This is a genomic window from Acinetobacter sp. SWAC5 (assembly GCF_003419885.1).
In the GTDB taxonomy this organism is placed as follows: Bacteria; Pseudomonadota; Gammaproteobacteria; order Pseudomonadales; family Moraxellaceae; genus Acinetobacter; species Acinetobacter cumulans.
The window spans coordinates 55,835-113,072 of the sequence record NZ_QUWR01000007.1; the positions used below are offsets into that span (position 1 = coordinate 55,835).

62 protein-coding genes and 1 pseudogene (1 of these 63 only partly in view) are annotated in these 57,238 nt (G+C 37.7%); 47 read left to right on the forward strand and 16 right to left on the reverse strand.

The window, feature by feature from the left end:
• From DYI81_RS06780 to DYI81_RS06875, 20 genes are all read left to right on the forward strand, one after another.
• A protein-coding gene (locus tag DYI81_RS06780; protein WP_117007081.1) for a hypothetical protein crosses the window boundary here: on the forward strand, nucleotides 1–154 show its final stretch. 590 nt of this gene lie to the left of the window's left edge; 154 of the gene's 744 nt are visible here — the last part of the coding sequence; its start codon lies off the left edge, out of view; the stop codon is at nucleotides 152–154.
• Between the two features lie 44 nt (nucleotides 155–198).
• The gene (locus DYI81_RS06785) at nucleotides 199–444 is read left to right on the forward strand and encodes a hypothetical protein (protein WP_117007082.1); all 246 of its coding nucleotides are present in this window, start codon (nucleotides 199–201) and stop codon (nucleotides 442–444) included.
• A complete protein-coding gene (locus DYI81_RS06790) occupies nucleotides 441–1,007 on the forward strand; it encodes a hypothetical protein (RefSeq protein ID WP_117007083.1) in 567 nt (188 codons plus the stop codon). The genes DYI81_RS06785 and DYI81_RS06790 overlap by 4 nt, the downstream gene beginning before the upstream one ends.
• 116 nt (nucleotides 1,008–1,123) lie before the next feature.
• Nucleotides 1,124–1,360, forward strand: coding sequence for a DUF2845 domain-containing protein (locus tag DYI81_RS06795; protein WP_240627366.1), 237 nt, complete (start codon nucleotides 1,124–1,126; stop codon nucleotides 1,358–1,360).
• Between the two features lie 67 nt (nucleotides 1,361–1,427).
• On the forward strand, nucleotides 1,428–1,652 hold the full coding sequence (locus tag DYI81_RS06800) for a hypothetical protein (RefSeq protein WP_117007085.1): 225 nt from the start codon (nucleotides 1,428–1,430) through the stop codon (nucleotides 1,650–1,652).
• A gap of 84 nt (nucleotides 1,653–1,736) precedes the next feature.
• Nucleotides 1,737–4,856, forward strand: a complete 3,120-nt coding sequence (locus DYI81_RS06805) for a tape measure protein (RefSeq protein ID WP_117007086.1) — start codon at nucleotides 1,737–1,739, stop codon at nucleotides 4,854–4,856.
• Nucleotides 4,856–5,269, forward strand: coding sequence for a hypothetical protein (locus tag DYI81_RS06810; protein WP_117007087.1), 414 nt, complete (start codon nucleotides 4,856–4,858; stop codon nucleotides 5,267–5,269). The genes DYI81_RS06805 and DYI81_RS06810 overlap by 1 nt, the downstream gene beginning before the upstream one ends.
• A complete protein-coding gene (locus DYI81_RS06815) occupies nucleotides 5,259–8,873 on the forward strand; it encodes a hypothetical protein (RefSeq protein ID WP_117007088.1) in 3,615 nt (1,204 codons plus the stop codon). Before DYI81_RS06810 ends, DYI81_RS06815 begins: the two co-directional genes overlap by 11 nt.
• A 50-nt stretch (nucleotides 8,874–8,923) precedes the next feature.
• Entirely contained in the window at nucleotides 8,924–10,204 is a 1,281-nt protein-coding gene (locus DYI81_RS06820; protein WP_117007089.1) for a hypothetical protein, read from the forward strand.
• On the forward strand, nucleotides 10,201–10,494 hold the full coding sequence (locus DYI81_RS06825) for a hypothetical protein (protein ID WP_117007090.1): 294 nt from the start codon (nucleotides 10,201–10,203) through the stop codon (nucleotides 10,492–10,494). Before DYI81_RS06820 ends, DYI81_RS06825 begins: the two co-directional genes overlap by 4 nt.
• Complete coding sequence (locus DYI81_RS06830; protein ID WP_117007091.1) at nucleotides 10,491–10,883, forward strand: hypothetical protein; 393 nt, start codon at nucleotides 10,491–10,493, stop codon at nucleotides 10,881–10,883. Before DYI81_RS06825 ends, DYI81_RS06830 begins: the two co-directional genes overlap by 4 nt.
• Before the next feature lie 13 nt (nucleotides 10,884–10,896).
• Nucleotides 10,897–12,906, forward strand: coding sequence for a hypothetical protein (locus tag DYI81_RS06835; RefSeq protein WP_117007092.1), 2,010 nt, complete (start codon nucleotides 10,897–10,899; stop codon nucleotides 12,904–12,906).
• A complete protein-coding gene (locus tag DYI81_RS06840; RefSeq protein WP_117007093.1) occupies nucleotides 12,899–13,129 on the forward strand; it encodes a hypothetical protein in 231 nt (76 codons plus the stop codon). Before DYI81_RS06835 ends, DYI81_RS06840 begins: the two co-directional genes overlap by 8 nt.
• A 62-nt stretch (nucleotides 13,130–13,191) precedes the next feature.
• Nucleotides 13,192–13,578, forward strand: a complete 387-nt coding sequence (locus DYI81_RS06845; RefSeq protein ID WP_117007094.1) for a hypothetical protein — start codon at nucleotides 13,192–13,194, stop codon at nucleotides 13,576–13,578.
• A gap of 97 nt (nucleotides 13,579–13,675) precedes the next feature.
• A complete protein-coding gene (locus DYI81_RS06850) occupies nucleotides 13,676–13,873 on the forward strand; it encodes a hypothetical protein (protein WP_117007095.1) in 198 nt (65 codons plus the stop codon).
• A gap of 346 nt (nucleotides 13,874–14,219) precedes the next feature.
• Complete coding sequence (locus DYI81_RS06855) at nucleotides 14,220–14,444, forward strand: hypothetical protein (protein ID WP_117007096.1); 225 nt, start codon at nucleotides 14,220–14,222, stop codon at nucleotides 14,442–14,444.
• A gap of 78 nt (nucleotides 14,445–14,522) precedes the next feature.
• Nucleotides 14,523–15,104 (forward strand): N-acetylmuramidase family protein, encoded by a 582-nt coding sequence (locus DYI81_RS06860; protein WP_117007097.1) that lies wholly within the window; start codon nucleotides 14,523–14,525, stop codon nucleotides 15,102–15,104.
• 83 nt (nucleotides 15,105–15,187) lie between these two features.
• Nucleotides 15,188–15,478 (forward strand): type II toxin-antitoxin system HigB family toxin, encoded by a 291-nt coding sequence (locus tag DYI81_RS06865; protein ID WP_117007098.1) that lies wholly within the window; start codon nucleotides 15,188–15,190, stop codon nucleotides 15,476–15,478.
• A gap of 1 nt (nucleotide 15,479) precedes the next feature.
• Entirely contained in the window at nucleotides 15,480–15,881 is a 402-nt protein-coding gene (locus DYI81_RS06870; protein ID WP_117007099.1) for a helix-turn-helix domain-containing protein, read from the forward strand.
• 273 nt (nucleotides 15,882–16,154) lie between these two features.
• Entirely contained in the window at nucleotides 16,155–16,655 is a 501-nt protein-coding gene (locus DYI81_RS06875) for a cytochrome b/b6 domain-containing protein (RefSeq protein WP_117007100.1), read from the forward strand.
• A 24-nt stretch (nucleotides 16,656–16,679) separates the two neighbouring features.
• Here the strand turns inward: DYI81_RS06875 and DYI81_RS06880 are convergent, their stop codons facing one another.
• From DYI81_RS06880 to DYI81_RS06890, 3 genes are all read right to left on the reverse strand, one after another.
• Nucleotides 16,680–17,312: a hypothetical protein gene (locus DYI81_RS06880; RefSeq protein WP_117007101.1), complete on the reverse strand. Its 633-nt coding sequence runs from the start codon at nucleotides 17,310–17,312 to the stop codon at nucleotides 16,680–16,682.
• Between the two features lie 211 nt (nucleotides 17,313–17,523).
• Nucleotides 17,524–20,010, reverse strand: coding sequence for an SIR2 family protein (locus DYI81_RS06885; protein ID WP_117007102.1), 2,487 nt, complete (start codon nucleotides 20,008–20,010; stop codon nucleotides 17,524–17,526).
• A gap of 100 nt (nucleotides 20,011–20,110) precedes the next feature.
• On the reverse strand, nucleotides 20,111–20,386 hold the full coding sequence (locus DYI81_RS06890; protein WP_117007103.1) for an Arc family DNA-binding protein: 276 nt from the start codon (nucleotides 20,384–20,386) through the stop codon (nucleotides 20,111–20,113).
• Between the two features lie 110 nt (nucleotides 20,387–20,496).
• On the opposite strand from DYI81_RS06890, the gene DYI81_RS06895 reads away from it, so the two are divergent.
• The 4 genes from DYI81_RS06895 (at nucleotide 20,497) to DYI81_RS06910 (ending at nucleotide 23,982) form a co-directional block, all read left to right on the forward strand.
• Entirely contained in the window at nucleotides 20,497–20,646 is a 150-nt protein-coding gene (locus DYI81_RS06895; RefSeq protein WP_117007104.1) for an Arc family DNA-binding protein, read from the forward strand.
• A gap of 66 nt (nucleotides 20,647–20,712) precedes the next feature.
• Complete coding sequence (locus DYI81_RS06900; RefSeq protein WP_117007105.1) at nucleotides 20,713–21,522, forward strand: Bro-N domain-containing protein; 810 nt, start codon at nucleotides 20,713–20,715, stop codon at nucleotides 21,520–21,522.
• A gap of 638 nt (nucleotides 21,523–22,160) precedes the next feature.
• Complete coding sequence (locus tag DYI81_RS06905; protein WP_117007106.1) at nucleotides 22,161–22,922, forward strand: hypothetical protein; 762 nt, start codon at nucleotides 22,161–22,163, stop codon at nucleotides 22,920–22,922.
• A 13-nt stretch (nucleotides 22,923–22,935) separates the two neighbouring features.
• Nucleotides 22,936–23,982, forward strand: coding sequence for a linear amide C-N hydrolase (locus DYI81_RS06910; protein ID WP_117007107.1), 1,047 nt, complete (start codon nucleotides 22,936–22,938; stop codon nucleotides 23,980–23,982).
• Between the two features lie 79 nt (nucleotides 23,983–24,061).
• Here the strand turns inward: DYI81_RS06910 and xseB are convergent, their stop codons facing one another.
• Nucleotides 24,062–24,256 carry an exodeoxyribonuclease VII small subunit gene (xseB, locus tag DYI81_RS06915; protein WP_106984856.1) on the reverse strand — a complete coding sequence of 65 codons (195 nt, stop codon included), beginning with the start codon at nucleotides 24,254–24,256 and terminating at the stop codon, nucleotides 24,062–24,064.
• Nucleotides 24,253–25,530 (reverse strand): exodeoxyribonuclease VII large subunit, encoded by a 1,278-nt coding sequence (xseA, locus tag DYI81_RS06920; RefSeq protein WP_117007108.1) that lies wholly within the window; start codon nucleotides 25,528–25,530, stop codon nucleotides 24,253–24,255. Before xseA ends, xseB begins: the two co-directional genes overlap by 4 nt.
• Nucleotides 25,531–26,148: 618 nt before the next feature.
• Between xseA and DYI81_RS06925 the strand changes: the two genes are divergently transcribed.
• From DYI81_RS06925 to DYI81_RS06940, 4 genes are all read left to right on the forward strand, one after another.
• Entirely contained in the window at nucleotides 26,149–26,508 is a 360-nt protein-coding gene (locus tag DYI81_RS06925; protein WP_106984854.1) for a hypothetical protein, read from the forward strand.
• A gap of 68 nt (nucleotides 26,509–26,576) precedes the next feature.
• Entirely contained in the window at nucleotides 26,577–27,557 is a 981-nt protein-coding gene (locus tag DYI81_RS06930; RefSeq protein ID WP_117007109.1) for a hypothetical protein, read from the forward strand.
• A gap of 9 nt (nucleotides 27,558–27,566) precedes the next feature.
• A complete protein-coding gene (locus DYI81_RS06935) occupies nucleotides 27,567–28,106 on the forward strand; it encodes an ATP/GTP-binding protein (RefSeq protein ID WP_106984852.1) in 540 nt (179 codons plus the stop codon).
• Nucleotides 28,107–28,123: 17 nt separating this feature from the next.
• Complete coding sequence (locus tag DYI81_RS06940; RefSeq protein WP_106984851.1) at nucleotides 28,124–28,552, forward strand: roadblock/LC7 domain-containing protein; 429 nt, start codon at nucleotides 28,124–28,126, stop codon at nucleotides 28,550–28,552.
• A gap of 172 nt (nucleotides 28,553–28,724) precedes the next feature.
• Here the strand turns inward: DYI81_RS06940 and DYI81_RS06945 are convergent, their stop codons facing one another.
• The gene (locus DYI81_RS06945) at nucleotides 28,725–30,020 is read right to left on the reverse strand and encodes a Y-family DNA polymerase (protein WP_117007110.1); all 1,296 of its coding nucleotides are present in this window, start codon (nucleotides 30,018–30,020) and stop codon (nucleotides 28,725–28,727) included.
• Nucleotides 30,021–30,036: 16 nt separating this feature from the next.
• Nucleotides 30,037–30,666, reverse strand: a complete 630-nt coding sequence (locus DYI81_RS06950; protein ID WP_117007111.1) for a S24 family peptidase — start codon at nucleotides 30,664–30,666, stop codon at nucleotides 30,037–30,039.
• Between the two features lie 291 nt (nucleotides 30,667–30,957).
• On the opposite strand from DYI81_RS06950, the gene DYI81_RS06955 reads away from it, so the two are divergent.
• The 7 genes from DYI81_RS06955 (at nucleotide 30,958) to dmeF (ending at nucleotide 38,554) form a co-directional block, all read left to right on the forward strand.
• Complete coding sequence (locus DYI81_RS06955; RefSeq protein ID WP_106984848.1) at nucleotides 30,958–31,161, forward strand: hypothetical protein; 204 nt, start codon at nucleotides 30,958–30,960, stop codon at nucleotides 31,159–31,161.
• An 84-nt stretch (nucleotides 31,162–31,245) separates the two neighbouring features.
• Nucleotides 31,246–31,677 carry an I78 family peptidase inhibitor gene (locus DYI81_RS06960; RefSeq protein ID WP_117007112.1) on the forward strand — a complete coding sequence of 144 codons (432 nt, stop codon included), beginning with the start codon at nucleotides 31,246–31,248 and terminating at the stop codon, nucleotides 31,675–31,677.
• A 112-nt stretch (nucleotides 31,678–31,789) separates the two neighbouring features.
• A complete protein-coding gene (locus DYI81_RS06965) occupies nucleotides 31,790–32,149 on the forward strand; it encodes a hypothetical protein (protein ID WP_106984846.1) in 360 nt (119 codons plus the stop codon).
• A gap of 203 nt (nucleotides 32,150–32,352) precedes the next feature.
• Complete coding sequence (locus tag DYI81_RS06970) at nucleotides 32,353–32,622, forward strand: hypothetical protein (protein ID WP_117007113.1); 270 nt, start codon at nucleotides 32,353–32,355, stop codon at nucleotides 32,620–32,622.
• A 296-nt stretch (nucleotides 32,623–32,918) separates the two neighbouring features.
• Entirely contained in the window at nucleotides 32,919–35,558 is a 2,640-nt protein-coding gene (locus tag DYI81_RS06975) for a bifunctional aconitate hydratase 2/2-methylisocitrate dehydratase (protein WP_117007114.1), read from the forward strand.
• Between the two features lie 73 nt (nucleotides 35,559–35,631).
• The gene (locus DYI81_RS06980; protein ID WP_117007115.1) at nucleotides 35,632–36,615 is read left to right on the forward strand and encodes a PD-(D/E)XK nuclease family protein; all 984 of its coding nucleotides are present in this window, start codon (nucleotides 35,632–35,634) and stop codon (nucleotides 36,613–36,615) included.
• 949 nt (nucleotides 36,616–37,564) lie between these two features.
• Nucleotides 37,565–38,554, forward strand: coding sequence for a CDF family Co(II)/Ni(II) efflux transporter DmeF (gene dmeF, locus DYI81_RS06985; RefSeq protein WP_117007163.1), 990 nt, complete (start codon nucleotides 37,565–37,567; stop codon nucleotides 38,552–38,554).
• A gap of 39 nt (nucleotides 38,555–38,593) precedes the next feature.
• On the opposite strand, the gene chrA is transcribed toward dmeF, so the two are convergent.
• On the reverse strand, nucleotides 38,594–39,928 hold the full coding sequence (gene chrA, locus DYI81_RS06990) for a chromate efflux transporter (RefSeq protein ID WP_117007116.1): 1,335 nt from the start codon (nucleotides 39,926–39,928) through the stop codon (nucleotides 38,594–38,596).
• Nucleotides 39,929–40,341: 413 nt separating this feature from the next.
• Here chrA and DYI81_RS06995 point away from each other — a divergent pair, with 413 nt between their 5' ends.
• Nucleotides 40,342–40,833: a hypothetical protein gene (locus DYI81_RS06995; RefSeq protein WP_117007117.1), complete on the forward strand. Its 492-nt coding sequence runs from the start codon at nucleotides 40,342–40,344 to the stop codon at nucleotides 40,831–40,833.
• Nucleotides 40,834–41,122: 289 nt separating this feature from the next.
• Nucleotides 41,123–41,725: a nitroreductase family protein gene (locus tag DYI81_RS07000; protein ID WP_117007118.1), complete on the forward strand. Its 603-nt coding sequence runs from the start codon at nucleotides 41,123–41,125 to the stop codon at nucleotides 41,723–41,725.
• 66 nt (nucleotides 41,726–41,791) lie between these two features.
• Here the strand turns inward: DYI81_RS07000 and DYI81_RS07005 are convergent.
• The 3 genes and pseudogenes from DYI81_RS07005 to DYI81_RS07015 all read right to left on the reverse strand — a co-directional run.
• Nucleotides 41,792–42,151, reverse strand: a pseudogene (locus DYI81_RS07005) (MFS transporter); the annotation flags it as partial.
• Entirely contained in the window at nucleotides 42,144–42,587 is a 444-nt protein-coding gene (locus DYI81_RS07010; protein WP_117007120.1) for a MarR family transcriptional regulator, read from the reverse strand. The gene DYI81_RS07010 and the pseudogene DYI81_RS07005, both read right to left, overlap by 8 nt.
• 197 nt (nucleotides 42,588–42,784) lie before the next feature.
• Nucleotides 42,785–43,024 carry a hypothetical protein gene (locus tag DYI81_RS07015; RefSeq protein WP_240627368.1) on the reverse strand — a complete coding sequence of 80 codons (240 nt, stop codon included), beginning with the start codon at nucleotides 43,022–43,024 and terminating at the stop codon, nucleotides 42,785–42,787.
• Between the two features lie 58 nt (nucleotides 43,025–43,082).
• On the opposite strand from DYI81_RS07015, the gene DYI81_RS07020 reads away from it, so the two are divergent.
• Nucleotides 43,083–43,905 (forward strand): IS5 family transposase gene (locus DYI81_RS07020; protein WP_117007122.1). Its coding sequence is split into 2 segments (ribosomal slippage): nucleotides 43,083–43,463 and nucleotides 43,465–43,905, totalling 822 coding nucleotides; the frame shifts between segments, so codons are not numbered across the junction.
• A 507-nt stretch (nucleotides 43,906–44,412) separates the two neighbouring features.
• On the opposite strand, the gene DYI81_RS07025 is transcribed toward DYI81_RS07020, so the two are convergent.
• Both DYI81_RS07025 and DYI81_RS07030 read right to left on the reverse strand, forming a co-directional pair.
• A complete protein-coding gene (locus tag DYI81_RS07025) occupies nucleotides 44,413–44,967 on the reverse strand; it encodes a thermonuclease family protein (RefSeq protein WP_117007164.1) in 555 nt (184 codons plus the stop codon).
• A 228-nt stretch (nucleotides 44,968–45,195) separates the two neighbouring features.
• On the reverse strand, nucleotides 45,196–46,113 hold the full coding sequence (locus tag DYI81_RS07030) for a LysR family transcriptional regulator (RefSeq protein WP_117007123.1): 918 nt from the start codon (nucleotides 46,111–46,113) through the stop codon (nucleotides 45,196–45,198).
• A gap of 92 nt (nucleotides 46,114–46,205) precedes the next feature.
• On the opposite strand from DYI81_RS07030, the gene DYI81_RS07035 reads away from it, so the two are divergent.
• From DYI81_RS07035 to DYI81_RS07070, 8 genes are all read left to right on the forward strand, one after another.
• Nucleotides 46,206–47,447, forward strand: coding sequence for an acyl-CoA dehydrogenase family protein (locus tag DYI81_RS07035; RefSeq protein WP_117007124.1), 1,242 nt, complete (start codon nucleotides 46,206–46,208; stop codon nucleotides 47,445–47,447).
• Nucleotides 47,448–47,556: 109 nt separating this feature from the next.
• On the forward strand, nucleotides 47,557–48,678 hold the full coding sequence (locus tag DYI81_RS07040) for a phosphotransferase family protein (RefSeq protein WP_117007125.1): 1,122 nt from the start codon (nucleotides 47,557–47,559) through the stop codon (nucleotides 48,676–48,678).
• Nucleotides 48,675–49,373: a histidine phosphatase family protein gene (locus DYI81_RS07045; RefSeq protein ID WP_106985214.1), complete on the forward strand. Its 699-nt coding sequence runs from the start codon at nucleotides 48,675–48,677 to the stop codon at nucleotides 49,371–49,373. The genes DYI81_RS07040 and DYI81_RS07045 overlap by 4 nt, the downstream gene beginning before the upstream one ends.
• A gap of 19 nt (nucleotides 49,374–49,392) precedes the next feature.
• Complete coding sequence (locus DYI81_RS07050) at nucleotides 49,393–50,136, forward strand: SDR family oxidoreductase (RefSeq protein WP_117007126.1); 744 nt, start codon at nucleotides 49,393–49,395, stop codon at nucleotides 50,134–50,136.
• Between the two features lie 186 nt (nucleotides 50,137–50,322).
• The gene (locus tag DYI81_RS07055; RefSeq protein ID WP_117007127.1) at nucleotides 50,323–51,177 is read left to right on the forward strand and encodes a methylated-DNA--[protein]-cysteine S-methyltransferase; all 855 of its coding nucleotides are present in this window, start codon (nucleotides 50,323–50,325) and stop codon (nucleotides 51,175–51,177) included.
• The gene (locus tag DYI81_RS07060; protein WP_117007128.1) at nucleotides 51,161–51,838 is read left to right on the forward strand and encodes an alpha-ketoglutarate-dependent dioxygenase AlkB; all 678 of its coding nucleotides are present in this window, start codon (nucleotides 51,161–51,163) and stop codon (nucleotides 51,836–51,838) included. Before DYI81_RS07055 ends, DYI81_RS07060 begins: the two co-directional genes overlap by 17 nt.
• A gap of 172 nt (nucleotides 51,839–52,010) precedes the next feature.
• Entirely contained in the window at nucleotides 52,011–52,721 is a 711-nt protein-coding gene (locus DYI81_RS07065; RefSeq protein ID WP_117007129.1) for an SGNH/GDSL hydrolase family protein, read from the forward strand.
• A 33-nt stretch (nucleotides 52,722–52,754) separates the two neighbouring features.
• Nucleotides 52,755–53,351 carry a uracil-DNA glycosylase family protein gene (locus DYI81_RS07070; RefSeq protein ID WP_117007130.1) on the forward strand — a complete coding sequence of 199 codons (597 nt, stop codon included), beginning with the start codon at nucleotides 52,755–52,757 and terminating at the stop codon, nucleotides 53,349–53,351.
• An 83-nt stretch (nucleotides 53,352–53,434) separates the two neighbouring features.
• Here DYI81_RS07070 and DYI81_RS07075 read toward each other — a convergent pair whose 3' ends face one another.
• Together DYI81_RS07075 and DYI81_RS07080 are read right to left on the reverse strand one after the other, a co-directional pair.
• Nucleotides 53,435–53,854, reverse strand: coding sequence for a pyridoxamine 5'-phosphate oxidase family protein (locus DYI81_RS07075; protein WP_117007131.1), 420 nt, complete (start codon nucleotides 53,852–53,854; stop codon nucleotides 53,435–53,437).
• Nucleotides 53,855–54,084: 230 nt separating this feature from the next.
• Complete coding sequence (locus DYI81_RS07080) at nucleotides 54,085–54,960, reverse strand: DMT family transporter (RefSeq protein WP_117007132.1); 876 nt, start codon at nucleotides 54,958–54,960, stop codon at nucleotides 54,085–54,087.
• Nucleotides 54,961–55,156: 196 nt separating this feature from the next.
• On the opposite strand from DYI81_RS07080, the gene DYI81_RS07085 reads away from it, so the two are divergent.
• A complete protein-coding gene (locus DYI81_RS07085) occupies nucleotides 55,157–56,548 on the forward strand; it encodes a PLP-dependent aminotransferase family protein (protein ID WP_117007133.1) in 1,392 nt (463 codons plus the stop codon).
• An 80-nt stretch (nucleotides 56,549–56,628) separates the two neighbouring features.
• Here DYI81_RS07085 and DYI81_RS07090 read toward each other — a convergent pair whose 3' ends face one another.
• Entirely contained in the window at nucleotides 56,629–57,066 is a 438-nt protein-coding gene (locus DYI81_RS07090; RefSeq protein ID WP_106985206.1) for a hypothetical protein, read from the reverse strand.
• Between the last annotated feature and the right edge of the window lie 172 nt (nucleotides 57,067–57,238).

Sequence of the window (57,238 nt, forward strand, 5' to 3'; positions counted from 1 at the left end):
TACTGTGAAGTCACCTGATTCAAGCTTTGGCTTAATTCATGAAGAGTTTGGTTCATACGAAATCAGCGGTGATGCCTTGGGCGACCTATCAAAAGATAAAGATGGTGCACTTGGTCTATATGGTTATTACACGCAGATTCCAAAAGTTGCATAAACATATACAGGCACTTAAATAGGATGCATTAGGCATCTTTTTTTGTGCCTATAAAAAGCAAAAGCCCAACGATTGCAGTCGCTGGGCTTTTTTATTTCCACCCGCCAGATAAAAGCAAGGGAAAGAAACTTGTGGTTGAAATTATAGCAGTAGTTTTACACAAAGTAGAGGTTGTAATGGAAAAACATGGTTATTGGAAAGTAACAGGTGCCATTTTAATGGGTATTTTCATCTGGCAACTCTCAAATATTATTAATGCATTTGTGGCTCTAGCGAAGGTATTTCAATGAATGATTTTTTTATTGCCTCAAATCGACCTATTAAAGTAGGTGAATTATCGGTGCACCAACTGCAGATGCATAACTTTGATGAGTGGTCAGGTGCGGCGCAGGTAATTAAAGACTTTTTGAATGACCATCCAGATGAAACCACACGAAAGATCTTTGATGCTCATTTGTTTGAATCAACTCAATTGATTGCTCATTCATTGAAATCCAGTATTGAGCAGGTCATTGAGTTATTTAAGAGTGATGCGCAAATCATCACTCAATTGCTGGATGCTGTGATTAATGTAAATCATGCTTTTTTCTCAGAGCCGAAGCCTAAACATCGTGATGATTTAGATCCTCGCAAAAAGAGTAACTGGTTCGATGTGTTTCAGATGCTGGTATCGAATGGTCATCAGCCTGAAAGTATTATGCAGATGAGTTACGGCTCATTCCGCTATTATCTTAAAGCGACTCAAAAAGCTGAACGTATGAAGATGCGTAATTTAGCGATCGCAACTAGGGCACAAAATGTAATAAATAAGAAGTTTAATGAATTTATTAAATCACTTGAGAAAGATCAGTAATTTTTACATTGTGGTGTGAATTTGATCACTGTAATATTCAGTAAATACTTAAAACACAGGGGAATATAGTGAAAAAACTACTTGCTGGCTTGCTGATAATTTCATCAATTTCCGCTATGGCTGCGGAAACGCAAAGCTTTCGTGTAGGTGGTGATATTGTACAAGTTGGGGATTCAATTGGTTCGTTGCTTATCAAGGCTGGAAAACCTATTCACCAACATACATATACGATTGATACACGAAACAATACCTCTATTTCTGTAACGGATTATGTATATTCCGTTGGTAATGAGATTTATACAGTCACGATTCGTGAGGGACGTGTTTCAAAGATCACTTGGGAACGTCGCTAAGGGGTAGATGGCAAATAAATGCGGTTAACAGAGAAACTAAATAACCATCGTTCGCGGTGGTTTTTTTATGCCCAAAGAAAAACCCCGACGTTGGAAGCATCGGGGTTTTATTTTTTCCAATCTACAGAGCGAGCAAAGAGGAAAAGTATCTATGCCTGAAAGTATAACAGTGATTATTAAATTTGTAGAGGCAATCATGGATAAATATGATTTCTGGAAAGTAACACTCATCATCATATTAATGATACTTGCATGGAAATCCCCTGAATTGGTATCAGCAATCAAAGCTTAAGCCGGCCCAATACGAGGTCGGTTTTTTATTGTCTGTGTGTGTGCCAATTGGCGGGTTTTTTATTGCCCAAAATTTGAGGTCGTCATGTCTGGTAAAAATTTAACTTTTAAATTAATCATGGATGGTGATAGCAAGGGGCTTGTCACCGCTGCTAAGCAATCTGAAAACGTTACTAAAAAGGTTTTTGACAGTATCAAAGTTGAAGCGGATCAGTTGAAGCAGACAAGTAGTGATACAACCAAAGCACTTGGAAATATTGTTCCGGAGAAAAGTAAAGAGTTGGCAGATGGCCTAACTAAGTCACTAACTAGTGCCACTCAAATCATTCGGGATGCTGGAGATAATGCCAAAAGCACTGCAAAAAACTTTACCGATTTTGGTAAACAATCGATTAAATCTTTAGCGTTCTTAAAGTCTGACCTAGAGTCAGCCAAAAAGAGACTGGAAGATTTTTCTAAAACAAAAGCAACACCTGCAGATATTTCAGTTGCACAAAAACAAGTAGACCAGCTTGAGAGCGAAGTTCAGCAAGCTGAAAGTGCATTTATTGAATTTCATACCGAAGTTGGCAGGGCAAATGCCAGTCTTCGAAATACAGAAAGCGCTACACAGACTGCACAAAAAGGCCTAAATAACGCCAAATTTGCAGTCAATGCACTTGTTGGTGCTATGGCTACAATAGGTGTGGGGCTTGGTATTCGCGAATTGTCAGCGACAGCCGATTCATATACCAATCTTTCAGCACGAATTAATATCGCAACTAAAGAGGGCGGTAACTTTAAGTCTGCAATGGCTGGCGTGCACCAAATTGCTTTGATGACAAACTCAAGTCTGAGTGCAACAGGTGACTTGTTCACGAGATTGAACGCTGTTGGTAAAGACATTGGGATGACTCAGCAGAATTCGCTTGATTTAACTAAAACCATCAATCAAGCAATTCAAATCAGTGGTGTATCCGCACAAGCTAGCGAGGCCTTTACACAGCAATTTATCCAAAGTATGCAACAAGGTACGCTTCGTGGTGAAGAATACAATTCCATGATGGAAAATGGTTTTGGGGTTGCAGAAGCGTTAGCCAAGGGTTTAGGTGTCACCACTGGTGAACTTAAGAATATGGCTGACAATGGAGAGCTTGGCGCAGAGCGTGTTTATAAGGCTTTATTGAGTCAAAAGGATGCAGTACAACAAACCTTTGATCAATTTCCAACTACTATCGGTAATGCATTACAGCGCATTTCAACCAGTTGGGAAATTTTGATTGGTAAGATGGACCAGTCTAATGGTGCGAGTGCAACTGTAGCAGAATGGCTTGTAACGATTGCCGACAATATGGGGATTGTTGAAACTCTTTTAAGTGATATTGGTGAGGGATTTGTATGGGTGGGTGATCAACTTAAAAAGGTTGATCCAGAAACCGTTGTTGCGTTAAAAACTGCCCTAACTAGTATTTATGAAGTCATCAAAACAATAGGTGAAACACTGGGTGAAGCTTTTGTCATCACTCGTGATGTCTTAAATGATGTGTTAAGTGGAATATATGATTTCAATAACGGAATTGATGAGGCTAGCTCTAAAACGAATGGCTTCACCAAGGTGCTACAAGTTTTCAATGTTGCAATGGGTTTTATTAGCGATGGGTTTAAAGGAATTCAAATTGCTGCAAATTTATTCGTGGGAATTATCTATGATTTAGCAGCTGCATGGGTGCAATTGGTTTCAAAATTCACATGGGGTGATGTTAAGCAACAAGCTATTGCAGATATGGATGCAATGGCGACCAAGGCTCAGGAGTACTACAAGAAAGCTTCAGATGGTGCCTTAGAATTTAAATCTAAAGCTGTGCAAGCTCTTGATGAAATAGGTAAGACTCAAGAGCAAAAAAATGCTGAAAATTTGGCTGATTCCAAAAAACACCTGGATCAGGTGCTCGCAAATCAACAAACTGAGCTAAATGGAAAGAAAGCCACAGAAGATGAGAAGTTAAAGGCCGTTCAGGCCTACGCTGAATCTGCAATTGTCGCTAATAAAGGCCTAATGAATGGTGTGATGCAAGCCGATCTGATGACGAAAGGTTATATCGTCACTATGAACGAAGCAGGCAAAATATCTGTTCAAGCATGGGATGCATCTGCGGAAGGCGCTGAGAAAAATGTAGCTTCAGCAGATAAAGCTAGAAAGGCTGCGATTGCCTTGGGTCTGGATTTAGATGTTTCTTTAAATCGTGTTTCTGCGAAATTCAAGGAAAATGAAGCCAGTGTTAACAACTTTGTTTCGGGCTTGGAAGCGCTAGGGATTACAGGAAAACAAGCAGCAGATGTTACCTATGAGGCTTGGATTAAATGGCTGGAAATAGCTAAAAGTCAGGCAGAAATTGACGCTGCAAAATTAAAGCTTCAATCCTTTGGTGAGCAAGGAAAACTGTCAACTTCTCAGGTAGAAATGGGGATGCAGGCAGTTAAGCGTGCCGTGCAGGAATTGCCCGATGCCTTGAATCCAGTTGAGCAGGCATTCGAGCGCCTTGGTATAAAAACTAAGGAGCAACTAAAACTTGCTGCTGATTTAGCGATGAATGATTTCAATATTATTTTGAAAAGCGGTGAAGCCACGCAGGATGCTTTGCAAAAAGCTTATGAGGAAACTATTCGTTTGGCCTATGCGTCAGGTGATGCGCAGGTGATTGCTGCCGCAAATGCCAAAGCTGCTTATCTAGGCCTTGAAGTCCAAATAGATGCCACTGGCAAAGCTACAGTCTCTAAACTTGGCGAGATCCAACGTGCGGCTATTGTTACTCAGAGCAGTGTTAGTCAAGTATACCAGCCAACTGTGCAGAATCAGCCTGAGGTTGGTACGGATAAAAAAGCGTCTGATGATTACTGGGATAACTTTAAAGCTGAAATGAAAGCCAAAACGGATGCAGCGAATGCAAGAGCTCAAGCACAGCGATCAGGTGGTCGTTTGAGCAATATTGGCTCAGCGCTTACTGGTAGCAGTGAATTAGTTTACCAAGCGCCGGTAATGCCAGATGCGCCAATGGTTGCTTCTAGTTTTGATCTTACGCCGTTGCAAGATATTCAACCGACCGAGAAGAAGGTTCTGGAATTGCAGTCAGGCGTTAAAGTGGCTGAGCTACAAGGTACGACTGAAGCTGTTAATAGCGTTGAAGAAATGCTTCAAGAATTTGAAATGCTTAAACGGAGCATGTAATGAAATTAGTACGTAAAAACACATCAGAAACCATCCAATTAGAGGATGGTTTTTTTTGGTCTGATGAAAACTGGTCTGAGATACAGCAGAACCAGGAATATGCCATTAACGGTGCTTTGATTATTCAAGAAGGTCGAAAACAGGCGGGTCGGCCAATTACGTTACAGCCCGCCAACAAAACCAAAGGCTGGATCAAACTGCGTGACTTAAACAAGCTACGCGAATGGCAAAACCTTCAAGAGCAATTCACATTGCAATTTCAGTGGCCACATGATCAGCGGCGCTTCAACGTGGTTTTTAACCATAAAGATGGTGCCCTTGAAAGCTCAACAATCAAGGGTACACCTGCAACATCACTTGATACCTATTTTAATGTCACTATGCGATTCACCGAGGTAAGCGATGCCGATTGAAACCAACAACCTAAAACTGCTGGAGTCTGAACGCATTAAAACTGATGCTGAAGACGGTGGTGGTAAATATTCAGGCCGTGAAATTATCGATGGCCAAAGTAATAACTTGTTCAACGATATTTCTGAAATGGATCGAACAACAGGTCGCACATCAATCCAAAAGATTTATGCTGCAGTCAATACAGCTGATACTGATGCTTTGATGGGTGCTACAGTCTTTATTTCTGAAAATCCTAAAGATCCGAATGTTTCCGCCGTATTATTTAGTACCAATAGCTGGACGGATGAGCGATCGAGTGCGCAGAACCGAATCGAAAACTACTTGGCCAAAGGTGCACAGCTGACAGGCACACCACTTGATACACACTGGTTGGGCATGAAGTCGTTGCAAGTGGCCATGTTTCCACAGGAAGCAGAAAGTGCGATTGGTGCATCCATTGTGCTGATTTCGAATGAGGGCAAGCCTTTAGAGATTGAGCAGTATTTACGTATTACCGAAGTCTCAACACGTACTGCAATTTTGATGATTGATGGCAAGCAGATTGAATACAAGATTGCGACTTATGGCCTCAGTGATGCACTCAAAACTGATTTTGTGGGGCTATCAGCAAAGCAGTGGTACAACGGCGAAAAAAGCCAAACTATTATTCGTGACACCATTGTTGCTGATACCGGTAAATACTATGCCAGTGCAAATTTAAAAGAATCTGCACAGGTGGGGGATTATTCTGTTATTGCTGACAGTGTTTATACCCAGCTTGTTCCATCAGCGCAGACTGAAACACCAATGGTCAATATTAATGCGGCAGGCGATTCAGTAGCGTTAGTCAAAACTGCAAGTGGCGTATTAAACAAGACATTCCCGAATATCACAGTGAATACAGTGCAAGGCCTATACATCGGCTCAAGCGTAATGCCTAAATCGGTTGAATTTAATTTATTTGGTTCAGCGATTACTGACGTCGGTGGGGAGTTAAAGAATAGCGCTGGTACATCGATCGGCACAATTGATTATCAAAATGGCGCAATTGCTTGGAATAGCAATGCAGGGGCTGGTGTTGCAACAATCAGCATTCAGTTTATGCCTGCTGCTAAAGTCACCGCTCCAGTCGAGTCCATGCTGATTTATGTGAATCAAGAAAATAACGGGTTCAACTGGATTAAAAATTTAGTGCCACTACCATCACCTGGCAGTTTACAGTTTTCATATTTGGTGCAAAACCAAGTTTATACCTTGCGCGACAATGGCGCTGGCCAGTTACGTGGATCTGACTCATCCTTTGGTTCTGGCAGTGTAGATTATGAAACAGGTACCATGGCGGTCACTGTCGGTGAGCTTGCCGATGTGGGTAGCGCAATATTGCTGACTTGGAGCAATATGATTACAGCTCAAGAGCGTTCTGGGCTGGCCATCAATAAAGCTTATGTTGAGATTCCCGTAAATGATTCGATTGTGGCGGGAACATTGACTGTAGATTGGCTACTAAATGGTGTGACTAAGACTGCCACAGACAATGGACAAGGGCAGTTCACAGGTGATGCGACTGGTAACATCGATTATGCAGATGGTGTGGCTAAACTTATGCCAGTCTTGCTACCGAATGGTGGTACCACATTTAATGTTTCAGGGCAGAAAGGCCCTAAGTCAACCGTAAGTTTAACTGCGGTACCATCAGGCGGATCAATTACAGTTGAGTTAGATAATGGCTCTGCACCGCTGGTTCCTAAGTCTGTAAAAATCCGCGTGCCAGTAAAATACATGGGTTATTCGGGTGAAGTTGAACTGCGTGATATGCCTATAGATGCGACAACTGGCCACATGATCAATGGCGCGGGTCAGCAACAAGGTTCGATTAACTACACAACTCGAACCATTACAATTGCGCCAAGCGCCACGCTTGAAGCGATTGAGCGCGAAAAGGTTATGCGCCCTTACTACGGCACACATAATACATCCCAAGCAGCAATAGAAGCAGGCATGCTGGGGATGATTATTAATTATCAAAATGTCAAAACCACAAACACATTGACCTTAACTGAGGTGGCGACTGCAGTCACAGTGAGTGTTTCATATCGTGATGAATCAGCTGCGCAAAGCTGGAATGACACTGTGATCGGATCTGTACTTAAAACTGATTTAACAGAAGGTTTTGCTGAGCAAATTCTGGCAGGATCGGTGCGACTTACGCTAGCCAGCTCAACTTACGTTGATAAGATAGGATCTCTCTATCGAAACCCATCTGCAACCACAGGCGCTGGAACGCTTGCGGGTCAAATCCAGTATGGCAACGGCACTATTGAGATTTCATCGTGGGATGTAGGCGGCGCGAATAACCCAGTTTTGGAGTCATTGGCAACACAGCTAGAGAGTGTAAAAACCAACCAAGTGTCTTATCGTGCACCGATGATTCCAATTCGCGCTCAATCATTGACTTTATCCGCAGTGAAAGTTGAAGGTGGCGTGCTGAATGTTGTGCCAGATGGTTCAGGCACGATTGATACGGCAGACTGCGATGGATTCTTTAACTTTGACCAAGGCTATGGCCAATTCGTTTTTCGTGAAAAAGTAATTATTACTGAAGCGAATCGTGCAGAAATTATGGCGCAGGATTGGTATGTAGCTGAACTAGAATATGCGAAAGATGGAAAGCAATGGATTCATAAGCCGATTATGGTGTTGCCTGAAACCATCAAATATAGCGCAGTCGGATTTAGCTACATTCCCATTGATGCAGAGTTGCTTGGTTTATCTGCAGTGCGTTTACCCATTGATGGCCGGGTGCCGATTTTCCGCAGTGGTGAGATTGGTATAGTCAGCGCGAGTAAATCGCAGGAATTGCCTGATTATATTGCGGGAAAAATCTATGCTTTGGCTGATCAACGAATCTCTTGGTGTGAACTTGAAGATGCAAATGGAATCAAAATTCCTTTTGATATGTATACCGTTGACTATGACTACGGCAAAGTAACTTTAAACGGTGATTTTGCCCTGGGGAATCTAACAGGCCCATTGATTGCTAAATACCGCTATCAAGACATGGGCCTTGTACGTGATGTCAAAATCAATGGCCAGGTGACTTTTACTAAGCCGTTGACACATAACTATGATCCAGCAAACACCATTGTTGGATCTGCACTTGTGATTGGTGATATGAAATCGCGCTACACACGTTTATTTGTTCAACCAACATGGAATTCGGTGTGGTCAGATGAAGCGATTGGTGGCGCGATTTCTGCCAATTATAATGATGCCTTGTATCCGATTGAAGTGAGCAATAAGGGGGCAATTCAAGAACGCTGGGCTATGGTGTTTACCGATACAACTACGTTCAAGTGTGTTGGTGAATATACCGGTGAACTTGCACAACGTGGCACTACAACGACGGACTATGCACCTCTAAACCCAATCACCAATGCTCCATACTTTAAGATTAAAAAAGAAGGCTGGGGTAGCGGATGGGCGAATGGCAATACTATGCGCTTTAACTCAATTGGTGCGAATTATCCGATTTGGGTAATTCGTACCGTAAAGCAGTCTGAACCAACAGTGTTGTCTGATTCATTCCAAATCATGCTGCGCGGTGATATTGACCGGGTTGCTTAAACTTTAACTTTAATGACCGCTTCGGCGGTCTTTTTTTATGGGCTTTCGCTATGGCAACAGATGTAGATATTCAATATTTTAGCCACTTGAATGGCTTGGTGCTGAGTAATAATTGGGGAGATATGATCCGCCTTTTAGATGCTTGTCTAGTCAATGGGGTTGAACTGCCAGTTGTCACTTCAGCATCAATTGATGAGCAGGGTGACGTTCATATAACGCTATTTGCACCACATAAAGCTATGTTACTGCAAGTGGTTGAGCTTGTAGGTTTTGAGCCTATATCTTTAAATCAGAAGTATCGAATTAAAGGTGTGCCAAGTGACACGCAGTTAATCCTAAAACCAGCGAACACTATTGCTGAGACTGCAATTACAACTAAAGGCGCTAGCAAATTAGCATCACTGGGTTATGACATTATTTTTCGTGATGATAAGGATGTTAAGCGAGTTTATCGTGCAAAAACTCCTACATTGAAGCATCCGTATATTCGTGTCGATGAAACTATTTCTGATGGAACGAACTCATATAATTCTAGCTACGCAAAATCAGCAATGGTTGGTTTGCTTGAGCACATGGATCATATTGATGATTATCAAGATCCTAATGTGTTGCAATTACCGTTTGACCCTGAAAATCCCTCAAAAAATTGGACAATAGAAGGTAACGCAGGCAATTGTATTCGCGGTTGGTTTAAATGGCACTGGGCATATATGACTAGTACCGCCAACTATGCTGTGCAAGAAGCCGAAAGTAATGGATCAATGGCAGGTAACAGAGGGTTTACTCTATGTGGTAATCACAATTTTTTTATAGGCTCTATGGCAACAACTACAAATATTGCTTCCTCAAGATTGATTGGTTGTGGAATTTACGACACAAGTCTTCCAGATGATGTTATTAAGCCATGGTTTCTGATGGCGATGGAGGCAAAAATCAAAGCTAGTGATGGTAGCTTAACCACTATACTTGCAACAGGAGGAGACCCCATTGCTGTTCCTGAATCGGGCAGAGGATTTATTAGCACACGATATAGCCCCTTAAATCCTTTATCCGCACACATCATAACGTATGGCATTACATATAATTCAACAACAGGTCGAGCTGGGGCATTTGGGGGATCAGCTGTTCCAGCTTTAACCATTCCTATTTTTGATACAGGTGGTTTTTTAAAAGGGGCGTTACCTTGTGTATGTTATTCCGGAAGATTGATCTCTGGACTAACGCCATTGCTATCAGAGAATTCGATGTACGTAGAATCAACAATACGTACACGAATAGGTTCTGATACCAATCCCGGAGGTGTTTATTTTTATTTAGGTGAATTAGCATGAAACCGACGGGCTTTGTTGTTAAGAAAAATGGAGTGATGCTTCAAGACCTAAATGGCCTGATTTATAGCAGCATTAAGGGCTCTATCAACAAGCAGGGAGAGAAATACATAGATGCAATAGTTATACTTTACAATAGGTCGAATCTACTCCCAATTGCAGTAAGCAAGCCAGACATCAAAGGTCGCTATCAATTCTTAAATCTATATGCAGATTTGAAAACATTTATTGTTGCTTTTGACCAGAAACAACAATACAACGCAGTCATTCAAGATAATGTGGTGCCGAAATGATTCAACCCTCTTTAAAAGCTGGTCTTGTGCAACTTCAAGCGCTGGCGGCGTATCTCGATCAAGGAAGCTCAAATGCTTCCTTTGTTTTTTATGATGATGCGAAACCTGCTTCGGTCTCAGTAGCCGCGAATAATGCTGCTAAGTTGGTAATCTTAACTTTGCCGAAGCCTTGCTTAAAAACCATGCATGCTGATCGTATAGAGCTTTATCAGACTGATGCGGCAACGGTAACAAAAGCGGGAATTGCAATATGGGCACGACTGTTAAATGGTGCTGGTGAAGCTATTGCAGACTTTACCGTGGGTACAGATATAGAGCTGGCAAATCCCGAATTGGTGCTTGGCAGTACCTTAATGATGAACTCATTAATTCTAAAGCCGTCTACATAAGTGAGGTGGGCATGTGGCGAACTATATTCCACCTGATGCACATCATGTAAATCTTAATTTTAAAGATCTTGTGACCGGATCTGCAGATCTTAATTTTGGAGCGGATGAACAAAACCTCGCATCACTTGACGCAACCATTGATACCTCATTTTTGGCTTTGTTTCAGGCGCAGAGTTTTGATTTCAATGCACTTGAAGCTGAGATTAATGTTTCATTTCATGCTGAATTTAGCGCTGTATCAGGGCAAACTGCACGGCTTGAAGCAATCATCAACACAGATTTCGTTCCAGAGCTATATGTGGTAGGGATTAATGCGTATTGCTCCCTTGATGTTGTGATCAATACGTCATTCAATTCTGATTTTGATGCCTTGTTTGATATCAATCATCAATTAGGGGTGGAGCTGAGACTTAATACCGTATATGAAAAAGCGGTAGTACATCTTGGATCAACCGAAATACCATGGGCGAAACCTGTACTTAGGGTGTCAAACAGTAGCTTTTTTTATGACCGTGGTTTGGTGATCAATTATATTTCAGATGTGGGTTTTGAGCGTGGACTGACTTTATCTGAATCTATCTATTCTGTATTTGATCAGGGTTTAAAACTAAGTCGAAACCAAAGTATAGGTTGGCAAGAAAATCTCAAAATTCGTATTGTGCGGAACCTGTATTTTGATGAATCTATCAAGCTTCGATTGAATCGTGAATTTTCGCATCAAGAGATGATCCGAAAGCGACGGAATATTTCGTTTTCACATCAAGTCGCGCATATGATTGAAAAGCGGTTTAGTTTTGATTGGGACAAGGGCTTAGAGCTGGTCACACAAGATGAGATCCTTTGGGATAAAGCCAAATCTATCCATTATCGCAAGCATCCGATTGAACCATGGCCTGAGCCTGAAATTCCTCAATATGAGGGTACAGGCGATCTTGAGTTTGTATGCCTATGTCATGATATTGACTCACACAACGTCGTTCTGAATTTTGGGGCAGATGACTGCATTCCTGCAATTCCAAATAAAAACTGGTGGCATATCTTGAATACTTTATCTGTAACTCGCTTAGACAATGGTGAGGAAATAAATGTGCTGGATGGAAATTACAGTACGGATCGCAGTCGCTGGTGTTGGTCATATAGCTTGACTGTCCCAGCAGGTGAATTACCTAAACTTGAACCCATTAATAGCCAGCCCGTGATTTTGAAAATTATAGTGAATGGCAATGAGCATCAAATGCTTCTTGAAAATCGAAGTCGCGCACGGAAGTTTGCACAAGATGTTTATGTGCTCACTGGACGAAGCCAAACAGCATTACTTTCAGAGCCTTATTCACCTGTACGCTCATTTCTTCAAGAAAACGAACGCACTTCAGTACAGTTATGTCAGGCAGAATTGGATCGGGTGTTTAGCAATACACAATTGAATTGGCAATTGATTGATGAATTAGGGTGGATTGTTGCAAATAACAGTTTGAGTTATAGCAATTTAGCACCGATTTCTGTGATTAAAATGGTGGCAGAAAGCGGTGGTGGATTTGTGTATAGCGAAAAAAATGGCAATGCATTGACCATTAGGTCCCTTTATAAAAAGACCTTTTGGGATTCACTGACTATTGATGATTACGATCGGCTAATTCCTGAAAGTATTGTTACTGCGCAATCTACAGACTATGAGTTATATCCAGACTACAACGGCATCACACTCACCAATGACCGTACGGGAAAGCTTGCGCAAGTAAGACGAACCGGAACCAATGCAGACACGATCCTGCTGGCGGAAAATAATCCACTCTTTGATCACGTCAGTATGGGCTCTTTCGGGAAATCAAAACTGGCTAAAGCGGGAATGGTAGAAACCCACACCTTTACGATGCCGATCTCATTAGAAATTGGTGAGTGTGTACTAGGTGAAGTGCTTGCATTTAATTCTGAATGGTGGGGCATCGTGGATAGTGTCAGCGTCTCATTTAGTCATGCTGTGATCAATCAAACCATTAAAGTGGAGCGTGTGAATCATGAGTAATGCACTGCAACGTTTGATTGGCTTACTGCCTAAAGCGCCAGAATTTATTGGTACGATCACCAGTGAGAGCCATCCAAACTATAAAGTCTTAGTGGTCGATGGATCGGGTTTAGTGATGTGTACCAGCACAACACGTTATAACTTGGGTGCTACTGTATTTATTAGTGATGGAGAGATAAAGCGCTTAGCACCCAGTGGTGAAGTGATACAGATTGAAGTTTAAATAGTGACTAAATCAACAGCACCTTCGGGTGCTTTTTTATTGCCAAAAAATAGGGGAAATAAATGGAGCCAGTCTCTACAAGTGGTATTGCTACGTTTTTAAAGTTTTATGGTGCCGCGGTTGCAGTGACATTAGCCATCTGTTTGGTTGCAACTGTTGTCATCATGATGAGGCTTCCACGTTCACCACAAGAATGGGCGGTGGGGCTAATTTGTACTGTGGTATCCAGTCTTACAGGAGGTGCTTTTATCATTGTGAAATGGGGCCTACATGAATGGGTAACGGATATTTGGGGGATGATCGCCCTAGGTGGATTCTTCTTTATCTGTGGGCTACCAGGCTGGGCTGTTGTACGCTGGACTTTTAATTTTATTAACAAACAAGAAGGCAAAACGATAGTTGAAGTTGTGAAATATTTGAAAGAAGCAAAAGATGATCTGAAGAAGTAATTGTTAATTATTGATAAATAAGTCACATTTATTTCTTGTATGGTTGGTTTGTTGTCACTATAATCCGCGCAATTAGATTAAATGGTGAGCCTTTTCCATGCATACAATTTTGTGGGATGAAGAAAGTGTTTTTCCTGAGAAGATTCAATCTTTTAAGAAATTCTTAAAAAAATATCTAACATCACTGAATAGCACTGAACTTTTGCAGAACAAACCATTTAACTATGACTCAGAAAATGATGAATTTTTGAATCCATATATACAAGAATATTATGAGCTTTGGTCAATGGCTTAATACTGACTAAACATGAATACTAAATTGTAATTTATACCGCCTTAGGGCGGTTTTTTTATGCCCAAAGAAAAGCCCCGATAGCGCGAACTATCGGGGCTTTTTCATATCAACCTACAAGAAAGGAGACATGATCAATCTATGTTCGAATATTCTAAACCAATAGTGGAGCTGATGAAAGTGTCTATTGAAAAACATGGATTATGGCAAACTATTTTTGCCTTCTTAGTTTTATTTTCTATCCCAATTCTAATTTGGAAACTGCCTGAAATTATTTCAGCAATCAAGGCTTAATCTGACCCAATAAGAGGTCGTTTTTTTATTTTCTATGCACCGAAAGGTGTTTTTTATGCCTAAAGAAAAACCCCGACGTTGGAAGCATCGGGGTTTTATTTTTTCCAATCTACAGAGCGAGCAAAGAGGAAATGTATCTATGCCTGAAAGTATAACAGTGATTATTAAATTTGTAGAGGCAATCATGGATAAATATGATTTCTGGAAAGTAACACTCATCATCATATTAATGATACTTGCATGGAAATCCCCTGAATTAGTATCAGCAATTAAAGCTTAAGCCGACCCAATACGAGGTCGGTTTTTTATTGTCTGTGCGCGCCATAAAGCGCTTTTTTTATGCCTAAAGGAAAGTGAAATGAGTAAAAAATTAATCCCATCCCAAATTGAAGATCAAGCCAAAAAATTAGGCGTTGAAAGCGCCGTATTACGTGCAGTGATCGAAGTAGAATGCAAAGGCTCAGGCTTTAATGCTGATGGCACTCCAGTGATTCTATTTGAACGTCATGTGATGCGACAACGTTTGATAGCGAATGGCCAAGTAAAGATTGCAGATCAAATGATGATTAAGCGACCAGATCTATGTAGTAAAACGGCTGGTGGCTATGGATTATATTCAGCCCAACACGGGCGTTTAAATGTAGCGACACAATACCATCGTGCATCTGCATTAGAGTCTGTTAGCTGGGGCATTGGGCAGGTGATGGGCTATCACTGGCAGTCACTTGGTTATGCATCATTACAAGCCTTTGTAAATGCCATGTATAAAAATGAGGCTTCACAGCTTGAAGCAATGTGTCGCTATATCAAAGTGAATGGCTTGGTGAATGCTCTAAAGAATAAAGACTGGAAATCCTTTGCACGTGGCTATAACGGCGTCGAATACGCAAAGAATAGCTATGACATCAAATTGGCTAACGCGTATGAAAAGTTGTCATAACTGGTGGTGTAGAAAAAAATTGTTTTATTGCAAAATGCGATAAATTGGCTATAATTGTTATATAGCAAAATGCGATAATTAGTATGCATGTGATCACCCACGCTCGAATCATAGAAGCAAAGAATAAGTGGCCACAGGCTGAGACAGCATTGGATGGCTGGTACCGAATTATGAAAGCCAATGATCCTAAAGATTTTGCTGAAATGAAGCTGCTCTTTCCAGCTGTAGATAAAGTCGGAAAGTTGCATGTATTTGATATTGGCGGAAATAAGATACGGTTAATAGCGGTCGTAATGTATCAGGCAAAGCGCGTATACATTCGTTATGTCTTGTCCCATAAAGAATATGACAAAGGTCACTGGAAGGAGGGTTAATATGAATGCAATGATTAAACAGGCAGTAGATCACTGGCATTATGTTGCACCATTACTCAGCAAGCCTGAAAATGAAGATGATTTCAATACATTGGTTGAAGCATTGGATGACCTTTTGGATACGGTTGGTGATGATGAATCAAATCCTCTCATGGGGCTTATTCATCAACTTGGTGATTTAGTTTCTGCTTATGAGAATGAGCACTTACCAATGCCTAAAGGTGATGGTCGGGCCGCTTTAGCTTTTTTGATGGAGCAACACGGATTAGGGCAATCTGATTTAGCAGAAGTTGCAACTCAATCCGTCATTTCAGAAATTTTAAGCGGTAAACGTCAGTTGAATATTCGTCACATTAAGGCGCTGTCTGAGCGTTTTAATGTTTCGGCGGATACGTTTTTTTAAATAGAGCGCCATGTGGCGCTTTATTTTTTCCTCTTCAAACACTTCTTTCGATTTCCCCCTAGCAAGCAATCACATGCTTGACGATCCCCATAATGGTCTAAACTTTTTCATCCTGATTTCTTTCTTTTCTCATACCATTTCTGTGCTTGTTGACATGTAGGGAAATCAACGGTTTTTCATATTATATTTTATGTAATAAGTATCTGATAATTAATCGTAGTTTAAGATTTTTATTATATTTTACTGTTAGTACTTTACATGGAATAGATAATAATGGCGTCAAGTGAAAAATATCCAAAAATCATGATATATGCACATTGGTTAACCCTAGTTCTTGTATTAATCGCTTATTTTACGAGCGAAGGTCATATTGAAGATAGCTTGACTGGACAAGTACATGTGATTGCTGGAGGACTGGTTTTTATATTTTTCTATGTTCGTCTTCTTTTACTGATGTGGTTTAAAGCACAGATTCCTACGGTTTCATATTTATCTGAATTGCAAAAAACTGCTTTTACCTTAATGAAGGGCGCCTTATATGCTGGCTTATTCGCGGTCCCACTATTAGGGTGGTTTACTTTTGCTTCAACGCATGAGTCTTTTAACCTATTAGGAATCGAGTTACCTAAAGTACTTTTTATACATAATGTCGATCTTGGTGAGATTCATCCAATCGTTGCCAATATCTTTATGACATTGATTGGACTGCATGCATTGGCTGCATTAGTGCATCATTTTATTTTGAAAGATGGCGTTCTAAAGAGTATGAAATAGTAGGGTGAAGCGCCTTGTGGCGCTTTATTTTTCTTTAAAGTTGCTACCAAGTAAAACCACATTCTTTGGTTCAACCAATGAAACATTCTTCTTTTCATCAATTAATGCGCAAAGTGAAGACCCACACTTGATAAGAAAAAGTTCCTGACCGTCTGATTTAACTTTTGGAAGAACACGTACATCTTTCATTACTTCTGTAGAAATATTTTTCCCTTTTTTCTCAATATGAACGAAAGCTTGCAAAACTCCCCAAAATAAAATCATTGTTAATAGTGTGGTCAATGCGACCGTAGAATAGCTCTTTTCAATTCCATCAAAAAATTCAGAATTATGGATACGCAATACAGTCTTTTTTGGGCGTTCATTTTGTGGAATAAAGCTGGTGAGTTTTTTATCAATAGCCTTTCCAAATTCAAAATAAATAAAGATGCTTCGCCCAAAGAAAATTATGAGACCAGCCAAAAGAATATACAAATACTCATTCACACCTTTTAAAAAACCGACATAAATTTTATCTTGTACTGAAAAGTTAAGAACAACGGAGTCTATAAGGAAAGGGCTTAAATAACCGTTTAAATATATTTGGCCCGAAGTATAGAAAAAGACTGTTGTTAAAGTTAAAGCGATTGCTGCATCTAATGAAAAATTAAACTTCATGTCCTTTTCTTATTTCCTCTTCTTTAGCAAATTCTTACCATTATTTTCTAGAAGATAATTCAAGAACATAAATTACTGCTAAAATATTTCATAATGTCTCTATTATTAGTTAGATTAATGTTTTTAAATGGTTTATATATTTGAATTAAATGTTGAAAATGAAATATTTTTTGACCTTGCTGTATGAAAATATACAGCAAGGTCGGGAAAACTACTTATTAATTTTTACGTGTTTATAAAGTTTAATATCTGTAGATATTTTATTCATGTTACTGATTGCACGTAAAAAATACTGATCTTCATTTTTTGGGTTTGGAAGTTTTCTAGATATTAGCTGGCTAATTATTTCACATTTGCTTTCAATATGGTTAATTTGTTCTATGCTGAAAATTTCTTTAAATTTTTCATATGTATTAAAATATCTACCTAAAGGTCTTAATGATTCTGTTCTTACTCGTGAACCATTCAAAACTCTAATCATATAGGCAATAGAGCTACTGAAATGATTGAACGCTAGCTTGTGTGATTCTTTCTCAGAGAAGTAAGATTTCTCTATATAGCATCTAGCTAATTGTGTGTAGATGTCATCTACCCAATAGTTATTCCAATTTTTAGAAATTGATAAAGCAGTTTTTAAGTGGCTTAACGCATCATCAAGATTTTTTTGTGATGGAATGCTTATAATTGCTATGGCATATTGTAGCCAGAAGTGAGGATAATCTCTTTCTTCTTTTATTTCCCTTAAACCTTCATAAAATTCTATTAAAGAGGCTCTTTGGTTCGACTCGGGCATAATTAGGGAAGCATTTTTATAGCTAGCTAGATCACGATATATTTGCATGTATATATCTCGATTATGAACGACTTTACTTCTAATATTTTTACATATGGTAATTAAAGTTTGCACTAGTAGTTTTTGATCTGGAAAGTTTTGAAAGAAATTATTTGCAAAAATAGATGATTTTGGGAAGTAATAACCATCATTATCTTTATAGATTAGATGATTAAAAGCAGAACTTGATCGCAACTGTAAAGAACTAAAACTATTTTCTCCAGTCAATGCTGTAATTAAATAATTCGATGGATTTTGGATATTTACTATGTTTAAACATAGAATTGATACAATTATTTTTAATAATGTATCAGAGCTTTGAACTTCTAAATAAAGTTTATTTATCTTATCTTGCACTTGCTCTGATTTAATTATACCTAAAAGTATAGAACTAATTTCTTTTCGAGCATCATTAAAAATATAATTTTTCTTTTGATGTTGTTTATAACCTGCCAATTCTTGCCATAATCCATATCGCTCTAAATAGTAAGAAAAATTGTCTATATCAATCTTAGTTAATTTATCTATACATTCTTCAATTGTTTCGTGGGTTTCTAAGATTTTGTTTTCCATTAAGATGTCATTTATGTTTCTTTCATGTTCTGTTGTTCTTGAAAGTAAAAGTAATTTCGTATTATTAACACGTGAGAAATTAATTAATTTAATTAAATCTAGGTGTTTAGTATAATTTTCAATTAAAAATATTGTGTTCGGGTTATTTTTTATAATTTGCTCAGCTTCAAGACTTGCTAAGTTAACATCATATATATCTTTTAGTACATATGCTTTAAATCCTTGATTAATCATTTTGAGACAAATTGATTTTGCTAAAATGGTTTTACCATTAGCAAGTGATGAATATAATATTAAGTTATTTTTATTGGTAATATTTCTTATGCATAAATCCTCAATCTCACGTTTTATTATGTAGTCATTTTTACTATTATTTAATATCTCATTAGTAAATAATTCATTATTTATTTTTCCATAAGATAGTAACTCTTTGATATCCCCATATTCAGGGAGTCGTGTGGTATGGTCGTTAACTTCTAATTCATTGAAGTTATTTATGAAGAGTGGTTGATTTGATATAGCATTTGGATCTACAGATTTCAGATCATTGGCAAATTTTTCTATCCCAATAGGACAAACCTTTCCAAAAGTAGAAATATCTAAATCTTCGATTTCCTCAGAAGTAAGATCTGTTCGGTCAATGAAAAAAGTTTTATTTTTATTACTTTTATCTTTATGCAAAATTTCTTGTATTTCTATGTCGTATAATGAATACCCAATAAAAAATATTACGCTAGCTGTTTGTACATCACGATTAAATACTTCACTCCAATTGGAATCCCTAAATGAAATAGTTAAATAACTTCTATCAGTTAGTTTGAATGTATCATTCAGTTTGCTTTCTGTTAGGCTATTGATATAGCCATTTATATGTATAACCGTTTGTTTTTGAATATTTCCTCTAGGCTGTTTTTCCATATCAACAGGGTAAAAAATTTTTTTGTTTACCTCAGCAGAAGTTTCAAAAACATTATCATAATTGGTTGTATATACGCGTAGCCAATCAATATTAGCAATTTCTTCATGTGCTTTTGATGAATTACGTACAGTGAATAATTGTTGAAGTAAGTTAATTAAATCCTCTGTTGATTTTTTTTCCAGATATCGTGAAGATGCTTTTTTTAGATTTTCGGTTAATGTTGACTTAGATTCTTCACATAATCTTTTAGCTAATCCTGATGCAGTTGGTATTTTTTCTCCTAGAATTGATTCTAAACCATAAGAAAATCCAGACCCTAAAAATAAAATTGCTTTACCGCTTTTAGCGTATGCTAAGGCTTGTTCGTAATCCATATATCCCCCCAATAATTTATATTATGTATAAGTGATTTTACAAATATTATTATTTTAATCAATTAATAATATTTATTGGTAAGTAAAAAACCTAATGAAGTTAACTTTCATCACTTTTTTTTGAGAGTCCTTTCCCACGCTCAATTTCTTCACTTGTCAGCCTTATAGAGTTTTCCCCAAGCCTTTTCATAACAACAGCTAATAATTTCTCTAATGGTACACTTTCTAAATCCTCAATTTCATTTCTAAAGCTTTGCTCTAAACGAAATACAGCTTCAGCATTGATAGATCTGCCACTTTCTTTAGCAGCATTTTCAACCTGTTGTTTAAGTTCAATTGGTACACGAAGATTAAATTGTGGATCTGTTCTAGCCATCAAAATGAAACCTAAATAAATTTTAGTAAGAATATGCTAGTACGGTGCTTGACTTCAATATTAGCACGGTATTAGTATTAGCACTGTGATATCAATAAAGAGTCTCTTAAATGTCAAGACAAGATAGACAATTGAATATTCGAATACCCCATAAATTAATGGAAGAGCTAAAAAAGAATGCGGAATTAAACAAAAGATCTATGACAGCTCAGCTAAATTTTATTATTGAACAGTGGTTGAAAAATCAGCCAAATAGTTAATACAAACAATGAAGCCCCTCAATCTTGGCGGACTAGGGGCTTCTGTCTAAACTTTGGAGAAAAGACATGAGTAGTCTAGCATTAACATTTAATGAAGTGAACTTGAAACCACTATTAGTGAATAATGGACAATTATGGATAGGGGTAACCCAAATTGGGTTAGCCTTAGGATATGCCAATCCTGAAACAGCTATAACTAAAATTTTCAATCGTAAGTCTGATGAATTTACTTCTGATATGACTCGTTTAGTTGAAGTACAGACGAATGGTGGCCTACAGCAAATTAGAGCTTTTTCTTTACGAGGTTGCCATCTCATCACATTCTTTGCCCGCACACCAGTCGCTAAAGAATTCCGCAAATGGGTACTTGATGTACTAGAAAAAGAAGTTCTGCAACAGCAAATCGACACACGAGTAAAAATCAACTCAGAGCAACAAGCTGAACTCAAAGAAATTGTAGACCGACGTGCCCAAGGTGAACGCAGACTGCATGCAGAAATGTGGTCACGCCACAATAAACACTTTCGCATTACACGTTATAGCGATCTGTTGGCCATACACTTCCAAGATGCCGTGAATTACCTAGAGACTCTAGAAATCAAGTCAAAAGGGAACATCTATATAGATGAAAAACAATCACTAGAAATGCTCTGCGTACATGCTCGATTCTTTCAAGCATGGTGGAATACACATAGCCCAGCATTGGCCAAACTTAATCCAGCACTGGTGAGCATGCTCCATGACAATATGTTTTCTATGAGTAGTGCCATATCCAGCGTGAGTAAAAAATGTGAATTTACCATGCCAAACTATGACTACGACCACATGTTTGAACTTAAAACATTACCGCATGAGCGATACAGATTGTTGAAGTAATAAATAGACCGCCTTCGGGCGGTTTTTTATATCTATAGGAAAGTGAGATAAGCTGATGCAAAACGATTAAGTGATACTTGGCCATAATAAGTAAAAGCCCTCAAGAGAGGGTTTTGATTTTTTAGTTAGTTCTCTCTTAGATGAATCAAATTTTCTAACAAGTAGTCAGCTATGTTTTTTAAAGATCCAACCTTTATATGCGAATAAAAAATGTAGACTGATATGTAGACTGTTGATTTGCACTTGTAGACAACTACATATTGTTAGTGCGAAGTGTCAGTTGTATCTAATATCTTTATTTACAGTTGCTTATGAGTATTTATTACTAAATCCATTGAATTCTAAATTATGGTTCAAGAACTGGCGTTTCTAATCTTGTTTGTTCTGTAGAAGTAAAAATATCCGCCTAAATTTAAAACCATTTAGGCGGTTTTTTATTACGGTGCATTTTCAATGGTGCAAACAATTAAATCATGCGACATTTATTTATATTGAGCGGGTTAAATTTACTAAAGTGTTTTTTAGTATGTAATGATAAAGATATACGGTTATAAATCTAGCTGAAGAGGTTGGTACAATTTAATAGTAGAAACTGATAAAAGTATGCTAAAAAAAATAGAACACATCAGGATAATAAAATGTACTTAAAAACTTTAATAAATTTTACGGTGGGTTTAGCGCTAGTAGCGAGTCAATCAGCAATTGCAAATGAGATTTCGGATACATTTAAAGGAAAAACGAAACTCAATTTGAATCTTTATGTTTTTGCCGCGGATATCGATGGCGATATTAGCAAAGGTCCTATTTCCTATGAGGTTGAACAGCCTTTTAAAGAGACGTTAAAAGAGTTAGATAAATCCTATATGGCACATTTGGATTTGAGTAAAGGCAAATGGGGGATTTATGCAGATCGTCAATATGTAAAAACTTCTCAAGATAAACAGGTTTTGCATGTTCCTTTGGCTTTAGCGACTAAGTTGGATCAAAGTAGCTACGGTATTTATTATCAGGCCTATGTTTCCCCTGAGCAAACCAAAGATCAATACGCTAAATTCATTGTTGAGCCCACTATAGGTATGCATCATACAGATGCCAGTGCAACACTTGGTGCTTTAAATCATAAGATTCAAGCTTCTACAGACTGGGATGAATTCTTTTGGGGTACACGATTTAAATATAACCTCGATTCTGCGTGGAATTTTGCTTCAGAAATCACTTTTGGGGTTGAAGATACCCGTTCTGTACAAGCTTATGTCGGTTACCGCATTCCTGTATTTAACCGACATTTGAATATACGTGGGGGCTATCGTTATTTTGAGCAAGATTATACAAGTGGTGATTTCAAGTGGGATATTAAAGAACACGGACCAGTCGTCGGCATAAATTTACCAATTTTTTAAATAGAGGTGTTTCATGAATAAAGCATTACAAAAAGTGTTATTCGCAGCAGGATTGATGTTTGCTGCTGAAATGGCTTCGGCATGTACGCGTGTTATTTTTCAGGGCAATAATGAGATTATGACAGCCCGCTCAATGGATTGGAAAAGTGATGTCGGCACAAACCTATGGATTTTACCCAGTGAGGTTAAGCGTAGTGGTTTGGCTGGTCCAAAATCTGTGCAATGGACGTCAAAATACGGCAGTGTGGTTGCAACAGGCTACGATATTGCCACGACTGATGGCGTCAATGAAAAAGGCCTCATGGCAAATTTATTGTGGTTAGTAGAGTCTGAATATCCTGCAGTGCAAAAAAATACCAAAGCAACTTTAAGTATTTCACTATGGGCTCAATATGTATTGGATAATTTTAGCTCGGTAGATGAAGCGATCAAGTTTTTAGAAAAAGAACCGTTTGTAGTCGTATCAGATCACGTGCCAGGTGAAAATCGCTTAGCGACGTTACATTTATCAATTTCAGATGCAACAGGCGACAGTGCCATTATTGAATATATTAATGGCAAGCAGGTCATTCATCATAACCGCAAGTATCAAGTGATGACCAATTCACCTACCTTTGATCAGCAACTGGCGCTCAATACATATTGGCAACAAATCGGTGGCACCACCATGCTACCAGGAACAAACCGCGCAGCTGATCGTTTTGCTCGTGCATCGTTCTACACCAATGCCATTCCAAAAAATGCAGATCAAAAACATTCTTTGGCAGGTGTATTTAGCGTGATTCGAAATGCTTCAGTACCTTTTGGCTTAAATACAGAAGAAGAGCCGAATATTTCATCTACTCGCTGGCGTACAGTTATAGACCATAAGCGTGGTTTGTATTTCTTTGAGTCGGCTGTTTCGCCTAATGTGTTTTGGGTGGATTTAAAAGATATCAACTTTAAAGATGGTCAAGCCAAGAAGTTGGAGCTGGGTGCAGATCAGGCCAAAGTATATGCAGGCAAAGCCAATGATTCATTTAAAGTGACTAAACCATTTGAGTTTTTAGGCGCTCGTTAATCTAATCAAAATAGATTTAAAAAAAGTAATCCTAGGATTACTTTTTTATTTTGCAGTGTATTTACGCCGTATACATACTTTACTCTTTGAAAGTTTCATTGAGTGCATTTTGCACAGCGTCAACTCGAGATTTACAAGCTTTATAGGCTTGCATAGATTCCTCAACAATTTTCATCAAATTATCAATATCTGGTTCTTGTTGCGATTCTAGCAATTCAGCATTTTTCTTTAAAACGTCGTAGCCTTGTTTAAAGCTGATAGATTCATTACTCATGGTAATACTCCCGTATGCGGGTGAATATGGCTCAGTTCGGCATCTAAAATGCCATCCTGAAGTTCAATTTGGATAGGTTGAGAGGCCTTTAGCTGTTGAACATGACGAATGCTGTGGCCATCTTGACGCACAACAGCAAAGCCCTTGGAAAGTACTGTGCGTGGGTTTTGTAGTAGCGCTTCACGCATTAAAGCTTCCATTTGATGTTTGGCAAATTTCAGTTGCTGATTGGCATAGTTTTCAGTCAGTCCAATGAGCTGCGTGAGCTGCTTGGAGGCATCCTGTAGCTGGTTTTGTGCAAGGGTTTGAATCAGGGTTAAGAGTTTGTCATTTTGACTTTGATACACGCTAATTTGCTGTTGTGACATGAGCTGGATGCTTTGCAAATAGTCGCTGACTTCCTGTACACGTTCCACAATATGATTTCGGATACCTGCGATGACTTTACTTGGCGTATCAAAAGAACGGTGCGCGATTTCATCTAAAATTGTACGGTCTTTTTCATGACCGATGCCGACCCAAATAGGAACGCTACGCTTACAAAGTAAAGCCGCTAAGTCATAGTCATTTAAATAGGCTAGATCATTGACTGCACCACCACCACGAATAATCACAATGAGGTCTGGGGCGGTATCATATTGGTTTGCCCATTGTCTTAAACCTAAGGCCAAGGCATCTCGAATACTTTGCGCCGCTGTATTGCCTTGAAACGTCGCATAATGATAAATAAATTGGCACACTTTGGCATTGGACAGTGCATCTGCATCTTTTTTAAAGTCACCCAAGCCTGCTGCTTTTTCTGGAGCAATAACCAACACACGTTGAATATCAAAAGGGGATGCTAAACGTATATTACGTTCGATTAAGCCTTCTTCTGTTAATTTTACTAAGATTTGCTGGTAGCGTTTGGCTAAATCACCTAACGTAAAGCTAGAGTCAATTTCTTCTACATTCACAGAAAAGCCGTACTGTGGATCAAATCGGGCACGTACTTTAATAAGCACATTCAAATCACGACTGAGTTCAATACCACTTTCTTTTTCAAATGTGCAGACGATTTTTGACGCCGTAAATTTCCATATTGTCGCTTTACAGCTGGCAATGACTTTGTCACTGTCAGGATCTTTTTCTGCCAGTTCTAAATAGTAATGACCACCTTTAATATTTAGATTACGAATCTCCGCCTTGACCCATACAGCATCATCAAAAGCCAGTTTGATGACGTTTTGAACGGCTGATAGATATTCACTCAGTGAAAGTTGTGAGTCGTTCATTAATTAATAGAGTATAAATTATGCAAAATGTTAACAAATTATAAGTTTTTTTTAGGGGGAAAAACATGAATTTTGTATAAAATATTTAAGTAGTTCATAAACTGAGTGAATCTAAATTATTGTGGGCCTCACGAGATGAAAAAAAATTAAATATGTATGTAAAATAATCATATATTTTATTTTTTTTAATTTAACCATTTAAATAACGAAAAATAATTGAAAAAATCACTGTAAATTATTATTAATTATTGTTTTTTCTTTCACTATTTTGATAGTTATTGCCAATTGGTTTGCTGTTTTTTGTAAAGATAAGCTAAATATAAAAATATATTTATTAAAAAATAGAAAATAAAAAATGGCTTAAAATTCTACAAATTTTGATTAAAAAATCGATTTTTCAGCGTTATTTTTTGCTTTTTTTAGTATTTTTTCTTATGTTTATATTTTTTTTGTTAATTAATTATTGAGTTTTTCTATATTTAGTTATTATTTTTGGATGATTTTAATTGATCTAATTTGCCAGTGAACGATAGGTTGTTTGATGATATTTTTTTACCGCAGTAATTTATTTTTTAAATATTATCAAAATATAATATAAAGTCAGGGGGAGAGTACAGCATGGCTAAAGTATCATTAGATTCTTTGCTTGAAATTGATGGTTTTATCGCGAGTGCGCTTGTGGATAGTGAGAGTGGTTTAGCTCTTGCTACACAAGGTAATAATACAATTGATTTAGAGCTTGCGGCAGCAGGTAATACAGAAGTAATTCGTGCAAAGCGAAAAGTATCTAAAGCATTAAACTTGAATGATTCGATTGAGGATATTTTGATTACGTTGGGTAAGCAGTATCACTTAATCCGTCCATTGGATTCAAATGAAGCATTATTTCTTTACTTAGTGTTAGATCGAAGTAAAGCTAACTTGGCTATGGCGCGTCATGAGTTAAAGCACTTCGAGAAAGAGCTTGATTTTTCTTAATTGAAATAAAGGTTATTGCACCTAGCAATAACCTTTTTAATTTTTAACTAATATGATTGTCTAAAATTATGGCTAAATCAGTTTATGTTTCAATATTCGGTTTAAGTCTTTCGACGATTAATGATTTAAAAAATATTATTTATAATAAATTTTCTAGCCAGTTTGATATTTGTTGGACACCTATTTCAGATGATAGGTTGCAAATTTTATTAATAAATGATGATTTTTCAGATATTAATTATGTTGAAAAAATAAATAAATCGAATGTAAAAAATTTAAAATTAAAGAAAAATGAAAAATTATCAGGTGAACTTGTTAATAATACACTATATTTACCCATAAATTCATCACAGATATTGAATGAATGGATTAGTAATGCGTTAGATGATATTCATGAAACTTATTATAATAATAAAAAGTCATGCAATATTTTTCCAGAAAATGCTGATATTTCGAATACCATTAAGCATCAAATTCTTACGTCTGCTTTTTTGCAAGTTACGCAAGAATATTCAGGGATTAGTCATTTTGTTATTGAAAATAATGACAAAATAATCGCCTGTTTTGATTTGAAAAATAGGGAGTTTTATCAACATCCAGAACTGACCAGTATTACGGGGCAAGATCTATCAATTGTACCGGCAAACCTTAATATTATTGTTAAGTTTAAGAAAAATTTTCAATATAAAGAACTCAATACTGGAATTTGGCAATTTATTTGGGATCATTCCCCGTCAGATTTACCTGAATATTATGGTGCATATCGTTTACATCATTGGCCACAACCTGAGCTAGATCAGCAACGTCATGTAGTTTTAAAAATTTCTGCTTATTTTAGCCGAGGATGTACGGTGCAATATATTGAGCAAAAAACCAGTATTAATGCAACATTGATCAATCGCTACCTATTTGCATGTCACATTGCTCAAATTGTAGAAGAAATTCCTGAAAAAGATTCATTGGGTCAAATTACGACGCCTTTAGAAATTCAGGAAGTAAGTAAGGTGCGTGGTTTTTTTAACAGCTTGCGTAAAAAGCTAGGGTTATAGTGGAATAAAATGATTTTACATCAATACAAAATAGTCTTTGCAGGGACAATGGGTGCGGGGAAAAGTGAGGCAATTAAGTCATTATCCAGCGTTGGCGTTGTATCCACGGAAGCAATTAATACAGATACTCAGTCTCACACTAAAATGTTTACTACAGTCGGAATCGACTATGGTGAATTAATCTTAGATGATGGAACGAAAGTAGGGTTATATGGTACGCCAGGCCAAGAACGCTTTGATTTTATTTGGAGTGAGATTTGCAAAGGGGCTTTAGGTACAATTATTTTAATAGATCATAGCACTGAGAATCCAATCAAAGAGCTTGATTTTTATTTAAATTATTTTAAAACTGTTTCTGAAAATATTATTATTGGTATAACGCATTTAGATGTGAAAACAGCTTATAACACATCTATTTATAGAGATTGGGAAAAAAGTCAAATAGATACAAAATATCCGCTATTCTTTATTGACGCCCGTGAAAAAAATGATGTGCTTTTACTCATTGAAGCATTGATTGCCAATGCAGAAGTTCAATTTTCAATTTAATTATTTAAGGTAAAAGTATGTTAGCACATCAATTGAATCGTCAAGCGCCAGAGGCACTTGTAGAATATGCTCACGAGCATCTTAATGCATTGCTCAGAGATATTTCGGAAGTTGAATTTACTATGCTGTGCTCTACAGATGGGTTTGAGCTTAGTTCAGCATCTAAGAAGAAGATTGAGAATGCCGGTAAATTGGCCGCTGTAAGTAGTTCTATCCTAGCTATGGTACAGGCTTTTATGGGCGAGATAAATTTGGAAGGTTGTCAAAGCTTAACTTTGGACGCCAATAATGGCAAAGTCGTATTAACAGCTATTCCAAATGCTAAATACCCAATGGTATTGGTCGTACTAACCTCAAAGCATGTGCTTTTAGGTCAGCTACTGTATTCCATCAAGAAAATTGTTGAGGCGATCACGAAAAAAACCGAAATCATCAATCATGGTTAATGCCTTTTTGTTGTGCAGATCTTTTTTAAATGTGCTGATCCTTTTTTAATGCTGTAAATTTCTAGGTTGTGATTGTACAGTTGGTAATCATCTTGTCGCGGTTAGGTTCTATTTCTACTTGTTTTAAATAGACATGACCGCGCTTGATACAACTGAGGAATTTCTATATAGCCTATTTCACCCTTAAGAGTTCATTCCAGTTACTTAAATAGGCGGGCGAGCACATATTTTTTTTCATTCGCCATGTGGCTGCATCGTCTTGAGGTAGCCCTATAGAAACAAAGTGATGGCCAAATTTTTTTTGAATATGATCGAGTGTATCGGAGAGTTTGGAGCGACTTTGACGCTGCGCAAGATCACAAAATAAGTCGGGTACAAAATTTTGCTTGGCTTGTAGTTGCAATAAAACGACGCCTGCTTTTTTATATTTAAATCCAGCTTTATAAATTGTCTCAACGGCATACGTTGCTGCTTGTGTGATGCTGAGTAAATCATCGGTGTGTTCATTGAGCGTAATGGCGGTATAAGGTGCATATTTTTCGTTATTACCAAAACGTCCTGTCTGAATAAATACACCCACCATACGGCATAAAGACTGATCTGCTCTTAAACGCGTGACAGCACGGGCAATATAAAGCCGTATAGATGCTTTAATGTCTTCAAGTGCATAAACTGGCTGTCCATACGAGCGACTGCTAATAATTTGATATTTACATGGTGCGTCTTGCTCAATGTCTATACAGGCTATACCTTGCAGTTCACGTACAGTTTTTTCCATCATCACACTAAATAAGCGACGCATGTCCTTTGGGTTAGTTTCAATTAAATCCAATACACTGAAAATATTTATCTGGTTTAATGATTTGTGGTGATTGCGCCCAATTCCCCAAACTTCATTTACAGGCATTTGGGCCAGTAGTTGTTCTGAGGCGCAAGGATCCATTGTGACTAAATTGCAAACCCCATTTAAGTATGTATTTTGCTTTGCAATATGATTGGCTATTTTTGCTTCAGTTTTTGAGCGTCCAATACCAATACAGCAGGGAATACCTAGCCATTGATTGACGGTTTGAATAATTTTGCGTGCATAGTCCGTTAAATCAAATAAATTTTGATAACTGGTGAAATCTAAAAAGCATTCATCAATTGAATAAATTTCCCGCTCTTCGTCGTTTACAAATTGCCCTAGGATATTCATAAAGCGTTTTGACATTTCGGTGTATAAACCGTAATTGCTCGAAAGTACTTGTACATTGTGCTGTTGTATTAAGTCTTGAATTTGATATACAGGCACCGCCATTTTAATGCCTAAAGCTTTGGCTTCGGCGCTACGCGATACCACACAACCATCGTTGTTTGAGAGAACAACAACAGGCACATTATTTAATTTGGGATTAAAAACACGTTCACAGCTGACGTAACAATTGTTCACGTCGACTAACGCAAATATTTTATTTTCGGCTTTCATAGCAATGCTCTATATTTTACAAACGCTTATAGAGCTGCTTAAGATTAAATGTCACCACACCCTGAATGCTAATAGTTTGCGAGTCTTCTGGAATGATATGTTCATAAGCAGGATTTTCTGCTTTTAACCACATTTTAGGCAAGACTTTATTGGCATCGCCAAAGATATCGGCAATTTCATCTTTAGACATTTTTGCGCTAATCATCAGGCGTTTTAGTGTAATTTCACGGTTATCAATCAGTGCAACCACAATATCGCCATGCTTGGCTTCTAAACTACGGTCAACCAAAAAGGTGTCATTAATTTCAAAGCCTGCATGAAGGAGTGATTCACTATCTACATGTGCAATAAAGGTTGCTAATGGATTAATCACCAAATAATCATTTAAGTCTAAGGCTTTTTCAAAGACATCTTTATTGGCAAAAGCAGGCCCTGCAGGAATTCGCTCGAGTGCAACAGGAAGTTGAATATGCAAGTTTCGCTTGATGGCTTGCACATTGAGATTCGAGTGTAAAAATGCATCTGAAATATCTTGCTGTTCAAGCAAGGCATTAATAGTCGGACTGGGTTTGCCATTGTCGCCCATGAGGTGTTGTAAGGACGACCACGCTTGGTCCGAAAAATAAATCGGCAGCTTTTTTGACATATTTGCTCCTACGCTACAAGGCGTGTTTGAAGGAAATCTACTTTTTAGCATAAGGGCTGCGTGGTTTAATTTTCAAATTTAAAAAGCTTTAAAAATCAGTAGCACGTCAATTTAGGACGTTTAAAATGGAAGAGCTTGATGCTAAGCATGCGCTTGTATTTGGTTTTAAGACTGGATTTAAGATGAGAATAATCAATAGTAAAGTGAAAATACAGATTGAAAATCAATAAAACCATACTATAAAGTATGTGTATATTGAAAGAATATGATTTCTCATTTGAGTATAAGACGATGTCAACTAAATTTACGCTAAGATTTGCCATGATTTTGCTATTTGTTTTGGTGTTTACAGCAATTGCGATTCATTTTTTCTTTAACCCAGGTGCGACAGTCATTCTTTGGATTTTTGCAATGCCAATGATTTTAGGTGTACCAATTTTATCTTCAGTGGTTTTGGCGACTAACGAAGAACTTGATATTCATTCGGTCAATTAAGTATTTTGTTTTGAGCACTTTTTATATTCTCGAGTAGCTTTGTAATAACTGTTAATTTAAAGACGAATTATGAAGGAAAGACTAATGAAAAATATGATTTGGATGAGTTTGATGGTGGTTGGGCTCGCAGGTTGTGCGACTCATAATAGTCAAAGCACAGTGCCAAAAGTGGGGATGACTAATCCTGCAAGTCAATACTGTGTGGATCAAGGTGGAAAGCTTGAAATACGTAATGAAACGAATGGTCAGGTTGGATATTGCCATTTAGCCAATGGGCGGGTAGTAGAAGAATGGGCATTGTTCCGTGCAAGTCAGGCCAATTGTTCTGCTGAAGAGGCGAAGCGTTTGGTTGGACAATCGAATTTATCTAAAGATCAAATTAAAGTGCTCACAAAATCTCAAATTGTCAGAATGGTTCAACCCGGACAACCTGTAACAATGGATTATCGTGCAGAGCGTGTAACGGTTACAGTCGATCCAAGTAGCAAAAAAATTACTGCTGCAAGTTGTGGTTAAGTCAAATTGTTCAAAAAGCCCGTAAGGGCTTTTTGTTTGTTTAGAATGCTCTCATTATTTACATGACAAAAGCCGAGCGATCTTTTATATTGCCTGTCGTAAGGAGAAATTCATGAAAAAGTTACTCGCTTTATCTGTTTTGGTGGCTTTGGTTGGTTGTGCCGAAAAGAAACCATTAACACCTGAAGAGCAATGGCATGGTTATTGTCGTAGTGTGGGTAATGCTGCACGTACTGTAATGTTAGATCGTCAAAATGCGATTGAAAAAGACAAAGCAGTAGAACATGCTTCAAAAATTGAAGATGAAACTACGAAAAAGTTTCTGATCAGTATTATTGACGAAGTGTATGCCTTGCCTGAAGATGCCATCAAAAATGATGTAGAAGCATCACGCGAAAAAATCCGAGCTGAATTTACAGCTAAATGTATTGCAACGCCACATGACGAAATGCCAGATTACAAACCATTTTAAGCGTGTAGCTTGATACAAAAACCGTTCATATTTGAACGGTTTTTTTATGGGTATCTATTTTTTTATGGATAGACAGGAATACTTATAAATAGCCTAAGCAGAATGTGATCACAAATTGACACAAAACCTATTTCTAAAACATAGAAAAGCTTATCTTTTTAATGAATAATGATTTTGAAGATCCGCATTAAAAGGAGTAGCAAATGGATGTTGTTGGCTATATGAACCATGCAGATTTACTTTTGGAAGATGAACAGGGCCTTGTCATTATTGGTGGCGTAAATTATGTGCTGAGCATTGGGGACAAGGTTTATTTTAAGCATAATATTATGCAGGGAACATCGCGTTGCGAAGTCGATATTTCGTTCGCAAGTAATCAGCACTGCGGTAGATTTGAAGACCAGTGTCAGGTGAAATTCAGTGGCAGTCGTACAGAATTAAACCAATATATTTCGGCAACTACAGTACACTAAGGTGGAATATCCAATCTTAAAAAATATAGGCAACATTTAGTTGCCTTTTTTTATGGGGTGAATTCCACTTCAAAGTTAATTTGTGAGTGAAAAGCATGCAATAAGTGTTGAATTTGATTGTAGATTAAGCAAAATCGATACCATTTATTTACAAAATAACGGGCATCACAAAGAAACACTTTACTTGCATTAACTTTTAACTGGAATTTTAGTAAAATTTAGCAGTCCATATTACTTGTGAAGCTTTTATAAAGCAGGAATTCGCGAGTAATTTTTTAAAAAAGAGGAATAACACTGTGCTAGAAGCTTACCGCCAACACGTTGAAGAACGTGCCGCACTCGGAGTCCCACCGAAGCCACTTGATGACGCTCAAACAGCTGCATTAGTTGAATTATTAAAAAATCCACCAGCTGGCGAAGAAGCATTCTTAGTTGATTTGCTTGAAAACCGTGTTCCTGCAGGTGTTGACCAAGCTGCTTACGTTAAGGCTGCTTTCTTAGCTGCTTTGGCAAAAGGTGAAGCGACTTCTCCACTTGTAACTAAAGAACGTGCGGTTTACCTACTAGGTACTATGCTTGGTGGTTATAACGTTGCTCCTTTAGTTGCTCTTCTTGATGATGCTGAGCTTGCTGAACTTGCAGCTGACGCGCTTAAGAAAACTCTTCTTGTATTTGATGCGTTCCACGACGTTGCTGATAAAGCAAAAGCGGGCAATGCAAATGCACAAGCAGTTATGCAATCTTGGGCAGACGCTGAATGGTTCACTAGCCGTAAAGACGTTCCTGAAGAAATCAAACTTACAGTTTTCAAAGTAACTGGCGAAACTAACACAGACGACTTGTCACCTGCACAAGACGCTTGGAGCCGTCCAGACATTCCGTTACACGCTAACGCAATGCTTAAAAACGTACGTGACGGTATCAACCCAGAAGTTCCTGGTGAAGTTGGTCCGCTTAACCAAATTAAAGACCTTATCGCGAAAGGCAACCAAGTTGCTTACGTAGGTGACGTTGTTGGTACTGGTTCTTCTCGTAAGTCAGCAACTAACTCTGTACTTTGGTTCTTCGGTGACGAAATTGCTTACATCCCGAACAAAAAAGACGGCGGTTACTGCTTAGGTTCTAAAATTGCTCCGATTTTCTTCAACACAATGGAAGATGCTGGTGCATTACCAGTAGAAATCGATGTTCAAAACATGAATATGGGCGACGAAATTGTTCTTAAGATCGATCACGCTGCTGCTAAAGTTACTGCGTTCAAAGACGGCGCTCAAATCGCTGAATCTGAACTTAAAACTCCAGTTCTTCTAGACGAAGTACGTGCTGGTGGCCGTATCAACCTTATCGTTGGTCGTGGTTTGACAACTAAAGCTCGTGAAGCTCTTGGTCTTGCACCTTCAACTTTATTCCGTACTCCAGTTCAACCTGCAGCTACTGGTAAAGGCTTCACTCAAGCTCAAAAAATGGTTGGTCGCGCTTGTGGTCTTCCTGAAGGTCAAGGTGTACTTCCTGGTACTTACTGCGAACCTAAGATGACTACTGTTGGTTCTCAAGATACAACAGGTCCAATGACTCGTGACGAATTGAAAGACTTAGCTTGCCTAGGCTTCTCTGCTGACCTAGTTATGCAATCTTTCTGTCATACAGCTGCGTATCCAAAACCAGTTGACGTTCAAATGCAACACTCGCTTCCTGATTTCATCATGAACCGTGGTGGTGTATCACTACGTCCAGGTGACGGTATTATCCACTCTTGGTTAAACCGTATGCTTCTTCCAGATACAGTAGGTACTGGCGGTGACTCGCATACTCGTTTCCCAATTGGTATTTCATTCCCAGCGGGTTCTGGTCTTGTAGCATTTGCTGCTGCAACTGGTGTTATGCCACTAGACATGCCTGAGTCTGTTCTTGTTAAGTTCAAAGGTAAAATGCAACCTGGTATCACTCTACGTGACCTAGTACATGCAATTCCTTACGTTGCGATTCAGCAAGGTGACTTAACTGTAGAGAAAAAAGGTAAGAAGAACATCTTCTCTGGCCGTATCCTTGAGATCGACCTTACAGAAATGGAAACTGACCTTACTGTTGAGCAAGCGTTCGAACTTTCTGACGCATCTGCTGAACGTTCTGCAGCTGGCTGTTCAATCACACTTTCTGAAGAGAAAGTTGCTGAATACCTTCGTTCGAACATCACTATGCTTAAGTGGATGATCTCTGAAGGTTATGGCGATGCGCGTACTATGGCTCGTCGTGTAGAGAACATGGAAAAATGGTTGGCTAATCCATCACTTCTTAAAGCTGATGCTGACGCTGAATACACTAAAGTGTACGAAATCGACCTTTCTACAATCACTGAACCAGTTCTTTGTTGCCCGAATGACCCAGATGACGCTAAATTGCTTTCTGACGTTCAAGGCGTGAAAATTGACGAAGTATTCGTTGGTTCATGTATGACTAACATCGGTCACTTCCGTGCAGCTGGTAAACTTCTAGACAAAGTTCCTGGTGGTTCTTTATCTACTCGTCTATGGTTGGCTCCTCCAACTCGTATGGATGAACGTCAATTGATGGAAGAAGGTTTCTACAACATTTATGGTAAAGCTGGCGCTCGTACTGAAATGCCAGGATGTTCATTATGTATGGGTAACCAAGCGCGCGTAGCTCCGAACACTACATGTGTTTCGACTTCTACTCGTAACTTCCCGAACCGTTTAGGTCAAGGCGCTAACGTTTACTTAGCTTCTGCTGAACTTGCATCTGTTGCTGCTGTACTTGGTAAATTACCAACTCCAGAAGAATACCAACAATATGCAGCTCAAATTGATAGCATGTCTGCTGACATCTACCAATACTTAAGCTTCGACAAAATGGAAACTTATACTGACGCTTCTAAAGAAGTTGATACGAAGAAAATTGCTGCTGCTCAATTAAGCTAAGTTGTTGAAAAATAATTTAAGTTGAGTTAAAAATAAGGGCTGATTTATCAGCCCTTATTTTTTGAGAATAAAAATGGATCAGCCTAATATTTTTAAATATGCTACAAAAGAATTATCACAAGATGCATTTATTTTTTGGTTATTAGACCATGCTAATCCTAAATACAAAAATTTAGATGAAAATTTAAAAAAATGTGCTTTAGATTTGATAGCAGAGTTCTTCAGACTAGAAAATAAGGTAATGCCTAGTAATATAGAAGAATTTTCTTTATTTAAGCAATATAAAAATATTGATATTTTGCTTAAAATTAATAATTACAACATTATTATAGAGGATAAGACGGGCACCAAATCACATGGTGATCAACTTATAAGATATAGAAATATTATTGTTTCAGAAGTTGGTGAAGAGAATGTTTTAGCGATATTTTTTAAAACGCATGATCAATCTAGTTATAAAAAAGAACTAGGTGAAGGGTTTAAAGTTTTTTCTAGAGAAAACTTAATCTCAATTTTAAATCTTTATAAAGATATTAGCAGCGATATTTTTAATAACTTCAAAGATTACATTTTAGAAATTGAAGAAGAAGTAAATGCTTTTATTTTTAAAAATGAATGGAATAATAAAAATTGGATTGGATTTTTTAAATACGTACAAAAAGAATTAAATCGAGGTAATTGGGGATATGTTCCTAACCAAAATGGTGGATTCATGGGGTATTGGTGGGCATTTCAAAAAAATGAATTTTGTATTCAGTATCTGCAAATACAACAAAATGAATTAGTTCTTAAAATAAATAGTAATAAAGCTGAAAATGATAAAAAATTTAGGAATATCTGCTATCAGCATTTTTTAGAAAAAGCGAAACATGAAGGACTTAGTTTTTCTAAACCTGCTCGTTTTGGAAAAGGTGAGACGATGACTATTCTTAAAACAGATTATCTGGTTAGAAGTGAATCTCAATTGATTGATCTTGTTGCAACTATGGAAAAATTAAGAAAATATACTAGTTTTATAGAGAAATACGCTTTATCTGCTGATGACTTTATTCATTAGAAGAGGATACATATTTTTTAAAATCTAAATAATTATTCAACTGCATTACATGTACAAGCAAGATTGCTGAGAAATGTACATTGCCCAAGCATTAAAATGTGAGATTGTATTAACGGTTATGTTAAACAAGCTCGAAACTAAGAAAGCCTCATACTTATTATGAGGCTAACCATGAGCATAAATTAACTGATTAATACTGAAATTTCAGCGGGCGTATAGCCTCGTTCATACAAAATACTGCGAATGGCCATTTTAATGCTTTGACAGTTTGAATATTTCACTTTTCTTAATAGTGTAAAGTCACAGTCATGACTTAAATTATATTTAATTGCTAATACTTTTGAATCGGGAGTTGAATAAAGAGATTTGAAAAACTGACGTATTCGGGGTCGCATATAGACTATAAATTAATAAAGATAATTAAATCATAGCAAGTCTATAAAAATTGAAAAGGGATTTTTGATGAACATTTGTAAGTTTGAAGAAATTTAGCCTGTTTTAAAAAAATGCTCTAGATAGAAAAGGTGATAAATATAAAAAGCATTAAAAATTAAAATGATACACCAATATAAGATTAAAATTTAAGCAATTATTATCGGGGGCTTATCAGTGAATTATGATAAACAAGGCCAAAACTTTTGAATTTCCTAGAGTTTTGATTCACTCATTGTATTAATTTCATCAATGTATTGTTGATTCAACCTCCACAATTTCTGTGCTACATCTACTTCGTAAGCGGGCTATGTGTTTGATCATTGTAAGTACGATGTATCTGATGTGATCGTTATAAATCATCATAAATTAAAACACCAAGATTAAGAAAATATTCATTTTACTTTGACTCTAATTGACTTGGATTCTGCAAATTCTTTAGCTTTGAACAGGCATGGCGGTAGCAATTATTTTTGAATTAAATATACTATAGGGGAGTATATTTGTGGTCAAAAAAATGCAATATCTAAAGAATGTCAAAACTAACCATAACCACCAATTTGATGAAGGAAACCCGCTAGCACAAAAGAAAATACTCATTGCCACAGTCCTGACAGGCGTCATGATGGTATTTGAAATTGTTGGCGGATGGTTCTTTAATTCGATGGCCTTATTGGCAGATGGCTGGCACATGAGTTCACACATGTTGGCTTTAGGACTAGCATATTTTGCATACCGTATGGCGCGTAAATACTCACAAGATCAGCGTTTTTGTTTTGGTACATGGAAGATCGAAATCTTAGCGGGATATTCCAGTGCAATTTTGCTGATGGTTGTTGCGTTATTCATGGGCATACAATCTATAGAGCGTCTTTTTAATCCTGTGAATATTCACTATAACGAAGCCATCGCCATTGCAGTTATTGGTTTAGTTGTTAACTTTGTTTGCGCATGGTTATTGCATGATAGTGGTCACCACCACCACCACCACCATCATCATGAGCATGACGACCATCACGGTCATGGCCATCACCACCACGCTGAAGATGAACAGCATGATCATGATTTAAATCAAAAAGCAGCATTTTTGCATGTTGTAGCTGATGCCGTAACATCTGTATTGGCCATCATTGCATTGTTTGCAGCTAAATATTTTGGTTGGGATTTTTTAGATGCAGTGCTGGGAATTGTTGGTGCTATTTTGGTTGCACATTGGTCTTGGGGGCTTATTCGCGAAACAGCTAAAACTTTACTGGATGCAGAAATGGAGCATCCTGTCGTTGAAGAAATTCAAGAGGTCATAGAAGATTTAGACAGCCGAATTGTGATCACGGATATTCATGTATGGAAGGTGGGTAAAGGCAAATTTTCTTGTATTCTGTCCTTAGACGTAGGCAACATGAATATAACTGCGGATCAAGTTCGCAAAGCACTATCCATCCATGAAGAAATTGTACATGTTTCTGCTGAAATTAATCACAGTTGCAGGCTACAAGCGGCAGTATAAACATGGTGTGTTATAAGCAGGTCAATGATCTGCTTATTTTTACCTGCTGAGTTGAATGAATATGCCAAGTAAAGCAGCTAGGCCAATGACACGTAATACGCTTTGATGAAATTTAAAGAGCGCAATGCAGGCAAGGAACGTTATGATAGCTGCTATGTAATCAAATGCCCCATCAAAACCTTTTGGCCATAGTACATGGTATACAAAGAAAATGGCTAAATTTAGTATGACGCCCACCACCGCAGCTGTAATTGCTGCAAGAGGTGCTGTAAATTGAATTTGATTATGTGTCGATTCAATCATTGGTGCGCCACCAAGAATAAATACAAATGAAAATAAGAAAGTGAACCATGTAACAATCATTGCACCTAAAGCACCCGCAATAAATGTATGTTCAGGCCCGAGTAGTTCAAGGTTATATCCACCCATAAATCCAACAAAAGCCACGACCATAATCAGTGGACCGGGTGTACTTTCACCCAATGCTAAACCATCAATCATTTGTGTTGGTTTTAACCAACCATAAAAGTTTACAGCGCCTTGATACATATAGGGTAAAACTGCGTATGCGCCACCAAATGTCATTAGAGCGGCTTTGCTAAAGAACCAAGCCATTTGTGTGAAGTCATGCGACCAGCCATAAATTATTGTCAGTATGCTCATAGGTAGGCACCACAGTACTGCAGCAAAAACTAATAATTGAATCAGTCGAGACACTTTAAAAATGGCATGCTGCGGTGCTGGCGTGTGATCGTCAATAATCGCTTGGCCATAACTTTTTGAGTTTGTGCTTTGGTGATTGTCTGAGAAAAGCTCAGCTTTAAATTTACTGAGTACATAACCGCTGATTGCAGCTAAAAGTACAATCCAAGGAAAGGGAACTTTAAATGCAAATATTAAAATAAACGCAATACATGCAATTGAGTACATATAATTATTTTTAAGTGATTTATGTGCAATACGATAAGTGGCATGAAAAACGACAGCAGTAACAGCTGGTTTAATGCCATAAAATAGGCCTGCAATGATGGGGATATTGCCAAATTGAGCATAGACCCACGACAGACCTATTAAAATAAAAAGTGAAGGTAAAATAAAAAATAAACCAGCAATAACACCACCTTTTGTCTTATGCATTAACCAGCCCATATAGATGGCCAGTTGTTGGGCTTCAGGCCCAGGTAACAGCATGCAATAATTTAATGCATGCATAAAACGTTTTTCTGAAATCCATTTTTTTTGTTCGACAAGTTCTTGATGCATGAGGGAAATTTGACCCGCTGGCCCACCAAAGCTAATAAAACCAAGTTTTAACCAAAATAAGATAGCTTCTTTAAAGCTAATTTCGGGCTTCGTTTCTTTAATCGTGTCCATAAAGTTTCGCTGTAAAAATGGGGTGAAATTGTTAAGCAAGTATCTGATTTTAATAATATAATGTGAAACTTTTTAGGCCTGATGACAGGCAATGAATTTCATGAAATATTTAAGTATTTGAAGTGCACAGAAAAAGAACCCTAAAAACGTGAAATGTAAAATGATGATTGCTGCCGTGTCAGTAAGCTAGTTCATACTTAGATCTGTCATGTACTGTATTTAATTTAGGGTGTGAGTAGTAAAGCCAAGTTGTATCAATGGTATCTTTAATCTTCTTATGAGCATTGAATAAATCCTTATACTTGATAAAATGCCTGTCTTATTTATGTTTTGAACTTTATTCGCGTTTTGCATTGATGGTGCGATTCGAAAATAAAATATAAAAAACAGTGCTTTAATTAAAGGTTGTTTAAATGTTTGATATTTATTTAACAGATGTCCAAAAGAAAGTTCAATTTAAGGATTATCCTGGTGAGCATCCTGTTAAATTTGTTTTAAATTTCAAGAAAATTTTTCCAAGTGTTATGGAGCTTATGCTGCCAGTATTACCTGAAAATGAAAACTTGGAAGAAATGTCTTGGGAGTCGACAACTGCTGACTTTGAAACCTTTAAATTATTGTTGAGTGGTTGGGGAATTATTGAATTACGTTTAAATGCGATAGCTCAATACAAAGACCGTAAATATGCAGACAATCTTGTGAAGCAAGCACAGCAAAAGCGCAAAGATTTTTCTAAATCACAACCCATGTTGTCGATAGTTGAACTTGATTACTTGTTTATGCATGAAGTACACGGTTTGATTGATGCAGAACTTGTAGAGCTAGGCGAAAAATTCTACCTTCCAACACTGCGTGATCTGTGGAAAAATAAAGTTTCAGCGAAAGTATTACAAGCAAATTTCTAAACATTGTATTTTGCATTGATATGTACTGAAGTGATTTTACGAATTTTAAAAAGCCCCTCAAAAATGGAGGGGCTTTTTTTATGCGTATATCAGATTTATGTATTTAATTATTAGAAAACGTGCATATAAATTTTAACAACTGGTTAAAAATTTGCCAAATTTTAATGGTAAATGGAATTGTTTTTGCATAATGTTAAGACCAACAATGTGCAGTTGAGCTGAGCCTTTTATGACATTTGATGAATATTGGCTTGCTTAACGTTTAAATATGTTCAAAAGGAAAAAATAGATGTCAAATCAGTTTTTAGATCTAATTACAAAACGTCGTACTATCTATGCAATTGGCAAAAATGTAGTGCAAACACCTGAATATTTAACTGATTTGATTCAAAACACCATCAAGCAAAGCCCATCTTCATTTAATTCACAGTCTTCACGTGCAGTGATTTTATTGAATGCGCAACATGAAAAATTTTGGGGCTTTGTTGCAGACGCATTAAAATCCTATGCAAAAGACGAGGAAAGTGCAGCAAAAACAACAGCAAAAATGGCAACTTTTGCTGCAGGCGTAGGCACAGTTTTATTTTTTGAAGATGTAGAGACCGTACAAGGTTTACAAACACAGTTTCCATCTTATGCAGAAAACTTCCCAATTTGGGCAGAACATTCAACTGCCATTGCACAATTTGCAGTATGGACAGCCTTACATACAGAAGGTTTAGGTGCATCTTTGCAGCATTACAACCCAATTGTAGATGAACACGTTCATGCAGAATGGGGTATTCCTAGCAATTGGAAACTACGTGCACAATTGGTATTTGGTTCTGTGGAAGGTGAAGCCAAAGATAAAGGCTATATTGATGATGCAACACGTTTCAAAGTGTTTCAATAAATCAATTTTGAGCAAGCACACAATGTCGTTTTAAAAAATCCCCCATGAGCTGGGGGATTTTTTATGTAAAAAGGTTAGTGCTTTGCCCATCATGAAGCCATGCATAAAACGCACGAAAAGCAACATGCCAATGTCAAAACGAATAAAGTACAGGCAAGAAAACAGTAAAAATCCAGTTAAGCCAACGAGCAAGCTAAACTTACGTCCAAACCGTTCCAGAAACTGTCCAACCAATAAACGTCCAACCAAAGTGCCGACAATAAACAGCCCAGAGACTAAACCTGCTTGAGCAGTACTCGCACCTAACTCAGCAACAGCATAGCCAACAATGACCACTACCAACAGATAAAATGTAAGGACCAATTGAAAGTTGATAGCACTCACTAAAATAAAATTTTTGGTCCATAAAGGCGCTGAATTAGGCATGATTATTTCCCGAATTTTTTGCTGAGAGTTGATCAATCAAAGTATTTAAAAGCGCAGTGCTGAGCACAACGTCTTTTGGGTCAAATTGTTGAATCATGCTCTGTTCAAAGTCATTAATAACACTGGCACAAGTTTGATATAGCTGCAGACCTGCATCACTGAGTGCTATTTTCTTTTGACGTTTATCTTGGGTTGCTAGCTGTGTGAGGATGCCCAATTGACTCAGTATAAGCGTACGTTTAGTAATAGATGGCTTAGAGACATTGAGATAATTTGCAATATCTATCGAAGTGCAACTTTGCTTTTCATGTATAACGAACATGACTTGCCACAGTGAATAATTCAGCTGGTAGGGTAATAAAAGGGTGTTGATTTCATCACAAATCATGCGCGATGAACGCAGTAGGGAAGTGCGGAAACCTAAACGAGAATTCATTTTGGTTAACTAGGGTAACTAAATTAATGAAACTTTACGCCGATCAAGTTTAATATTCAAGCGTTTATAACGCTGCTTTCGCTAAAATCGGCCGGAAAGTGCGTGTGCCAATGTTTTGGGTACTTAATCTGACAGAGCGGTGGATTTAGATTTCTGCTCTAGGACTTATCGTGTCAGTTGGTATAATCGCCATTAAGTTAAATGGAATGTTCTGAATGTATTTGAGTCAATTCGATTTTGAGCCAATGAAAAAAATAAATAAAATCGGCTTCAGAGGAAAAATACATATTTGCCTCATCTATAAATGATTTCCAATCTAATGAGCTGTCTTTCAAAACATTTGAAATTTCATTAATACAAATAGGAATTTCATCAAGATTGTTTTTAAAATAATTTAGAATATCTTGATCAGTTTCAAGAATATCCAAATATCCCAAAAAAAATCCTATTAAATAGACCTCTTGCGAAAGTAAAAATCACCTCCATATAAATTTCATGAGATATCAGAAATTAAATCGTTTTTCAGATTCTGAATTCAAACGCTTGGTTGGCGTACCTCGACAAGTTTTTACTGAGATGGTAGAGGTTCTAGAAAAAGCAGAATCACTCAAAAAGAAATCAGGTCGACCTCATACTTTAGATATAGAGGATCAATTGTTATTAACTCTCAATTACTTACGAAACTACAGCACTCAACTGGAATTAGCGGCAAATTACCATATTGCTGAAAGTAATGTGAATCGGACGATTAAAAAAGTTGAAAATGCATTGATGAAATCAAGACGTTTTACCCTGCCAAAACGAAGCATAACCACAGTAGAAGAACACTTTAACTGGGTCATTATTGATGCGACAGAATGTTCAATCGAACGCCCGAAAAAAAAATCAGAGTAAGTTCTATAGTGGTAAAAAGAAGAAACATACGCTAAAAGCTCAAGTGATCTATCATCCGAAGAGTAAACAAATCATAGGGCTAGATATATCGAATGGCAGTCAGCATGACATTACACTGGCAAGAAAAACGGTTAAGAAATTTAAACATTGTGAATATGTTATGACCGATTTAGGGTACTACGGATTAGAGCAACATGGCTTTAAATTATTGATGCCCATAAAGAAAAAGAAGAATTTTCCCTTATTTAGTGTTGAGAAAAATTACAATAAACTGATTGGAAAAATGCGAGTTGTGATCGAACACATCAATAGTCAATTGAAAATATTTAGAATATTGAGTGAGCGCTATCGAAATAGACGGAAAAGATTCGGTTTACGCATTAACTTAATTGCTGCACTGGTAAACCGAATAAACTCGCAATAAGGACTTTCGCAAGAGGTCTAATATCCATATTTATTTAAATGTATAAACATGTTTTACCTTTTATTCTGCTTATGGAAACAATTTTTTAAACTATCAATAACATAATGTACCTTATACGAAATGGTTTTAATTCTTATTTTTTTATTTCTATGTTAAATCAAAGTTTTATGGTAGTGTGAAAGCTTGTCTTCTATCAGCTTTTTTTACTGCATGTATATTGAATGAAAAATTTATACAATTACAATAATTTGAGTATATGTTGTTGAATTTTCAAATAGTCTAGGCGATATTTTTAGAAATACTCCAACGTAGACGGCACCAAAAAATTGAATTAACAGTCCAGAAGTTTTGTAAAGCAGCTTTTCAAAAGTTGATTAGACAGTTATGAAATAAATTTTGCTTAAATAGAAAGCGCAATTTCAGATCCAGCCGTTATTTGTCAAGAAAGAAGCAGTATGAAAACTGCTTCTTTATGCATATATGATGTGGGCTAAAAAAGGAAGGGCTTTATTTAGTTTGTTTTCTATAAGTGCTTGGGCGCATCGCATTCGGATTTTTCCAAAGGCCTTTTTTCTGTTTTTTCGCTTGTTGTTGAAGTGCGAGCCATTGCTGTTTTTGGCTAGGATTACGAATATATTCTTCATATATCCATGCGCCACCACGTTTAACCAACTCTTGGTTAATATTTTTACCATATCGACGGATAAATCCGACACAACGTCCGTAGCGGTCAACATCAGTAATTTCAACGCGGACTAACTTGCGGTACACCATTTTTTTCACCATTTGCTGTGACTCTTTACCAAAATTTTGTTTGGATTCAGGGGCATCAACAAATGCAAAACGCAATTTAGTTTCAGAACGGCGTAAGTTAAATCGTGTGCAGGTGAGGGTATCCCCATCACTGACATGCACAACTCTGCACCAATAGCGTTTACCTTTTTTAAAAGGTGTAAATAGTTCTGAAAGAAAAACTGAGAGCTTACGAAGCAGGTAAAGCAAGATCAGGCACAGCACCATGCCTAAAGCAATCAGCCAGCCTGAAGATAATTGAGAAAGCATCATAAAGAGGAGATTACGCAGGACAAATATAGCGAAACAGCAGCGCTAAAACTGAAGTAAATTATAAATGAAAGTGCAGTTTTATAATGCTTAATTATTCACCTAACAATAATTAAAACAATAGATTAGAAAACATTCATCACAATAAAAGTGCAGATTATCCAAACGTATGAATACTTCATGTAGATATAAATAGCCTAAGCAGAATTTATTTCTAATTAAAATAGCCTAAGCAAAAATTTTAAAAATTTCACCACGTAAAAAATCATGCCGAGCATTCATTTCCACATCTTTATGCCAAAAAATTCCTAGGCTCATTAAAGGCAGTTCAACAGGCACTTCAAAAATATTCAAGGAAGGATGTATTTGCAAATGCGAAAGGATATTTTGCGGAATGGTTAACACAGCCTGTGGCTGAATTTCCAAAATTTGCAGGGCAGTTGAATAATGCTGACAACGTAACCGAATATTGCGAGATAAATGCTTACGGTTCAAAAAAATATCTTCAACCAAAGTGCCTGTACGTCTTGAAGAAACACCAATATGTTCGGCTGAGATGTATTCTGCTTTGTTCATGCTGGGTTGCTGTGAGCATGCAACAAAATGATCTTGCTGTAAGCGGTGAAACTGAATTTTATCGCCAAAATTTTGTTCTAAATCAATTACAAAATCTACTTGCTGAGAAGCCAAGTCAGCCACAATGTTTTTACGGTCTAATTTAATACTTGAGAACTGAATATTAAATTGGCTCTGCTGGAAATGTGCAACCAGCTTAGGAAAAATCAGCGGTTCAATTTCATCATGTACGGCGATTTTTAAAGTTTGCAATTGGCTTGAATCAAATTTTTGATTTTGATTGGATATTTTTTGAATACAAAAAAGCGCATCTTTGATATCTGGATAAATCTGCTCAGCAAAAGGTGTGGGCAACATTTTACTGCCAGTACGAACAAATAAATCATCTTTTAAATGTGTTCTAAGGCGTTGCAAAGCATGGCTGGCTGCAGATTGCGTAATACAAATCAGTTGTGCTGCTTTAGATATATTTTGTTGCTCGTAAATCGCTACAAATAAAGGATATAAATTCATATCAATACGATAAAAAGAACTCATATCAATGGTTTTTTTACTATGCACTGTATTCATATTTTGCTATGGAATTAAATCATTTTTTTCATAATAGAATTCGCGGTATGTTGTTGTAAAGAGTAATGCATAATATTGAAAGGGATCATGCCATGTTTGAACTGTCAGCACGTGCACAAGACTATGTAGAAAGAACTAAACGTTTTATTAAAGATGAAATTGAGCCTGTAGAAACTGAGTTTTGGGCAGAAGTTCATGAACTGAACCAAGGTGGTGATTGGACCAAATGGCAATGGCCAGCACAGTTAGAGGTTTTAAAAAATAAAGCCAAAGCTGCAGGTTTATGGAATATGTTTTTACCTTGTCCTGAACTTGGACAAGGTTTATCTGTGCAAGAATATGCACATATCGCAGAACTTTCAGGCCGTAGCTTGCTTGCACCTATTGTATTTAACTGTAATGCACCAGACAGTGGCAATATGGAAGTGATTTGGCGCTATGGTACAGAAGAACAAAAGCAGCAGTGGTTAACTCCATTACTTGACGGAAAAATCCGTTCGGTATTTTGTATGACAGAGCCTGCAGTTGCTTCAAGCGATGCCACTAATATGCAAGCCACGGCTGTCGTTGAAGGCGATGAAATTGTGTTAAATGGCCGTAAATGGTGGTCTTCAGGTTTAGGTGATCCAAATGCCAAAATCATTATCTTTATGGCGCATACACCAGATGAAAGTAAAGATCGTCATCATCAGCATTCTATGGTTTTAGTTCCTATTGATACGGCGGGTGTAAAAATTGAACGTATGTTACCTGTATTAGGTGACTACGATGCTCCACATGGGCATGGTGAAATTAGCTTCACCAATGTGCGTGTACCTGTAGCAAACTTTATTGGTGGTGCAGGTCAAGGTTTTGAAATTGCACAAGGTCGTTTAGGTCCTGGCCGTATTCATCACTGTATGCGTTGTATTGGTGCTGCCGAAAAATCATTAGAATTGATGATTGACCGAGGTATGAGTCGAACTGCTTTTGGTAAAGAAATTTTAAAGCTGGGTGGTAATTTAGAACGTGTAGCAGAAGCCCGTGTTGCGATTGATCAAGCGCGTTTGCTGACTCTATATGCTGCATATAAAATGGATACGATGGGTAACATGGCAGCTCTAACCGAAATTTCAGCCATTAAAGTGGTTGCACCAAGTGTATTGGAAAAAGTGGTCGATATGGCTATGCAAATTCACGGCGGTGCTGGCGTTTCACGTGATACACCGCTTACAGGTTTCTTTGCACAAGCACGTTCACTGCGTTTGGCCGATGGTCCAGATGAAGTGCATAAAGGCATGATTGCAAAATTAGAATTGGCTAAACGCGGTTATAGTAGCCGTCGTAAAAAATAATCAAAGTTGTATGCAACGAATAGCATGGCAGCCTCGTGTTGACCATGCTATAAACAGTTCTAAAATAAATTTTTAGCTTGTAATAGATTCAAAATTAGGAAGAAAAATCATGTCAGTGATTGATGTAGGTGGTTCGGTTCGTGAGGGAGAAGAGCTGGATGTACGTGCCGTAGGCAATTGGCTGATTGAGCATGGTGCAGAAATTTCTGGTCCAGTTGAAGTTACTCAATATTCGGGTGGTGCTTCAAATTGGACCTATCGTTTAAAGTATAGCAATGAAGATTTAATTTTACGTCGTCCTCCAAAGGGAACCAAAGCCAAGTCTGCACATGACATGGCACGTGAATATCACGTACAAAGAGCCTTGTCTGAGTTTTATCCTGTACTCCCTGAAATGGTTGCGCTTTGTCAGGATGAATCAGTCATTGGTTGTGACTTCTATGTGATGAAGCGTGTAGAAGGGATTATTCCACGTGCAAATTTACCCAAAGAACTAAACTTTGATGAAAGCCAAGTTCGGGAATTATGCATTAATGTGATTGATAAACTCATTGAGTTGCATCAAGTGCCTTATCAAGGCACAGATTTAGAAAAAATAGGCAAGGGCGACGGATACTGTCGTCGGCAAGTTGAAGGTTGGGACGCGCGCTATGAAAAAGCCAAAACCTTAAATGTTCCTTCTTTTAAATATGTCCGTAATTGGCTTAAAGACAATATTCCAGCCGACTCTAAAACCTGTGTGATTCATAACGACTGGCGTTTTGATAATGTGATTTTAGATCCAAATAATCCTACCCAAGTGATTGGTGTATTAGATTGGGAAATGGCAACACTTGGTGATCCATTGATGGACTTGGGTTCAGCATTGGCATATTGGGTTGAAAATGGCGATAACGCGATTTTTAAAGCGACACGCCGTCAACCGACAAATCTGAAAGGTATGTTTAGCCGTAAAGAAGTTGTTGAATATTATTTAGAAAAAACTGGGCTAAAAACAGACAATTGGGCCTTTTATGAAGTGTTCGGTATTTTCCGTTTAGCCGTAATTGCACAGCAAATTTATTACCGTTACTACCATAAACAGACCAATAATCCTGCATTTAAAGATTTTTGGATTGTGATTCATGCTTTGCATATTCGTGCACTAAAACTCATTGGAGTCCAAAAAATTGAAGCCAATGAAGTCGCGCAAAAGTACATTGAAAAAATGAAGGAATTTTTAGGGAAATGACCACGCTTTATTTAATCCGTCATGGACAAGCTTCTTTTGGTGCTGAAAGCTATGACAAGCTTTCTCCTAATGGTGAGCAACAAGCTATTGTACTTGGGCATTATTTTAATGACATTTTAAAAGAAGCACCGCAAGTTATTGCAGGCTCAATGCAACGTCATCAGCAAACTGCACAACTTTGTTTAGATGAATGTTTCCCTGAAAGTGACATCATTACGGATTCATCGTGGAATGAATTTAATCATCAGCAAGTATTTGCACAGTATGAGCCACGATTTAACCAACCGCATTTATTAAAAGAAGATGTTTCTAAGCATGAAAACCCGCGTGCTTATTTATCTAAAATATTTGAAGGCGCCATTGATCGTTGGACAGGCGGTGAATTTCATCATGAATATGATGAATCTTGGCCACAATTTAAAAATCGCGTCGAAACAGCTTTAGAAAACTTGTGCAATCAATTGGCTGAAACCAAACCGCGCTATGCAGTTGTTTTTACATCTGGAGGGGTAATTTCAGTCGCCGTCGGCAAAATTTTAGGGCTGAGTCCAGAAAAAACATTTGCACTCAATTGGGCCATTGCCAACACCAGTATAACGACGCTGCGTTTGGTTGGAAACGAACCGCAATTACTCAGTTTAAATGAACATCATTTTATAAAAACAGTTGATCCCAACTTATTGACTTGGATCTAAATTAAGCAAAGGAATTATCATGGTAAAAACAATTTTAATTACAGGTGCAAGCTCAGGGATTGGTGCGGGTATGGCACGCGAGTTTGCACAAAAAGGCTATAACTTAGCTATTTGTGCACGTCGTTTAGAGCGTCTGGAAACGCTCAAACAAGAATTGGAAAGCCAATATGGCATCAAAGTGATTGCAAAAACACTCGATGTCACAAATTACGACCAAGTTTTTGAAGTATTTCGTGCCTTTAAAGCCGATTTTGGCACTATTGACCGTGTCATTGTCAATGCAGGCGTTGGGGAAGGCCGTCGAATTGGTAAAGGCAATTTTGAAGTCAACCGTGCAACAGTAGAAACCAATTTTATTTCTGCATTAGCCCAGTGTGAAGCTGCCGTTGAAATTTTCCGTGCGCAAAATTCAGGGCATTTAGTTGTTATATCTTCAATGAGCGCTATGCGCGGCATGCCTAAACATTTAACAGCATACGGCGCAAGTAAGGCAGGTGTGGCTGCTTTGGCTGAAGGTATTCGCGCAGAGTTGATTGATACACCAATTAAAGTAACCACTATTTTCCCTGGTTATATTCGTACTGAAATTAATGAAGGTGCGAAAAAGTTACCCTTTGAAGTTGATGAAAAAACCGGTTCACGCTTATTAGCTGCTGAAATTGAAAAAGCGCCAGTTAAAGCTTATGTACCAAAATGGCCTTGGCTACCATTAGGTTTAGCAATGAAAGTTTTACCACTGAAAATTGTGAACAAGCTTGGCTAAGCGTTCACAATAAATTTCAGAATAAAAAGCACCTTGAGAGGTGCTTTTTTATCTATTCATCAATAATCTAAATAACTGACACTAGTGCAAAATTCAAATGAATGGCACAAACACAAGATTCGGATTTTTTCTTCATGCAGAATATGTTGTTATGCCAATATGAGGCAAGACGAAGAGATCAACTTTATGAATCATGAATATGAAACTGCACAAATAGATCAATATGATCGCATTGCAGATGCAATTCGCTATATTCATCAACATTTTCAAGAGCAACCCAGTTTAGAACAGATTGCTTCTGCGGTGCATGTGAGCCCTATTCATTTTCAAAAACAATTTAAACATTGGGTGGGAGTCAGCCCGAAAAAATTTTTGCAATATATTAGTGTAGAACACGCCAAAAGCGTCTTAAAAAATTACTCTCTTACAGAAACTGTGTATGACACGGGATTATCTAGCCCGAGTCGTTTACATGACTTATTTATTCAAATTGAAGGGATGACGCCTGCTGAGTACAAAAATCAGGCCCAAAATTTAGTCATTCACTATCAATTTTCAGCCACGCCATTTGGTGAAGTGCTCATCGCATCGACACACAAAGGTGTGTGCTGGATGGCATTTGAGTCGGATCAAAATTTAGCAGTCTCAAATCTTCAACAATCTTTTCCGAAGGCCACCTTTCTTGCGCAGTCTGATCAGTTTCAACGTGATGCTTTGGCCATATTTGCAAAAGATCAGAGTTTGGCGCAAATTAAACTGCATTTAAAAGGTACGCCATTTCAGCTTAAAGTTTGGGCGAGTTTGCTTAAAATTCCGATGGGGCACTTAAGCACCTATGGCGATATTGCGCAACAGATTCAACAACCAACAGCCAGTCGCGCAGTAGGTACAGCAATTGGGCGCAATCCAATTGCGTTTTTAATTCCATGTCATCGGGTTATTCGTGCGACAGGAGTGATTGGGGAATACCGATGGGGCGCACCACGTAAAACTGCAATCATTGGTTGGGAAGGGGTTAAAACCCATGAAAAATCTGAATGAAAACTTACATCCTACCAGTCAAGCAGAATTTGATTTTGACTCAAATTTAGCACCTATACAGCCCAATAATTTATTACCTTATGATGGTTGTGTTGAGTATCTCGGTAAAATTTTGACGCCTAAATGTGCAGATGAATATTTTAATCAATTATTCGAAGACATTTGTTGGCAACATGACCAAGCCATGATTTTTGGCCGATGCATACAGACTAAACGTAAAGTCGCTTGGTATGGTAATCAGCAATATTCTTATACCTATTCAGGTATTGAGAAAAAAGCCATGTTGTGGACGCCTGTTCTTTTAGAGCTCAAGGCAATTGTAGAAGCGCAGTGTGCTGAACAGTTTAATTCATGTTTATTAAATTTATATCATGATGGTAGTCAAGGTATGGCGTGGCATAGTGATGGTGAAAAAGATTTAAAACCGCAGGGAACTATAACATCACTCAGCCTTTGTGCATCTCGTCGCTTTTTGTTTAAACACAAAGTCAGCCATGAAAAAATTGAAATTCAATTAATGCATGGCGGTTTGCTTTTAATGAAAGGTTGTACACAAAGTCATTGGCTCCATCATTTACCCACGACTAAACGTAATTTAGGTGCAAGGATTAATTTAACTTTTCGAAATATTGTGAAAAATGTGCCATCACAATTTAACTAAGTTTATTTTATTGGTATCTCAAAGAAGTATGATTAAGAGAGTAAATGACAGAAAAACGCCCGAAATTACTAGAAACTGAATGCTGAGTTTTATTTGCTTTGGCTGTATAAATAGGCACTTATGTCATAATAGATCACAAAACTTACCCATCACTTTGATATAGGCCTTTATTATGTTTCTACGCGTAGCGACTTTAGCTTTGCTCCCAGCAATTGTAGTACAAGGGCTAAGTGTTAAAAAAAATACACCCCGCTTACCCGAAGCAACAGGCGATCGCCAAGGGCAGCAAGGTTCAGGCCCTATATTGTCACTATTAATTGTTGGTGATTCTGCGGCTGCAGGTGTAGGCGTAGAAACACAGCAGGATGCCTTATTGGGTGCCATTTTACAAAAATTGGATAAACATTTTACTGTGCATTGGTGTTTACAGGCTAAATCTGGCGATAACAGCACTAAAATTATGCAAAATATAAATACTTTGCCAAGTACTCCTTACGATGTCGTAATTACATCTGTTGGCGTAAATGATGTTACTCAATTCATGGGTGCAAAAAATTGGATTGCCAAACAAAAACAACTTTATACATTAATTGAATCAAAATTTAGCCCCAAATTAGTGGTCGCAACAGGCGTACCACCGATGAATGAATTTCCGGCACTCCCGAATCCATTAGGCTGGTTGTTTGGTCAATATGCAGCTCAAATGAATCAAAAGTTAAGAGCTTTCGTTAAACTGCACTCGAATATGCAGTTAATTGAATATGATTTGGCGCAATATAAAATGCTCAATTTGAATATGGCTGAAGATGGCTTTCACCCCAGCAAAGAGGTCTACCAGATTTGGGGTTCCCAAGTTGCAGAAAAAATTCGTCAAGCGATTTAATATAAACTTCTTATTTATGTATTTATCTCACCTATGTCTGATTCTGAACCTTATATAGAAACGCATCCGCTTGAACCTTTTTTGCCAAAAAATGCAAAATTGTTGATGCTTGGTAGTTTTCCGCCACCTGAAAATCGCTGGAAAATGGACTTTTATTACCCAAACTTCCAAAACGATATGTGGAAAATATTTGGCTTATGTTTTTTTCAGGACAAAAACTATTTTTTGAATGTTGAAAATAAAACGTTTCAAGAACAAAAAATCCGAGATTTTTTAACTGAAACAGGGATTGGTATTTTTGATACGGCATATCAAGTGATCCGATTAAAAGGCAATGCATCTGATAAATTTCTGCAAATCCATCAAACATCTGATATTAAAAATATGTTGGAACAGATGCCTCATTGCCAAAGCATTATGACTACGGGGGATAAAGCAACAGATACATTAATGCTCTCTATGCCTGCAGGGACTGAAAAACCGCAAATTGGCCAAGCGATTGATACTTTTTTTGCAGATCGGCCTATTAGATTATATAGAATGCCATCTACCTCCAGGGCATATCCACTAGCGCTAGAAAAGAAGGCAGAAGCATATAACCAGCTTTTTAAAGAGATTGGTTTTATATAATCTTTTATCAACTAAAGTAACTATTGGAAATAAACAAACTATTAGTAAGTTTTGGGTGCGTACAGATCTAAATGGAATGATGTTCAGGGCATCATTTGGGGATATTCAACCCATTTATGGGCATGGACTTGAAAATCACGTACATGGTTAAAGTCATTCCAAATTAATTTACTGCCTTTTGTCCACTTCAGCATGCGGATACGCTGCTGTACCAAGTGTAATTCTTCAGTCGTTGCAGATCTTTTTTCGCCAATAGTCACGGATAAACGTACACCTGGATAATCTAAAAATTGCCCTTTCAGCAAAGAACTTAACCAAAACAATTTGCTGCTATTAATTGCTTGGATGCAAGCTTTGGGATTCACTGCTAAGTTTTGGCCTAAGCTTTCAGCATAGCTATCGAAGAAAATGCCTGAAAATTCTGTTTCGTGCAAAAACAGCGTACCGATAGGGGTGATATTCGGCTGCATAGCTGCATCAACACTCGCGATTGAACAGTGCATGGCTGCATGTTGTACATTTGAAAAAACCGTTCTTATTTTTGCCAAGTTTGTGGATTCATACTATTTCCTTTTTATTATTTAGATTTTTTTTCGTTCGGAGCCGCAAACGCTGTTTGCCCATGCGCTTTACTGTATCAATTTTTTTAAGCAAAATTTTGACTGAACAATAGCAATGTATTGGTCAGTCATCCCATTATATTTTGAGTAAACAGCATATAGCGTGTGATTTTTTATGCGTACTTTTTGGCCATTACCACACAGCTGACCACAGCTAGAGATACCGTAATCATGAGCAGGCTAATTTGCTCATTTAATAGTACGGCGCAAAGCATCAGGCCGATAAAAGGTTGAATCAGCTGAATTTGGCCAATTTTGGCAATACCGCCTAGCGCTAAACCCTTGTACCAAAAGAAAAATCCAATCAGCATGCTAAAAATAGAAACATAGGCCAAGCCTATATAAGCAGCTATTGGTATCTGTTGAAAATTATGAGGCAAATACACCAAAAACATTGGGAACATGAGCGGTAAGGCCATAATGAGCGCCCAGCAAATCACTTGCCATCCGCCTAAAGTCCGAGACAGTACCCCACCTTCTGCGTAACCTAAACCGCAAAGCAGTACGGCAATAATCATATAAAGATCGCTGAGTGTCAGACCATGCATGCCAGACTGTTGTAGCATAAAGAAAATCACCAAAGCGCTACCAGCGCCTGCATAGAGCCAAAAGGTCAACTGCGGTATTTCTTTTGCGCGAAGTACAGCAAAAAATGCAGTTGCTAAGGGCAGTAAAGCCACAAAAATGATTGAATTGGCTGCTGTTTGAGTTTGTAAAGCAAGCGCAGTAAATAGCGGAAAACCAATGACGACACCAATCGATACAATGCACAAAGATTTAATTTGCTGGGCAGATGGTTTGGGCTGTTTAAGCATATACAGTAAAATAAATGCCAGAAGTGCAGCGATGCAAGCACGTGCACCGGTCAGAAATTCAGGGCTGAAACCTTGTACGGCAACACGTGTTGCCGGCATAGAGCCTGCAAAAATAGCGACACCAATGAAGCCATGCAGCCAGCCTGTTTGAATGTTTTGAATCCTGAAGTTCATTTTCGCTCTATTCATCTTTTAGTTAAGTAAGTGAGTAAAATGTAAATCATGGCATGACGATAAAACACATACAGTCCAGTACAATTTTAAATAACTGTAATGCTAAAAATACCCATACAATTTGCATTGAAGCGCATATTTTTATAATTTTAGCGCATAGGTGAATATTGAAAAAATTGAATACTGGGCATAAAACATGACAAAAATTGAATGGGCAATGGAGCAGATCAAGCTGCTAATTGAGCAGAAAAAATTGCTTGAAGGTAGCCGTGTGCCTTCAGTCCGTCAATATGCGAAACAGCTAGGTTGCTCGGTTTCAACTATTGTGGAGGCTTATGCGAGGCTTGTGAGTACAGGAGTGTTGGAATCACGCGTAGGTGCAGGCTACTATGTGCGCAAAAACTCGAACACAAACTCGTTATTGGCAGAACTTACAATTGAGTATAGCCGAGAAGTAGACCCGCTCTGGATTTCACGGCAGTCTTTAGATGCACATGACAATATGCTTAAACCCGGCTGTGGTTGGCTTCCTAAAGAATGGCTACCTGAGCAAACACTTCGCAAAGCACTTAAACTGGTTGCGAAATCTGAAAGCCATTTTTTATTAGATTATTCTACGCCACACGGCCATGCCGATTTACGGCGCTATATTGCGCGTAAGCGTGAGGCTTATGATGTGCATTTAAATCTGCAGCAAATTTTGATTAGTGATTCTGCAACGCATTCTATTGATTTAATTTTCAGAAACTTATTACAAGCGGGTGATTACATCATTATTGATGACCCGTGTTATTTTAATTTTAGAGCTTTAGCAAAAGCGCACAGGCTCAATTGTATTGCTGTGCCATTTGGCAAGTATGGCCCAGAGATTGAAGCATTCAAACACGCATTGCAATTTCAGCCTAAACTGTATTTAACCAATTCGGGTATTCATAACCCAACAGGTGCAACGCTTTCAATGCAAACTGCCTTCGAGATTGCAAAATTGGCAGAACAAAATGGCTTAATGATTGTTGAAGATGATATTTTTGCTGAATTGGAATATTTTCATGCACCGCGCTATTTGACCTTGTTGGGTTTAAAACAGGTGATACAGATTGGCAGTTTTACCAAAACCCTCTCTGCAGCCGTGCGCTGCGGTTATATTATTGCGCAAGAGGCCATGATTGATCAGCTCATCGACCTCAACATTGCGACGCATTTCAATACCAGTCATTTGAATGCTGAAATTATTTATCAGACACTGACGGACAGCAGTTATATCCGACATATTGAATGGATTAAAAAGCAGCTACAAAAACACATGATGGCAACGGTCAAGCAATTAGCAACATTGGATATACATCCTATCGCAATGCCCAAAGCAGGAATGTTCCTTTGGTGTCAGTTGCCTGCGCATATAGATGCAGCTGAACTGTCTAAAAGCTGTCTGGCCAACGGTATTATTCTTGCTCCGGGCAATTCATTTAGCCAAGCGAAAAATGCACATCAGTTTATGCGTTTTAATGTCGCACAGTGTATAGATAAAAAAGTCTACGATGTTTTGGTCACATGCCTGAATGCACAAAAAATATTACATGCAGGTTAGGGGAATGTGATTTAAAAAATCTTAAAGATATACATTTGGGATTCGACAAAACATAATGAAATGATCGTGCAAAAAATGCATCAGCCATCATATTCAACATAATCCCACAGATTTAAACGGGCTTTAATTTCTTTACGGATATTTGGCATCATGGGCAACAAGGTACCATCAATCCACAGACTTAGCGCTTGCGCAGACAGTTGCTGTTCATTTGCATCAATTAACTGTGCACCTTTAACTAGCACCAATGTTTCACTTGAAGCTGGAGTTTCAATGCCTTTGAATAATACTTGCAACTCATAACCTGTATCTTGAATCAGCCATTCCAATTCAATTTGAATATTTTGGCTCGACTTTAAAACAGCTTGTCCTTCAATCAGTTCATTTTCAGAGAGGCAGTCATGTTCAACACGGACTTTAGAGAGCATCCATTCTTGCGCTTCTAAGTCGTTTAAAGTCTTATTTGGCGTTAAAATATCACTTAAATTAAATTGTCGGCTTAAATCAAAAAATTGCATAGGAGGGAGAATCACAATAATAGCGGGGCACAGAAAAAATACAATTTTAAAGCAATGAAATATAGCTGTAAAACGATTGCATGAACTGATCTTTATTTTATATAAAGAATAAACATATACATATCAGTCTGCATTCAAATACGCATTACAGATTATGATGGGGATTATAAAA

Excerpts from the sequence above, each read along its gene's own strand:
- DYI81_RS06790 (WP_117007083.1), top strand. The coding sequence starts at position 441 with ATGAATGATTTTTTTATTGCCTCAAATCGACCTATTAAAGTAGGTGAA.
- DYI81_RS06795 (WP_240627366.1), top strand. The coding sequence starts at position 1,124 with ATGGCTGCGGAAACGCAAAGCTTTCGTGTAGGTGGTGATATTGTACAA.
- DYI81_RS06800 (WP_117007085.1), top strand. The coding sequence starts at position 1,428 with ATGCCCAAAGAAAAACCCCGACGTTGGAAGCATCGGGGTTTTATTTTT.
- DYI81_RS06805 (WP_117007086.1), top strand. The coding sequence starts at position 1,737 with ATGTCTGGTAAAAATTTAACTTTTAAATTAATCATGGATGGTGATAGC.
- DYI81_RS06810 (WP_117007087.1), top strand. The coding sequence starts at position 4,856 with ATGAAATTAGTACGTAAAAACACATCAGAAACCATCCAATTAGAGGAT.
- DYI81_RS06815 (WP_117007088.1), top strand. The coding sequence starts at position 5,259 with ATGCCGATTGAAACCAACAACCTAAAACTGCTGGAGTCTGAACGCATT.
- DYI81_RS06820 (WP_117007089.1), top strand. The coding sequence starts at position 8,924 with ATGGCAACAGATGTAGATATTCAATATTTTAGCCACTTGAATGGCTTG.
- DYI81_RS06825 (WP_117007090.1), top strand. The coding sequence starts at position 10,201 with ATGAAACCGACGGGCTTTGTTGTTAAGAAAAATGGAGTGATGCTTCAA.
- DYI81_RS06830 (WP_117007091.1), top strand. The coding sequence starts at position 10,491 with ATGATTCAACCCTCTTTAAAAGCTGGTCTTGTGCAACTTCAAGCGCTG.
- DYI81_RS06840 (WP_117007093.1), top strand. The coding sequence starts at position 12,899 with ATGAGTAATGCACTGCAACGTTTGATTGGCTTACTGCCTAAAGCGCCA.
- DYI81_RS06845 (WP_117007094.1), top strand. The coding sequence starts at position 13,192 with ATGGAGCCAGTCTCTACAAGTGGTATTGCTACGTTTTTAAAGTTTTAT.
- DYI81_RS06850 (WP_117007095.1), top strand. The coding sequence starts at position 13,676 with ATGCATACAATTTTGTGGGATGAAGAAAGTGTTTTTCCTGAGAAGATT.
- DYI81_RS06855 (WP_117007096.1), top strand. The coding sequence starts at position 14,220 with ATGCCTAAAGAAAAACCCCGACGTTGGAAGCATCGGGGTTTTATTTTT.
- DYI81_RS06860 (WP_117007097.1), top strand. The coding sequence starts at position 14,523 with ATGAGTAAAAAATTAATCCCATCCCAAATTGAAGATCAAGCCAAAAAA.
- DYI81_RS06865 (WP_117007098.1), top strand. The coding sequence starts at position 15,188 with ATGCATGTGATCACCCACGCTCGAATCATAGAAGCAAAGAATAAGTGG.
- DYI81_RS06870 (WP_117007099.1), top strand. The coding sequence starts at position 15,480 with ATGAATGCAATGATTAAACAGGCAGTAGATCACTGGCATTATGTTGCA.
- DYI81_RS06875 (WP_117007100.1), top strand. The coding sequence starts at position 16,155 with ATGGCGTCAAGTGAAAAATATCCAAAAATCATGATATATGCACATTGG.
- DYI81_RS06880 (WP_117007101.1), bottom strand. The coding sequence starts at position 17,312 with ATGAAGTTTAATTTTTCATTAGATGCAGCAATCGCTTTAACTTTAACA.
- DYI81_RS06885 (WP_117007102.1), bottom strand. The coding sequence starts at position 20,010 with ATGGATTACGAACAAGCCTTAGCATACGCTAAAAGCGGTAAAGCAATT.
- DYI81_RS06890 (WP_117007103.1), bottom strand. The coding sequence starts at position 20,386 with ATGGCTAGAACAGATCCACAATTTAATCTTCGTGTACCAATTGAACTT.
- DYI81_RS06895 (WP_117007104.1), top strand. The coding sequence starts at position 20,497 with ATGTCAAGACAAGATAGACAATTGAATATTCGAATACCCCATAAATTA.
- DYI81_RS06900 (WP_117007105.1), top strand. The coding sequence starts at position 20,713 with ATGAGTAGTCTAGCATTAACATTTAATGAAGTGAACTTGAAACCACTA.
- DYI81_RS06905 (WP_117007106.1), top strand. The coding sequence starts at position 22,161 with ATGTACTTAAAAACTTTAATAAATTTTACGGTGGGTTTAGCGCTAGTA.
- DYI81_RS06910 (WP_117007107.1), top strand. The coding sequence starts at position 22,936 with ATGAATAAAGCATTACAAAAAGTGTTATTCGCAGCAGGATTGATGTTT.
- xseB (WP_106984856.1), bottom strand. The coding sequence starts at position 24,256 with ATGAGTAATGAATCTATCAGCTTTAAACAAGGCTACGACGTTTTAAAG.
- xseA (WP_117007108.1), bottom strand. The coding sequence starts at position 25,530 with ATGAACGACTCACAACTTTCACTGAGTGAATATCTATCAGCCGTTCAA.
- DYI81_RS06925 (WP_106984854.1), top strand. The coding sequence starts at position 26,149 with ATGGCTAAAGTATCATTAGATTCTTTGCTTGAAATTGATGGTTTTATC.
- DYI81_RS06930 (WP_117007109.1), top strand. The coding sequence starts at position 26,577 with ATGGCTAAATCAGTTTATGTTTCAATATTCGGTTTAAGTCTTTCGACG.
- DYI81_RS06935 (WP_106984852.1), top strand. The coding sequence starts at position 27,567 with ATGATTTTACATCAATACAAAATAGTCTTTGCAGGGACAATGGGTGCG.
- DYI81_RS06940 (WP_106984851.1), top strand. The coding sequence starts at position 28,124 with ATGTTAGCACATCAATTGAATCGTCAAGCGCCAGAGGCACTTGTAGAA.
- DYI81_RS06945 (WP_117007110.1), bottom strand. The coding sequence starts at position 30,020 with ATGAAAGCCGAAAATAAAATATTTGCGTTAGTCGACGTGAACAATTGT.
- DYI81_RS06950 (WP_117007111.1), bottom strand. The coding sequence starts at position 30,666 with ATGTCAAAAAAGCTGCCGATTTATTTTTCGGACCAAGCGTGGTCGTCC.
- DYI81_RS06955 (WP_106984848.1), top strand. The coding sequence starts at position 30,958 with ATGTCAACTAAATTTACGCTAAGATTTGCCATGATTTTGCTATTTGTT.
- DYI81_RS06960 (WP_117007112.1), top strand. The coding sequence starts at position 31,246 with ATGAAAAATATGATTTGGATGAGTTTGATGGTGGTTGGGCTCGCAGGT.
- DYI81_RS06965 (WP_106984846.1), top strand. The coding sequence starts at position 31,790 with ATGAAAAAGTTACTCGCTTTATCTGTTTTGGTGGCTTTGGTTGGTTGT.
- DYI81_RS06970 (WP_117007113.1), top strand. The coding sequence starts at position 32,353 with ATGGATGTTGTTGGCTATATGAACCATGCAGATTTACTTTTGGAAGAT.
- DYI81_RS06980 (WP_117007115.1), top strand. The coding sequence starts at position 35,632 with ATGGATCAGCCTAATATTTTTAAATATGCTACAAAAGAATTATCACAA.
- dmeF (WP_117007163.1), top strand. The coding sequence starts at position 37,565 with ATGCAATATCTAAAGAATGTCAAAACTAACCATAACCACCAATTTGAT.
- chrA (WP_117007116.1), bottom strand. The coding sequence starts at position 39,928 with ATGGACACGATTAAAGAAACGAAGCCCGAAATTAGCTTTAAAGAAGCT.
- DYI81_RS06995 (WP_117007117.1), top strand. The coding sequence starts at position 40,342 with ATGTTTGATATTTATTTAACAGATGTCCAAAAGAAAGTTCAATTTAAG.
- DYI81_RS07000 (WP_117007118.1), top strand. The coding sequence starts at position 41,123 with ATGTCAAATCAGTTTTTAGATCTAATTACAAAACGTCGTACTATCTAT.
- DYI81_RS07010 (WP_117007120.1), bottom strand. The coding sequence starts at position 42,587 with ATGAATTCTCGTTTAGGTTTCCGCACTTCCCTACTGCGTTCATCGCGC.
- DYI81_RS07025 (WP_117007164.1), bottom strand. The coding sequence starts at position 44,967 with ATGCTTTCTCAATTATCTTCAGGCTGGCTGATTGCTTTAGGCATGGTG.
- DYI81_RS07030 (WP_117007123.1), bottom strand. The coding sequence starts at position 46,113 with ATGAATACAGTGCATAGTAAAAAAACCATTGATATGAGTTCTTTTTAT.
- DYI81_RS07035 (WP_117007124.1), top strand. The coding sequence starts at position 46,206 with ATGTTTGAACTGTCAGCACGTGCACAAGACTATGTAGAAAGAACTAAA.
- DYI81_RS07040 (WP_117007125.1), top strand. The coding sequence starts at position 47,557 with ATGTCAGTGATTGATGTAGGTGGTTCGGTTCGTGAGGGAGAAGAGCTG.
- DYI81_RS07045 (WP_106985214.1), top strand. The coding sequence starts at position 48,675 with ATGACCACGCTTTATTTAATCCGTCATGGACAAGCTTCTTTTGGTGCT.
- DYI81_RS07050 (WP_117007126.1), top strand. The coding sequence starts at position 49,393 with ATGGTAAAAACAATTTTAATTACAGGTGCAAGCTCAGGGATTGGTGCG.
- DYI81_RS07055 (WP_117007127.1), top strand. The coding sequence starts at position 50,323 with ATGAATCATGAATATGAAACTGCACAAATAGATCAATATGATCGCATT.
- DYI81_RS07060 (WP_117007128.1), top strand. The coding sequence starts at position 51,161 with ATGAAAAATCTGAATGAAAACTTACATCCTACCAGTCAAGCAGAATTT.
- DYI81_RS07065 (WP_117007129.1), top strand. The coding sequence starts at position 52,011 with ATGTTTCTACGCGTAGCGACTTTAGCTTTGCTCCCAGCAATTGTAGTA.
- DYI81_RS07070 (WP_117007130.1), top strand. The coding sequence starts at position 52,755 with ATGTCTGATTCTGAACCTTATATAGAAACGCATCCGCTTGAACCTTTT.
- DYI81_RS07075 (WP_117007131.1), bottom strand. The coding sequence starts at position 53,854 with ATGCACTGTTCAATCGCGAGTGTTGATGCAGCTATGCAGCCGAATATC.
- DYI81_RS07080 (WP_117007132.1), bottom strand. The coding sequence starts at position 54,960 with ATGAACTTCAGGATTCAAAACATTCAAACAGGCTGGCTGCATGGCTTC.
- DYI81_RS07085 (WP_117007133.1), top strand. The coding sequence starts at position 55,157 with ATGACAAAAATTGAATGGGCAATGGAGCAGATCAAGCTGCTAATTGAG.
- DYI81_RS07090 (WP_106985206.1), bottom strand. The coding sequence starts at position 57,066 with ATGCAATTTTTTGATTTAAGCCGACAATTTAATTTAAGTGATATTTTA.